The 49,793-nt window shown below is 59.3% G+C and carries 38 protein-coding genes and 1 riboswitch (1 of these 39 only partly in view); of the genes, 18 read left to right on the top strand and 20 right to left on the bottom strand.

Annotation, left to right across the window (positions count from 1 at the left end):
• Positions 1 to 11: 11 nt before the first annotated feature.
• The 3 genes from ACXAIC_RS18745 to ACXAIC_RS18735 all read right to left on the bottom strand — a co-directional run bounded on the left by ACXAIC_RS18745 (position 12) and on the right by ACXAIC_RS18735 (position 2,986).
• Positions 12 to 1,040: a coiled-coil domain-containing protein gene (locus ACXAIC_RS18745; RefSeq protein ID WP_475183705.1), complete on the bottom strand. Its 1,029-nt coding sequence runs from the start codon at positions 1,038 to 1,040 to the stop codon at positions 12 to 14.
• Between the two features lie 248 nt (positions 1,041 to 1,288).
• Positions 1,289 to 1,843 carry a YigZ family protein gene (locus ACXAIC_RS18740; RefSeq protein ID WP_475183702.1) on the bottom strand — a complete coding sequence of 185 codons (555 nt, stop codon included), beginning with the start codon at positions 1,841 to 1,843 and terminating at the stop codon, positions 1,289 to 1,291.
• Positions 1,844 to 1,849: 6 nt separating this feature from the next.
• Positions 1,850 to 2,986 carry a 2'-deoxycytidine 5'-triphosphate deaminase gene (locus tag ACXAIC_RS18735; protein ID WP_475183699.1) on the bottom strand — a complete coding sequence of 379 codons (1,137 nt, stop codon included), beginning with the start codon at positions 2,984 to 2,986 and terminating at the stop codon, positions 1,850 to 1,852.
• 130 nt (positions 2,987 to 3,116) lie between these two features.
• Positions 3,117 to 3,196: riboswitch (SAM riboswitch) on the top strand.
• A 45-nt stretch (positions 3,197 to 3,241) separates the two neighbouring features.
• On the opposite strand from ACXAIC_RS18735, the gene ACXAIC_RS18730 reads away from it, so the two are divergent.
• Together ACXAIC_RS18730 and ACXAIC_RS18725 are read left to right on the top strand one after the other, a co-directional pair.
• A complete protein-coding gene (locus ACXAIC_RS18730; protein WP_475183698.1) occupies positions 3,242 to 4,441 on the top strand; it encodes an O-succinylhomoserine sulfhydrylase in 1,200 nt (399 codons plus the stop codon).
• Between the two features lie 172 nt (positions 4,442 to 4,613).
• Positions 4,614 to 5,390, top strand: a complete 777-nt coding sequence (locus ACXAIC_RS18725) for a Stf0 family sulfotransferase (protein WP_475183696.1) — start codon at positions 4,614 to 4,616, stop codon at positions 5,388 to 5,390.
• 8 nt (positions 5,391 to 5,398) lie between these two features.
• Here the strand turns inward: ACXAIC_RS18725 and ACXAIC_RS18720 are convergent, their stop codons facing one another.
• Complete coding sequence (locus tag ACXAIC_RS18720) at positions 5,399 to 6,019, bottom strand: LysE family translocator (RefSeq protein ID WP_475183693.1); 621 nt, start codon at positions 6,017 to 6,019, stop codon at positions 5,399 to 5,401.
• A gap of 129 nt (positions 6,020 to 6,148) precedes the next feature.
• Between ACXAIC_RS18720 and ACXAIC_RS18715 the strand changes: the two genes are divergently transcribed.
• Positions 6,149 to 7,012, top strand: coding sequence for a LysR substrate-binding domain-containing protein (locus tag ACXAIC_RS18715; RefSeq protein WP_475183692.1), 864 nt, complete (start codon positions 6,149 to 6,151; stop codon positions 7,010 to 7,012).
• 16 nt (positions 7,013 to 7,028) lie between these two features.
• On the opposite strand, the gene ACXAIC_RS18710 is transcribed toward ACXAIC_RS18715, so the two are convergent.
• Entirely contained in the window at positions 7,029 to 7,646 is a 618-nt protein-coding gene (locus ACXAIC_RS18710; protein ID WP_475183690.1) for a CDP-alcohol phosphatidyltransferase family protein, read from the bottom strand.
• Positions 7,647 to 7,828: 182 nt separating this feature from the next.
• Here ACXAIC_RS18710 and apaG point away from each other — a divergent pair, with 182 nt between their 5' ends.
• Complete coding sequence (gene apaG / locus ACXAIC_RS18705) at positions 7,829 to 8,230, top strand: Co2+/Mg2+ efflux protein ApaG (RefSeq protein WP_475183688.1); 402 nt, start codon at positions 7,829 to 7,831, stop codon at positions 8,228 to 8,230.
• Between the two features lie 305 nt (positions 8,231 to 8,535).
• Here apaG and ACXAIC_RS18700 read toward each other — a convergent pair whose 3' ends face one another.
• A complete protein-coding gene (locus ACXAIC_RS18700; protein WP_475183719.1) occupies positions 8,536 to 8,907 on the bottom strand; it encodes a tellurite resistance TerB family protein in 372 nt (123 codons plus the stop codon).
• A gap of 254 nt (positions 8,908 to 9,161) precedes the next feature.
• Here ACXAIC_RS18700 and ACXAIC_RS18695 point away from each other — a divergent pair, with 254 nt between their 5' ends.
• Positions 9,162 to 10,820 carry a lysine--tRNA ligase gene (locus ACXAIC_RS18695; RefSeq protein ID WP_475183686.1) on the top strand — a complete coding sequence of 553 codons (1,659 nt, stop codon included), beginning with the start codon at positions 9,162 to 9,164 and terminating at the stop codon, positions 10,818 to 10,820.
• Between the two features lie 147 nt (positions 10,821 to 10,967).
• Here ACXAIC_RS18695 and ACXAIC_RS18690 read toward each other — a convergent pair whose 3' ends face one another.
• From ACXAIC_RS18690 to ACXAIC_RS18680, 3 genes are all read right to left on the bottom strand, one after another.
• Positions 10,968 to 12,923 carry a vWA domain-containing protein gene (locus ACXAIC_RS18690; protein ID WP_475183684.1) on the bottom strand — a complete coding sequence of 652 codons (1,956 nt, stop codon included), beginning with the start codon at positions 12,921 to 12,923 and terminating at the stop codon, positions 10,968 to 10,970.
• A gap of 261 nt (positions 12,924 to 13,184) precedes the next feature.
• Positions 13,185 to 14,093, bottom strand: a complete 909-nt coding sequence (locus ACXAIC_RS18685) for a thermonuclease family protein (protein WP_475183681.1) — start codon at positions 14,091 to 14,093, stop codon at positions 13,185 to 13,187.
• A gap of 236 nt (positions 14,094 to 14,329) precedes the next feature.
• Positions 14,330 to 14,593, bottom strand: coding sequence for a hypothetical protein (locus tag ACXAIC_RS18680; protein ID WP_475183678.1), 264 nt, complete (start codon positions 14,591 to 14,593; stop codon positions 14,330 to 14,332).
• A gap of 189 nt (positions 14,594 to 14,782) precedes the next feature.
• On the opposite strand from ACXAIC_RS18680, the gene ACXAIC_RS18675 reads away from it, so the two are divergent.
• Positions 14,783 to 15,127 carry a DUF952 domain-containing protein gene (locus ACXAIC_RS18675; protein WP_475183676.1) on the top strand — a complete coding sequence of 115 codons (345 nt, stop codon included), beginning with the start codon at positions 14,783 to 14,785 and terminating at the stop codon, positions 15,125 to 15,127.
• Positions 15,124 to 16,218: a quinone-dependent dihydroorotate dehydrogenase gene (locus ACXAIC_RS18670; protein ID WP_475183675.1), complete on the top strand. Its 1,095-nt coding sequence runs from the start codon at positions 15,124 to 15,126 to the stop codon at positions 16,216 to 16,218. Before ACXAIC_RS18675 ends, ACXAIC_RS18670 begins: the two co-directional genes overlap by 4 nt.
• A 29-nt stretch (positions 16,219 to 16,247) precedes the next feature.
• On the opposite strand, the gene ACXAIC_RS18665 is transcribed toward ACXAIC_RS18670, so the two are convergent.
• Complete coding sequence (locus ACXAIC_RS18665; RefSeq protein ID WP_475183673.1) at positions 16,248 to 17,600, bottom strand: MATE family efflux transporter; 1,353 nt, start codon at positions 17,598 to 17,600, stop codon at positions 16,248 to 16,250.
• A gap of 155 nt (positions 17,601 to 17,755) precedes the next feature.
• On the opposite strand from ACXAIC_RS18665, the gene ACXAIC_RS18660 reads away from it, so the two are divergent.
• Positions 17,756 to 18,682: a histone deacetylase family protein gene (locus ACXAIC_RS18660; protein ID WP_475183671.1), complete on the top strand. Its 927-nt coding sequence runs from the start codon at positions 17,756 to 17,758 to the stop codon at positions 18,680 to 18,682.
• 246 nt (positions 18,683 to 18,928) lie between these two features.
• Here the strand turns inward: ACXAIC_RS18660 and ACXAIC_RS18655 are convergent, their stop codons facing one another.
• The 7 genes from ACXAIC_RS18655 to ACXAIC_RS18625 form a co-directional block, all read right to left on the bottom strand.
• Positions 18,929 to 19,204, bottom strand: a complete 276-nt coding sequence (locus tag ACXAIC_RS18655) for a DUF6460 domain-containing protein (protein WP_475183668.1) — start codon at positions 19,202 to 19,204, stop codon at positions 18,929 to 18,931.
• Between the two features lie 537 nt (positions 19,205 to 19,741).
• Positions 19,742 to 20,878, bottom strand: coding sequence for an AraC family transcriptional regulator (locus ACXAIC_RS18650; RefSeq protein WP_475183664.1), 1,137 nt, complete (start codon positions 20,876 to 20,878; stop codon positions 19,742 to 19,744).
• A gap of 146 nt (positions 20,879 to 21,024) precedes the next feature.
• Complete coding sequence (locus tag ACXAIC_RS18645) at positions 21,025 to 23,235, bottom strand: FAD-dependent oxidoreductase (RefSeq protein ID WP_475183660.1); 2,211 nt, start codon at positions 23,233 to 23,235, stop codon at positions 21,025 to 21,027.
• Between the two features lie 17 nt (positions 23,236 to 23,252).
• Positions 23,253 to 24,461, bottom strand: coding sequence for an acetyl-CoA C-acetyltransferase (locus tag ACXAIC_RS18640; protein WP_475183658.1), 1,209 nt, complete (start codon positions 24,459 to 24,461; stop codon positions 23,253 to 23,255).
• A gap of 41 nt (positions 24,462 to 24,502) precedes the next feature.
• Positions 24,503 to 25,141 (bottom strand): glutathione S-transferase family protein, encoded by a 639-nt coding sequence (locus ACXAIC_RS18635; protein WP_475183655.1) that lies wholly within the window; start codon positions 25,139 to 25,141, stop codon positions 24,503 to 24,505.
• Positions 25,142 to 25,246: 105 nt separating this feature from the next.
• Entirely contained in the window at positions 25,247 to 27,043 is a 1,797-nt protein-coding gene (locus ACXAIC_RS18630; RefSeq protein WP_475183652.1) for an acyl-CoA dehydrogenase C-terminal domain-containing protein, read from the bottom strand.
• Positions 27,044 to 27,456: 413 nt separating this feature from the next.
• Positions 27,457 to 27,918 carry a MerR family transcriptional regulator gene (locus ACXAIC_RS18625; protein WP_475183649.1) on the bottom strand — a complete coding sequence of 154 codons (462 nt, stop codon included), beginning with the start codon at positions 27,916 to 27,918 and terminating at the stop codon, positions 27,457 to 27,459.
• A gap of 417 nt (positions 27,919 to 28,335) precedes the next feature.
• Here ACXAIC_RS18625 and ACXAIC_RS18620 point away from each other — a divergent pair, with 417 nt between their 5' ends.
• The 4 genes from ACXAIC_RS18620 to ACXAIC_RS18605 all read left to right on the top strand — a co-directional run bounded on the left by ACXAIC_RS18620 (position 28,336) and on the right by ACXAIC_RS18605 (position 35,545).
• Positions 28,336 to 32,439, top strand: coding sequence for a peptidoglycan-binding protein (locus ACXAIC_RS18620; RefSeq protein ID WP_475183647.1), 4,104 nt, complete (start codon positions 28,336 to 28,338; stop codon positions 32,437 to 32,439).
• A 142-nt stretch (positions 32,440 to 32,581) separates the two neighbouring features.
• Positions 32,582 to 33,511, top strand: coding sequence for a sulfite exporter TauE/SafE family protein (locus ACXAIC_RS18615; RefSeq protein ID WP_475183643.1), 930 nt, complete (start codon positions 32,582 to 32,584; stop codon positions 33,509 to 33,511).
• Complete coding sequence (locus ACXAIC_RS18610) at positions 33,508 to 34,305, top strand: TIGR02186 family protein (protein WP_475183641.1); 798 nt, start codon at positions 33,508 to 33,510, stop codon at positions 34,303 to 34,305. The genes ACXAIC_RS18615 and ACXAIC_RS18610 overlap by 4 nt, the downstream gene beginning before the upstream one ends.
• Before the next feature lie 124 nt (positions 34,306 to 34,429).
• Positions 34,430 to 35,545: an AI-2E family transporter gene (locus ACXAIC_RS18605; RefSeq protein ID WP_475183637.1), complete on the top strand. Its 1,116-nt coding sequence runs from the start codon at positions 34,430 to 34,432 to the stop codon at positions 35,543 to 35,545.
• 231 nt (positions 35,546 to 35,776) lie between these two features.
• Here ACXAIC_RS18605 and pdeM read toward each other — a convergent pair whose 3' ends face one another.
• Positions 35,777 to 36,514: a ligase-associated DNA damage response endonuclease PdeM gene (gene pdeM, locus ACXAIC_RS18600; RefSeq protein WP_475183633.1), complete on the bottom strand. Its 738-nt coding sequence runs from the start codon at positions 36,512 to 36,514 to the stop codon at positions 35,777 to 35,779.
• The gene (locus ACXAIC_RS18595; RefSeq protein WP_475183629.1) at positions 36,511 to 39,015 is read right to left on the bottom strand and encodes a ligase-associated DNA damage response DEXH box helicase; all 2,505 of its coding nucleotides are present in this window, start codon (positions 39,013 to 39,015) and stop codon (positions 36,511 to 36,513) included. The genes pdeM and ACXAIC_RS18595 overlap by 4 nt, the downstream gene beginning before the upstream one ends.
• 194 nt (positions 39,016 to 39,209) lie before the next feature.
• Between ACXAIC_RS18595 and ACXAIC_RS18590 the strand changes: the two genes are divergently transcribed.
• From ACXAIC_RS18590 to ACXAIC_RS18570, 5 genes are all read left to right on the top strand, one after another.
• Positions 39,210 to 40,211: a ligase-associated DNA damage response exonuclease gene (locus ACXAIC_RS18590; protein WP_475183626.1), complete on the top strand. Its 1,002-nt coding sequence runs from the start codon at positions 39,210 to 39,212 to the stop codon at positions 40,209 to 40,211.
• 223 nt (positions 40,212 to 40,434) lie between these two features.
• Positions 40,435 to 40,683, top strand: coding sequence for a hypothetical protein (locus tag ACXAIC_RS18585; RefSeq protein WP_475183623.1), 249 nt, complete (start codon positions 40,435 to 40,437; stop codon positions 40,681 to 40,683).
• Between the two features lie 5 nt (positions 40,684 to 40,688).
• A complete protein-coding gene (gene grrM / locus ACXAIC_RS18580; RefSeq protein WP_475183716.1) occupies positions 40,689 to 41,876 on the top strand; it encodes a cyclophane-forming radical SAM/SPASM peptide maturase GrrM/OscB in 1,188 nt (395 codons plus the stop codon).
• Positions 41,840 to 45,445 (top strand): hypothetical protein, encoded by a 3,606-nt coding sequence (locus tag ACXAIC_RS18575; protein WP_475183620.1) that lies wholly within the window; start codon positions 41,840 to 41,842, stop codon positions 45,443 to 45,445. Before grrM ends, ACXAIC_RS18575 begins: the two co-directional genes overlap by 37 nt.
• Before the next feature lie 329 nt (positions 45,446 to 45,774).
• Positions 45,775 to 46,218: a DUF4440 domain-containing protein gene (locus ACXAIC_RS18570; RefSeq protein WP_475183617.1), complete on the top strand. Its 444-nt coding sequence runs from the start codon at positions 45,775 to 45,777 to the stop codon at positions 46,216 to 46,218.
• Positions 46,219 to 46,276: 58 nt separating this feature from the next.
• Here ACXAIC_RS18570 and ACXAIC_RS18565 read toward each other — a convergent pair whose 3' ends face one another.
• A complete protein-coding gene (locus tag ACXAIC_RS18565; protein WP_475183615.1) occupies positions 46,277 to 48,337 on the bottom strand; it encodes a DEAD/DEAH box helicase in 2,061 nt (686 codons plus the stop codon).
• Between the two features lie 304 nt (positions 48,338 to 48,641).
• On the opposite strand from ACXAIC_RS18565, the gene ACXAIC_RS18560 reads away from it, so the two are divergent.
• Positions 48,642 to 49,793 carry the 5' end (the start) of a methyl-accepting chemotaxis protein gene (locus ACXAIC_RS18560; protein ID WP_475183612.1) on the top strand. It continues 1,170 nt past the right edge of the window, so only the first 1,152 of its 2,322 coding nucleotides appear in the window; the start codon lies at positions 48,642 to 48,644; its stop codon lies beyond the right edge, outside the window.

The following is a 49,793-nucleotide window of genomic DNA, read 5'->3' as shown; positions in this document are numbered from 1 at the left end:
CATCAACGAACTCATGCCTTGGTGTTACGCTGCAAAAGCAGCGTAACAGAGCGCGCCGCCGCCATGAAGACCGGCTTCACCGGGCGGACACGTTCAATCAGGCTGGGCAGGGATTTCAAGATGAACCAGCCGATGGTGAGGAAAGCCAGCAGCATGGCGCCGGTCAGGAACCAGTCATTGTAGAAATTGAAGATCGCAATGGTGGTGCCAAATGCCAGGCACAGCGTCAGCGCATCATAAATCAGGGTGCCGAGACGGACCGGAAAGCTCCGGTTCCGGTTGCTGCCGATCAGCGCCAGCACAAGGCGCCGGGTGAGGCGGGACACCAGGATCACTGCCACAAAGGCAAAGAGGCCGATAAAGAAGTTGCGGCCCCTGTCACTGAAAAACGAGGTGAAAGCCCGGCTGGCCACGTCACCGGGGTCGACCTTCTGGTCCTGCCGGGCGCGCAATTGCTGGCCGAGCGTTGTGGACTGATCCTCCGCCAGGATCAGCCGTGTTTGCCAGTCCTTGAGGATCAGCTCCAGCCGTTTGCGAAGGGCGCTGTCTTCAGGGGTGCGGGCAATCATCGGCTTGAGACGCGCAATCGCGGTCTTGGCCTGATCCGTCGCTTCGCCGGCTGTCAGCAAGGCACGCTTTAACTGCTCGATCTCACGGGCATTTTCCGTTGCCGACTTGAGGGTCCAGACAAAGGGGCGGACCAGTTCTTCCAGTTCGTCCTGCAGCTCGAATGGTTTATCCGCCGGGTCCAGATCGCTGGTGGACATGCCGGTGGCCAGGCCGATCAGCTGGTTTTCCAGCTTTGCGATCTCCAGATTGATGACCTTGAGCCGTTCTCCCAGATCGGTCCGGTCGATATCGGTGCCGGCCTCCTCGATGGCTTTGCGCAACTCTGCGGCGGCCTCCTGCTTGATCTTCTGGGCTTCCAGAATGCTCTCGATGGCCTTCAGGGACGTTGCGATCTCGTCGCTGGCCTGTGCGGACGGGGCCGGGCGCGAAGATGGCTGGGTCTGCGCAAGCGCGGCGGGAGACAGGGTCAAGAGAAGCGTCAAATGAAGCATTGCAGCAAGACTGCGCAGCAGGGGCGGAGGCAGAAGGGACGGGAACGTCCACCGGTCCTGTCCGGTGTTCGAAGGCCCGGCGCTGGGGAGCGTGCGCTCAAAATATCTGAAACATGTTCGTGATGTCTGCAAAGCCCTGATCTCTGATTCCGCTGCATGGAGAGCGTGAGCATAGTCACAGTTGGAGACCCGTAAAAGACACAGTCGAGGGGAAACCCAGGCCGGGTTCAGCCCACCAGCTGGCTGATGCGGTCCTCCGGTCCTTCCACGCTCAAGGTCACTCCGGTTTCGGTATAGTGCCGGGCGGTCACCGTCAGGCCGAGGGTGCCGATCTGGCGTTCCAGATCGGACGCCGAGGCGAAGCTGGCGCTGAGCGTCCGTGTCAGAATCTTTTGGAACAGCACCAGCTCTGCGCTGTTGATCGCGTCCTGGGCCGCCCCCGAATAGGCCCGGGCCAGGCCGCCGCCGCCCAGTTTCGTGCCGCCGAAATAGCGCACGATCAGCACGCCGCAATTGATCAGTCCAGCCCCTTGCAGAACCCGCAAGGTCGGCATGCCGGAGGTCCCGGCGGGTTCGCCGTCATCCTTGCCGCTTTCCTCGATCCGGCCGTCTTCCAGAAGGCGCCGGTGGGCGCTGACCACATGATTGGCCTTGCGGTGGTCCTTGCGCAGCTCCTCAAGACGCGGCTCAAACAGCTCTATCGGCACCAGATGCGCCAGAAAACGGGATTTCCGGTCCTCCAGAAAGCCTTCGAATTCGCGTGTAACGGTCTTGAAAGCCATGCAGGATCAGGCAGAGGCCTTGAAGTGTTTCGACAGTTTCAAAGCCTGGCCCTGATAGTTGGAGCCGATCCCCTCGCCATAGAGGCTGGCAGGCCGTTCAGCCATGTGCTCATAGACGAGGCGGCCGATGGTCTGGCCGTGTTCCACAAGGAAAGGCACATCATGGGAGCGGACCTCCAGCACCGCCCGTGAGCCGATGCCGCCGGCGCCCGCATGGCCGAAACCGGGGTCAAAGAACCCGGCATAGTGCACGCGGAACTCGCCCACCAGAGGATCGAACGGCACCATCTCGGCGGCAAAATCCGGCGGCACATGGACCGCCTCCTGGCTGACCAGAATATAAAACGCATCCGGGTCCAGGATAAGCTCCGCCTTCTGGCGCCGGTAGACCGGCTCCCAGAAGTCGAGCGGGTGCTGCGCGCCGACCACATCCACATCAATCAGGCCGGAATGGTGTTTGGCGCGGTAGCCGATCAGGCTGTCCGGGCCGCCGCCCTCCAGATCGATGGAGAGCTGAACCCCGCCGCCAATGCGTTCATTGCCGCCGCTCATAAGCGTGTGCGTCTTGTGCACCTCTTCCAGTTTTTCATCGGCAATCAGCGTGTGCCCGCGCCGGAAGCGGATCTGGCTGAGGCGCGAGCCGCTGCGGGCCAGGATCGGAAAGGTAAGGGGGGAAATTTCCGCATAAAGCGGTCCGTGATAGCCCGCAGGCACCGTGTCGAAGGCATGGCCATGGTCGGTGATGACCCGGGTGAAGACATCCAGCCGCCCGGTGGAGCTTTTCGGATTGGCTGTTGCCGAAATATCCGCCGCCAGCGCCAGGCTTTCCTGCAGCGGCACGATATAGACGCAGCCGGTTTCCAGAACCGCGCCCTCTTTCAGGTCAACCGTATGCAGTTTCAGGGCGTCCAGGCGGCCTGCAACCGTGCTGTCCGGGCCGGGCAGGAAACTGGCGCGCACCCGGTAGGCGACCTGGCCGAGGCGAAGATCGAGGCTGGCGGGTTGAACCTGCCCGTCGACCGGCGGTTCGGCGGCCGTGATTTCTCCGGCGGCAAACATCTCGTGAATGATGCGTTCCGGCAGAATACCGTCCGCCTCCAGAGTTGCGCTGCCCGCCAGGGCCTGCCCCGCTGTCGCGTTCATTGAAAGGTCCTATTTGATCATCAATCTGGAATCCTTAAAGGATGGCGCCGCCAACGCCAACCGTGTTTGTCGCCTGCCCGGGCGATTTCGCGCAGGATGATTGACCCGGCAGCGCTTTTCCCTTAGGACACAGAGATTGTGTGGTGATTTGGGCCGGCCGGCTTGCAGCCACGTTAAACAACTTGCTAAAAAGGCCGGAGGTGCAAACCCCGGTCCTGCGGCTGGGGTTTTTTGCGTTTGGAGCGATGGAACAAGATGACTGAGACCACCAAAACCGGAAACAAGACGTGGCGTCCGGCAACCTCGCTGGTGCATGGCGGCACCGTGCGCTCCCCCTTTGGTGAGACCTCAGAAGCCATGTATTTGACCCAGGGCTTTGTCTATGACACGGCCGAGGCAGCTGAAGCCCGCTTCAATGGCGAGGATCCGGGCTTTGTCTATTCGCGCTATGCCAACCCGACCGTTTCCATGTTTGAAGACCGGATCAAGGCGCTGGAAGGGGCGGAAGCGGCCCGGGGCACGGCCAGTGGCATGGCGGCCGTCAATCTGGCCCTGATGGCTTCCGTAAAGGCGGGAGATCATGTGGTGGCCGCCAAGGCCCTGTTCGGCTCCTGCCGCTATATCTGCGAAACCCTGCTGCCGCGCTTCGGCGTGGAGAGCACGCTCGTGGACGGCACGGATCTGGACCAGTGGAAGGCGGCAGTGAAACCCAACACAAAGGCGCTGTTCCTGGAAAGCCCGACCAATCCGACCCTGGAGGTGATCGACATTGCCGCTGTTGCCGGGATCGCAAAAACGGCCGGTGCACGGCTGATTGTCGACAATGTGTTTGCAACGCCGCTTTTTCAGTCCCCGCTGCAGCTGGGCGCCGACGTTGTGGTCTATTCCGCGACCAAACATATTGATGGTCAGGGCCGCTGTCTCGGCGGTGTGATCCTGTCCGGCGAGGAATGGATCGCCGACGAGGTGATGCCCTTTGTCAAGCATACCGGCCCACATATGAGCCCGTTCAATGCCTGGGTGCTGATGAAAGGGCTGGAGACGCTCCCCCTTCGTGTCGCCCGGCAGACGGAAACCGCTGGCCAGATCGCGGACTTTTTGGCCGGCCAAGCCAAGGTGAAGCAGCTCATCTATCCGGGCCGGGACGACCATCCTCAAGCTGACATTGTCAAACGGCAGATGCGCGGCGGGTCCACCATGTTGGCCGTGGAAATCGAGGGCGGCAAGGAGGCTGCTTTCCGCTTCACCAATGCGCTGGAGGTCATCCGGCTATCCAACAATCTGGGCGATGCCAAGAGCCTGATCACCCATCCGGCGACGACAACCCATCAGTCCATCGGGGACGAGGCCCGTGCAGAACTGGGCATCAGCGACGGCATGCTACGCCTGTCTGTCGGCTTGGAAGATCCACTGGATCTTCTGGAAGATGTCGAAAAGGCTCTGGGCGCGATTTGATCCCGGATCCGCACAGGGGCTCCGGATTTCTGCGAATTAGACCAGCAGGTTGAAGTGAATTCGAGCTGCTTAATCTTGTTTTTTAAGGTGAAGATCGAAACATAACCGATTAAAATTATTTCAAAAACAAGGTTAAGAGCCAGCATCCTCTTTAGGCAAGTGAACGAAAATCATGTCCAGTACGCATGGAGCTGCCTATCAGGCCTTTGTCATCTGCACCTCGCCGCGCAGCGGCAGCACGCTGTTGTGCAAGCTGCTGGCGGCGACAGGAAAGGCAGGCAATCCAAAATCCTATTTTCACGACAACAGTCTTGACGAGTGGCAGGACTATCTCGGACTTGGCGGGCAGAGCTATGCCAGCGGCCGGGACCGGCTGACAGCGCTCTTGGAGGCGGCACGCGATCAGGGCAGGGCGGGCACCAGCCTCTTCGGGCTCCGGTTGCAGGGCAAGAGCTTTGCCTATTTTACCGGGCAGCTCAAAACCCTTTTTCCCGATCTGGCGACCCACGCGGCCCGCATTGAAGCTGCTTTTGGCAAGACACTGTTCATTCATCTGACCCGGAAGGACAAGGTCGCCCAGGCAGTGTCCTTTGTGAAGGCGAGCCAGAGCGGGCTCTGGCACAAGGCGCCGGACGGGTCCGAACTGGAAAGACTGTCGCCGCCCCGCGAACTGGCCTATGACCCGGACCTGATCCGGCTGCATCTGGACCAGATGACCCGGTATGATGTGGCCTGGAACCGCTGGTTCCAAGAGGAGGGCCTTCAGCCGCTGCGGATCTCCTATGATGCGCTGTCGTCCGACCCGGAACAGGTCCTCACCACGATCTTTGACCGTCTTGGCCTTGATCCGGACGGCGCACGGGGCATCGAACTGCCGGTCGCCAAACTGTCGGATGAGGTCAACCGGGACTGGATCGATCGGTTCCGGGCAGATCAGTGTGACCGCTGAAACTTAAGTCAGGAGACTTTCGCAACCAGGCCCATGGCCCCGGCTGCTGCGGCGAGCGTTGCGCTGCCGATACGGCTCATGAGCTGCGGATGGTTCTGCAGAAAACCAAGAGCGCGTTTTGCGCCAAGCGCATAGAGCATTACGAACATAAGATCGAGCACGGCAATCGTCGGGCACATGGTCAAAAGCTGGCCAGCCAAGGGGATCTGTGTGTCGAGAAACTGCGGAAAGAAGGCCGTGAAAAACACGAGTGCTTTTGGGTTCGCTGCGGCAACCAAAAAGCCGGAGACGTAGAGCTTGAAAGCACTGGCCGCATGCGGAACGGCAGGGATTTCCCTCTTGGCTGATGAGGTCCTGTACATTCGAAAGCTCATGAACAGCAACACTGCAACACCGCTCCACTTGATTGTTTGAAAGGCCAGCTCGGATCTGGTGATAACAAAACCCAGACCTGCAGCCACAATCAGCATCTGGATCGCGTTTGCAGAAATGTCTCCAAGGGCTGTGAAGACCGTCTTGCGCGGACCGTAATTTAGGGAATGCACCATCGCCAGAAGAATGCTCGGGCCAGGGGTTATGGTAAGGACGAGAGAGGTGGCGGCAAAGGCCAGCCAGGCTTGAAGCGTCATTTTCGGAGAGTCCCGGAAAAGGTTGGTATCGGTGAAGGCCCGGAGGCCAATGGCAGGAGTCTCAGAATTGAATTGGATAAAAAAATAACTTGAAGTTATAGTTTCGCTATGTCCGTTCCTGATATTTCAATGACAGTCGCCCGTGCACTCGGTCTCGTCCAGCGATATGGCAGCGTTTCAGAGGCTGCGCGGGTTTTGGGGGTCAGTCAGCCCGCGATAAGCAAGGGTATAGCTCAGCTTGAGCTCTCTCTCGGAATGCCGCTGCTGGTACGTGGAACGCGTCCACTGAGCCTTACCGATGAAGGCATGGCTCTGTCTGACTACGCTGATCGAGCAGATCAACTGCAGCAGCAGGTTCTCAAGCAACTGGAAGACCTCAAAAGTTTTAGAAGCGGCACTGTGCGCCTTGGGTCTTTCGGATCTTCGGCGTCATTCCAGATCCTTCCGGGTATCTTATCGGCTTTCGCAAGGGTGTTTCCGGGGATCAATGTCGAAATTATGGAATTCCCCGATGAACAGCTTGCCCAATGCCTGGAAGACGGACTGGTTGATCTGGCAATCATGTCGCTTCCAGAGGATGAAGAACTCGAAATTGCCTCCGTAACTACCGACAGGCTTGTTGCGCTTGTTGCGGAACATCATAGTCTGGCAATGCACGACACTGTAACGCCTTCGGATTTGGCAAGGTTCCCGTTTATTTTGACCAAAGGTGGCAGTGGTCCGCTGGTCGAGCGATGGTTCGCAGCCTTGGGAGTGGTGCCGCGGGTGGCGCATACAATCCTTCAGATCAATTCAATCATTGCCCTTGTTGAAGCGGATTTGGGAGTTTCAGTTATTGCAGAACAAGCTCTGCCAAAACATTTGGGGCGATGCAGGATTCTCGGCCTGCAGCCAGAGGTTCCGCGCAGTTTCGGTTTTGTGCGAAAGGCGATAGCCGCACGGTCTTTCGCAGCGGAGCAATTCTGGAAATTTTGTTCTCAGAATCCGATTTGACCTAAGAGCAAGAAACTCAAGTCAGTTTTCCAGAAAACAATTTTACACCAGTCAGCACCCGCGCAAATGCGGAAACAAAACAGATCGCGGCAAAACCCCAGGCGAGCACGGGGAACCAGACGGGAAACAGCGCCATCAAGAGGAAAAGCGCAATGGTTTCCGTGCCCTCGGCAAGGCCGTTCAGATAGTAAAGCGATTTTGCACCCTGCTTTTCTGTCTCAAGACCCCGCCTTTCTGCCATGATGGCAAAGGCCAGAAAGGCGGAGCCGTTGGCATAGAAGCTGCAAAGAAGGGCTGCGGCAGGCAGGGCGTTCTGTTCCGGAGCATTGATGGCAAAGGCAAGTGGAATGGCGCCGTAGAAAAAGAAATCCAGCGTGATGTCCAGATAGCCGCCAAGGTCGGTCTTCCGGGTCGCCCGGGCAACGGCTCCGTCCAGGCCATCGGCCAGACGGTTGAGGGCGATCAGAACACAGCCGAGCAAGGGGAAGCCTGCGGCAATGGCAAGGGCGGCGCCGAGGCCAAACGCAAAACCGGTCACAGTGACGCTGTTCGGACCGATCCCGGCCCGGGCCAACTGGCGGCCCAGAGCGTTCAAAGGGGGATCGATCAAGGGGCGGATACGCGCATCAAACACGGGCAGGATCCATCAGTTGGGCAGTGCCGGCACTCTTTCGGGGGACCCGGCTTTGCGGAAAGCGTGTTGTAAATGCAAAAACATTCACAAAATCACAAGCGGGTCTCTTTCACGCTTATGTCATTCGCCCTATAAGCCCTCGGGAAGTTGCGGATCACCGCGCCAGTCTTGAAGGAACAACCGTGTCAGGCAGCTATAGCGCCATTACGCAAGGGATCGAAGTCTCTGTCGAGCCGTTTTATCTGGACGATGAGTCGAAACCGGAACAGTGCGAATTTATCTGGGCCTATATGATCGAGATCCACAATGGCGGCGAAGAACCGGTTCAGCTCAAGACCCGCTACTGGCAGATCACCGATGGGCTGGGGCGGCTGGCTGAAGTCCGCGGCGAGGGGGTCGTCGGGGAACAGCCGGTGATCGAGCCTGGAGAGACGTTTGAATATTCCTCCCAATGCCCGCTGGCAACCGACAATGGCATCATGGCCGGCTCCTATGCCATGGAACGGCCGGACGGAACCCTGTTTGATGTTACAATTCCGGCCTTCTCGCTCGATCTGCCCGATGCGATCCGCAGCCTGAACTGATACCCCCCTAGTGTGGTGAAGTTGAAATACGCTTCACTTTAGCAGAAACCGCCGAAGCGTATTTCAAATTCGAAAACCATACTAGAAACATGACCTTGCTAGTCACCTTCTTGACGCTGAAGTTCGTTCGGAGCGTGCCGGGAGATGTGACGAACTTCAGAGTCAGGTGACTAGCCCGATAGGCCGCTATCAGGTGAGAAGGGTAGGAGCTTTGGGGCCGCCAGCGCCAAAATAAAACCGGGGCCGCCCGCGTTCATCGAACGGGACGGCCTCTTTGGAGACAAAATGCTTCGCTCTGTCCGAGGTCAGACCGTACGGTGGCGGGCAATCGCACCGCGCTCAATGGCGGCGACGGTCAGCTTGTCCAGCTCAAACCGGTCCCGCAGCATCTGGAGGAGGCGCAGCTCCTCCTTTTCCACGTGCAGATCGGCGGCCGCCACCTCGACGGCGAGTGCATAGGCGGTGTCATAGAGCTTGGGTGGCAGCACATCGCCCACCAGCTCCAGAACCAGGCCAAGGCCGTTTTCTTCCTGAAGAATATCGCCGCAGCGCTGGGCGGCCGGAATGATCTTGTTGCTGTCATACTGGTCGAATACCGGCAACATCTTGATCATGTCTCCGATCGTGGCCAGTTCGTTGTCCGTCATCGCATTGTCTGAGGCAGACACGATCACCATCACGTAGATGAGGGCTTCCTGAACGCTGATCGGTTCATTGTTAGACACTATGCACTCTCCGCACGCCTTCATGGATTCTAGTCGAAAGACCGGTGTAAAGGGTTGGCACCAAAGCTTCAAGTCACGGGCTTGCGACATTTGATTGACTGTTGCGCCCGGCTTTTCTAGTGTCGCGCCGCATCATCCAGGCCGGGTGTTCCGGGCCAGACAGGATGGTTTGCCTTCATCCCAAGCTTAAAGAATGAAACTCGAACATGACCGACCAATCCCTGCCTTCGCTTGACCTTTCGCAAGAGTTTGTCGAGGCGGCCGCCAAATCGAAAGCGTGGCCGTTTGAAGAAGCGCGAAAACTGGTCAAACGCATCGGCAAGCGGGATCCGGAAAAACCGGTTCTGTTCGAGACCGGCTATGGCCCGTCCGGCCTGCCCCATATCGGCACCTTTGGCGAAGTGTTGCGCACGACCATGGTGCGCACGGCCTTCCGCCTGTTGACGGAAGACAAGATCCCGACCCGGCTTTTGTGCTTTTCCGACGACATGGATGGCATGCGCAAGATCCCGGAAAATGTTCCGGACAGAGCGGCGCTGGAACCGTATCTGCAGATGCCCCTCAGTGCCGTGCCGAACCCGTTTGGCGGTGATTATGACAGCTTTGGCGCCCATAACAATGCCATGCTGCGCCGGTTCCTCGACACGTTTGGCTTCGACTACGAGTTTGCCAGCGCGACGGACTATTACAAATCCGGCAAGTTTGATGACGTGCTGATCAAGGCGACGGAAAAGTACCAGAAGATCATGGACGTCATGCTGCCGACCCTTGGGGAAGAGAGGCAGGCGACCTATTCGCCGTTCCTGCCGATTTCGCCGTCTTCCGGCAGGGTGCTCTATGTGCCGATGAAATCCGTCAACCCAGCGGAAGGCACGATCACCTTTGACGACGAAACCGGAGAGGAGATCACGCTGCCGGTGACCGGCGGCAATGTGAAGCTGCAATGGAAGCCGGATTTCGGCATGCGCTGGGCCGCGCTTGATGTTGATTTTGAAATGTTCGGCAAGGACCACCAGACCAATGCGCCTATCTATGACAAGATCTGCACGATTCTGGGCGGCAAGGCGCCGGAGCATTTTGTCTATGAGCTGTTCCTGGACGAAAAGGGCGAGAAGATCTCCAAGTCCAAGGGCAATGGCCTGACCATTGACGAATGGTTGACCTATGCCTCGCCGGAAAGCCTGGCGCTCTACAATTACCAGAAGCCGAAAACAGCGAAGAAGCTCTATTTCGACGTCATCCCAAAGGCGGTGGACGAGTATTTCACCTTTGCCCAGAAATACGAGCAGATGCCGGTGGAGCAGAAGCTGCAGAACCCGGCCTGGCACATTCATTCCGGCAATATTCCGAAGATCGACCTGCCAGTGCCCTTTGCCATGCTGCTGAACCTGGTGTCCGCGTCCAATGCAGACAGCAAGGACGTGCTCTGGGCGTTCATTTCGCGCTACGCACCGGGGGTCACCGCAGAAAGCCATCCGGAACTGGATGCGCTGGTCGGCTATGCGATCCGCTATTTTGAGGACTTCGTCAAACCGGCGAAGTCCTTCAAGGTGCCGGATGAGATTGAGCGTACGGCGCTGGAACAGCTGGATGCCAAACTGGCCGAATTGCCAGCAGGTGCCGATGGCGCGGCCATTCAGGACGGGGTTCTGGATGTGGCCCGGGCGATCGAGCGCTATCAGGACCCGAACAAGAAGGGCCCCGATGGTGGTCCGGGCGTGTCTGTCGCCTGGTTCTCGGCCCTTTATCAGCTGCTTCTGGGCCAGGAAAAGGGCCCGCGCTTTGGCTCCTTCGTCGCGCTTTACGGGATTGACGAAACCCGTGAGATGATCCGCAAGGCGCTTGCGGGCGACTTGGCGGCGTAACGGAAAAGCAGCCGGAAGGCCGGGTCAGGGCGCCTTGAATTGGGCTGCGCTGTTCGAAAATCGGCGGAGGAAGCCTCTCCGCCGTTTTGTCTGTTAGTCAGCCTGCCGCTCGGCCAAACGGCTCAGCCAAGACAGACGCATTCATTGTCAGTTTTCTGCAAAGCTGGCCAGTTTGAGCAGGGAGACAAACTCCGCCCTGTAGCCGAGCGTGTCGGAACCCTTGTTGGCATCTGCCAGATCCACCGCATCGCGGGTGGACCAGTTGCCCAGATAGCTTGACCCGTTCAGGATCTGGCCAAATCCGGCGACCGAGGCCGCAAAGAGGCTTTCGCCAGCCGGGATGTCCGATGAGGCCAGGGTCACCGGTGTGCTGATCAGACGGCTCTTGCTTTCCCCGGGCAGCTTGTAGCGCAGTTTGACAAAGGCAAGCTCGTCCTCAAAGCCGGACCCGGCAGCGGAGGCAGGCTCTTTCCCGCCCGTCTGGTAGCGCAGTTTGTCGAGCCGGACAGCAGGTGATCCGGCGGGGGTAATCTCATATAGGGCGGTGACGGTATGGCCGGCGCCAATATCGCCTGCATCCACCTTGTCATTGTTGAAATCCTCCCGTTTCAGGGCGCGGGTTTCATAGCCGATCAACCGGTATTCGGCGACTGTTGCAGGGTTGAATTCCACCTGGATTTTCACATCCTTGGCAATGGTCATCACCGAGCCGGTGATCCCCTCGACCAGGACCTTGCGGGCTTCGGCAAGGGAGTCGATATAGGCCGCGACCCCATTGCCGTTCTGCGCCAGTGTCTGCATGAGCGCGTCATTGTAATTGCCCCGGCCAAAGCCCAGGATGGACAGGGCAATGCCCGATTTAGCCTGGTTCGTAATGTAGTGCTTCAAGGCGCCGATGTCCGACAGACCCACATTGAAGTCCCCGTCGGTGGCCAGCAGGATCCGCGCGTGGCCACCCTCTTCCCGCATCGTGTCTGCAAGGGCATAGGCTTCCCTTAGGCCCGCATGGCCGGCGGTCCGGCCGCCCGGCCGCAGGGCGTTTACCGCCTGAATAATGGCCTTGCTGCTGGCAATGGAGGTCGGCTCCAGCGCCACCCCGGCCGTTCCGGCATAGGTCACGATGGCCACCGTGTCCTGATCCCGCAGTGTGGAGACCAGCAGCCGGAACGCCTGTTGAAGCAGCGGCAATTTGTTGGGCTCGCCCATAGATCCTGACGTGTCGATGAGAAAGACGAGATGCTGCGGCGGCAGGTTCTCAAGCGGCACGCGATAGCCCTGCAGGCCAATCTGCAGCAATTTCGTGTCCGCATTCCATGGGGTGTCGATGACCGAGATATTGGTGGAGAAGGGCTCTTCCCTGGTCTCCGGCTGCGGATAGGCATAGTCGAAATAGTTGATCATTTCTTCCGGCCGCACGGCTGCAGGGACCGGAAGCAAACCGTTGACCAGTTTGTTGCGCACAAACGCGTAGGAGGCTGTGTCCACATCCACCGAGAAGGTCGACACCGGGGCATCGGCAGTGCTCTTGACCGGATTGCTTTCGGCCTGCGGAAACCGTTCCCGGTCCGGGGTCTGCCCCAGTGGGCTCTGTGTGAGCGTGCCCGTGCCTACCGGTGCAGCTTGCGGTTTGAAGCGCTCAATCTCTTTTGCGGAAAAACGGGTGCCGCCGGAGAGCCGGTAAACCTCCTGTTTCCTGGGTTCGGCCGACGGGGCTGTCGCTGAAAGCCGGTCTGTCACCGGCCTTTGCTGGATCGCTGTCAGGGCCTGGTCCCGCGCCTGCTCCCGGTCCTGAGGCCGGGACAGGTCCGGCCCGGCAGACGCTGCCATTCCTTCCGCTGGAAGGGGCTCCGGGGAGGCGGGAACCTTTTCGGTTCTGGACGCCTTGCCCTCTGCCAGAACCGGGGCGCTCTCCAGGAAGGTTCCCGGTTTCGGCGCGCTCCGGGGCGGGAGCTGGGCCGCAAACTCCTGCTGGCCAACAAGATAGTGGGTCTCACCATCCAGAAACTTGGACAAGGGGCCTGAGGCCACAAAGGCGGTCACAAGGACCACCGCACACAGGCAAAAGATGCTGAGGAGAAGTGCACGGCCGCGGTTTAAAATCATGATGTACCCCTTTGATCGCCGTCGGACAGGCCGCCTCACACGGTCTGCGGACGCGAGCGTCTTGTCAGGGAGATCATCAGGTCTTCTTTCGCATGCTGTCCGCGTGAGCCTCGAACGCGAAGGGCGAAGAGCAAACAGGACGCTCCCCGGACGCTCTCACAACAGGACAAGGGAAAAAGCTGCTGGTTTTATGAGCAAAACGCGAGGGAAACCTGACGTTATTCCGGCGCAATTATGGCGGGCGGTGTGAGGCTCTGCGCTTTATTCTTGCGGATAGGGGGCCGCATTATCCCTGCCGAGGTCGAGAGGGGATTGGTCTGCTTGCGCGGTTTCCGGCTCTGGGGCCGTTTCGCTCCACTCCACGATTTCCGGCTCCAGGCTCTCAAGCCCGGGCAGAGCGGCGTCCGGATTGGCGTCCCAATCGAGGCGCGGGGCTGCAATTTGCCACTGGTCTTTCCATTGGCCCAGCTTGCGCTGTTCCGCCAGCTGGGTGAACTCCTGAAAGCCTTCCGGTGCCTCCTGCGACGGACGGGCCCAGCCATAGCGCACCAGGCGGGTGCTGAGATCAATCTTGCCCCGTTGGCAGCTGGCCAGGATCTTGTTCGGACCTGTGTCGGCCAGCTTTTCGCACGTGATCTTAAACTGCCGGGTCAGCCCTTGCAGAAACGTGCGGGCCCGGGCGCCGCAAGGCCAGGTGCCGCCATGTGAGTCGCCGCAGACCTGATCGATCTTCAAGGCTTCGATATGGGCCAGCTGGATGATCAGCTGGTTTGACTTCAGCCGCCCGCCATCCAGCACTTCGACCCGTCTGAATTCCAGCGGCCCGTCCGGCACTGGCTCCACAGGCGGGTTCATCAGTTCCTGGAACCGTTCGGAAGGCGCAATGCGTTTCAAATGTCCTTTGACCCTCGGGGTCGACATCCCATCCGGGGAGACATTTCGGATATCCCCAGGAAGGGGGGCTGCTGAAGGGGGCATGTCTTCCGGCTGGGCGGCGGCCGTCCGGGTCTCTTGCGCCGTCTGCTCTTCAAGGGCGGGCCGCAGCGCAGAAGCAGGCTGTTGCGGCTGCGGGGCCGGCAGGGCGGGCGGTTCGGCAAACACAAGCCAGGCCACCAGTCCGCCGAAAGCCGTCAACAGGAAAACCGGAAAGAGGAATGGCGTCAGTTTCATGCCTGAACAGTCACGTTTACGGCCCTGGATGCAGCCAATATCAATCCAGATTGGTACAAAGCTACATGATAAACGCTTGAGGCTTGGTTAGGAAAGCTCCAAGAATTCACTTTACGGAAATCTCAGGTCAGGGGCAAAGTTCCAAGGGACAAGGTCATGAGCAGGCCTCACGACCTTGTCCCCTTTCTTGGGTTTTGGCGATTTGGGGCCATGCTTGGTCCCTGGGGTCTTTCGCGTCACGGCGCCGTCACTGGCGGGGCGCTTTCGAAGACCACCTCTGCGCGGTTCTGGACCGTCCTGAAGAACGGCATGTCAATGGCACCGACCCAGGACCGGATCATCCGGCGGCTTTCGGGCCGGTGTTTTTCCGGGATCTTGGCCCAGGTGTCCTCGTCAATGTCCCGTTCGCCGGTGACGCGCCTGAAAAAGACCCCGTGGCGGTCCGCATCCGGGTAGTCCGTGTCAAAGTCGATCCCGGTTCCCGCAAGCATCTCCAGCATGTCGGCCTGACCTTTTCCATGCAGCTGATTTGCGGAAAAACGGCTTCTGGCAACCGAATAGATGCTGTTTTTCCTGCAGTCCAGCGCGCGCCACAACAACACATTTGCCGCACCTCTTCCCTTGTGCCGCGCACGCGACAGCTGTACCCAGAGCAGCAGAGCAAAGCACAAGCAAGATGTGAACCGCGCATGACATTGATTTTCAAGATTGTCCCAAACTCCCTGTGGCAGGAAGCTGTCGGGGCCGGTGTCTTCAAGGGCGCTCCGGTCGACCTTGCGGACGGCTATATCCACTTTTCCACGGCGGAGCAGGCCAGGGAGACGGCCGCCAAGCATTTCGCCGGCCAGAGCGGTCTGCTTCTGGCTGCCTTTGAGACGGAGGCGTTTGGCGATGCGCTGGTCTGGGAGCCCTCCCGGGGCGGGGCCTTGTTCCCGCATCTTTATGGAACCTTCCGGCCGGACGAGGCGCTCTGGGTCAAGGATCTGCCCTTGTCGGAGACTGGGGGCCATGTCTTTCCGGAGATGACGGGATGAGCCTGCCTGCCTTGGACAAGATTGCCCTCAAGGGCCTGCATCTTCTGGACGCGGAACAGGCGCATCAGCTCACCATCCGCGCCCTGAAATCCGGCCTGATGAAACGGCGTCCCCAGCCCGCCGACCCGCGTCTGAAGGTGCGTCTCTGGGACCTTGCGTTTGACAATCCGCTGGGAATGGCGGCCGGGTTCGACAAGAATGCGGAGGTGCCGGATGCGGTGCTGGCACTGGGGTTCGGCGCGGCAGAGGTTGGGTCGGTGACGCCCAGGCCGCAGCCGGGCAATCCGCGCCCGCGCGTCTTCCGGCTGCCGGAGGATCAGGGGGTGATCAACCGCTACGGGTTCAACAATGACGGCCATGCGGCCATGCGCCAGCGTCTGAGCGCACGGGGCCAGCGCCCCGGCATTGTCGGCATCAATGTCGGGGCCAACAAGGAGGCGACGGACCGGGTGGCGGATTACGTGGCCGGGATCCGGGAATTTGCGGCGCTGGCCTCCTATTTCACGGTGAATATCTCTTCTCCAAACACGCCGGGTCTCCGGGACCTTCAGGCCCGGTCCGCGCTCGCCGAACTGCTTCAGGCGGTTGTGGAAGAGCGGGATGGCTGCACGCAGGAGACCGGCCGCCGGGTGCCGGTGCTGTTGAAGATTGCGCCCGATGTCGCGGAAGAGGACCTGAAGGACATTGTCGAGGAAGTGCTGGAAAAGGGCGTTGACGGCCTGATCGTTTCCAATACGACCATCACACGGGACGGATTGAGCGGCCAGGGCCCGCACGGGGAGGCGGGGGGGCTGTCAGGCCGCCCGCTGTTCCGCAAATCGACCATTGCTCTGGCGAAGGTCCGCAAGCTGGCGGGGCCTGACCTGCCGCTGATCGGCGTTGGCGGTATCGACAGCGCGGAAACCGCCTGGACCAAGATCACGGCCGGTGCGGACCTGCTGCAGCTTTATTCGGCCCTTGTGTTCAAGGGGCCGGGGCTGGTCGGAGACATTCTGCGCGGGCTCTCCACCCGCCTGGACCGGCATGGCCTTGAGAGCCTGAGGGCCGCACGGGATGCCAATGTGGACGCCTGGGCGTCGGAGACCCTTTAGGACCGCTGCCAAGGTCTGGTCCTGCCGGGTCAGGCCGGTGCAAAAGTCCTGTCGGCTTGACGCCGGCAGGCGGCCAGCAAGGTGATCCCGCGCAGGCCCAGAAAGAGATTGAGCGCCAGCCACAAGCCATGTGTGCCCAGGAAGGGTGACAGCACATAATAGGCGCCCACATAGGCGGCGAGGGACAAAAGCATCATGTTGCGCATGGTGGCGGACCAGGTGGCGCCGATATAGATCCCGTCCATCTGAAAAGCGAGCACACCCAGAACCGGGGCGATCACCGCCCAGGGCAGGTAGGTCCTGCCGATCTCCCGCACCTCCGGCGAGGTGGTCATGAAGTCGATAATGGCCGAGCCGAACGCGAAATAGAACAGGGTGAGGCCGCCCGCCAGGGCAAAGCTCCACAAGGCGGTCAGCTTCACGGTCCGCTCAAAGGCGGGACGGTATCTGGCCCCGACCGCCCGCCCGGCCAGTTGTTCGGCCGCTGTGGCCAGACCGTCCAGAAAATAGCCTGACACCATGATGAATTTTTCAAGCACTGCATTGGCCGCCAGCACGGCATCGCCCTGATCTGCCGATCGGGCGATGAAAAACGCGTAGGCATATAAGAGCGCGAAAGAGCGGATCATGATGTCCCGGTTCAGCGCCAGCATGCGCCCGAGCAGCCGGCGGTCGAAAATGACCGAGGCCGGAGGCCAGCCCCCCCGCTTGACGCTTGTCAGGACCAGGCCAAGACCGAAAAGGGTGGTGGCCAGCTCGCTGGCCACAGTGGCCAGAGCCACCCCTTCCACGCTCCAGCCAAGCCCCAGAACGAACCAGAGGCTGAGAAGAATGTTCAGCCCGTTGAGAAAGATCTGCAGCATCAGGCCCGTACCGGCCCGGCCGAGCCCGATGCACCAGCCCAACATCGCGTAATTGGCCAGAAGCAGGGGGGAGCTCAGAACCCGAATGTCAAAATAGCGGGCGGTAGCCGCCTGCACCTCGGTGCTGCCACCCAGAAACCACTGGCCCATTTCCCGAAGCGGCACGTGGCAGGCAATCACCAGCAGCCCGCCGGTTACGGCGATCACCAGGGCGCGGAGCAAGGTGGCCTTGATTTCTGCATCATTGCGTGCGCCCACGGCCTGTGCGGTCAGACCGGTGGTGCCGGAGCGCAGAAAGCTGAACGTGGTGAAAACCAGATCGAAGATGATCCCGCCAAGGGCAATCCCGCCCAGCAGGGCCGCATCCCCAAGGCGGCCGATCACGGCCATGTCGACGATCCCCAGGATCGGCGTCGATAGATAGCCGGCCGTCATCGGGATGGCGATGGCCAGGACAGAACGGTGCGTAACCGAAAAGCGCAGATGGTCCGGTGTCCCGGCAGGGGGGGAGTGGGTCATGGAATGCTCATGTCTGAAGACTCCCTTCATGTCTGGCCCATGGCTGTTCGTCAATCGAATTCCGTGCCGCGTCTTTGAACCGCAAGGGCGTGGGAGGCCGCACCGGCTGGCAAGACACTCTGGAAGGCCCGCACCGCCGCGCTATAGTCGGACCTATGACCGTGCCGATCGTTCACCATCCGGCCTATTGCGCCGACCTGCCAGCCAATCACCGGTTTCCGATGGACAAGTTCCGTGCCGTGGCGGAGCAGATCCGCCAGGAGGGACTGCTAGACGGCGGCGCGTTTTACCGGCCGCGGGCGGCTCCGTTCGAGTGGGTCGCGCTGGCCCATGATCCTGTCTATGTCGATCAGGTGTTCAATGGCCGGGTGCCGGACAAGATTGCGCGGGAAATCGGCTTCCCGATGCGGCCTGACATTGCCCTGCGCGCGCGCTGCGCGACGGGGGGCACGGTGCTGACCGGCTATCTCGCCCTGGAGCATGGCCTTGCCTGCAACACCGCCGGGGGAAGCCACCATGCCCGGCGCAGCCATGGCGCCGGGTTCTGCGTCTTCAATGATGTTGCCGTGGCCCTGAAGGTGCTGCAGGCTGATGGCGCCATTCGCAAAGCCCTGGTCATTGACCTGGATGTGCACCAGGGCGACGGCACGGCGGACATCTTTCAAGGGGATGCCAGCATCTTCACTTTCTCCATGCATGCCCAGAAGAACTATCCGGTACGCAAGGTGCCCTCCCATCTGGATGTGGGGTTGCCGGACGGAACTGGAGACGAGGCCTATCTGGCCCGGCTTGAAACCCTGCTGCCGGAGCTTTTGGCGCGTGAGCCCTGGGACATCGTGTTTTTCAATGCGGGTGTTGACCCTTACGAGCATGACCGGCTTGGCCGCCTGTCGCTGAGCCGGGCCGGTCTGCGGAAACGGGATCTTTATGTGATCACGGCCGTACGGCAGGCTGGTCTCCCGCTCGCCTGTGTTCTGGGCGGGGGCTATTCGACGAATATTGATGAACTGGCCGACCGCCACACGACCCTTCACCGCAGCGCTCGCGACGTTGCGTCTGGCCGTGTGACGCCCGGACCTTAAGACGGGGAAGCAGGGCGCGGCGCCCGACGCTCCGCAGCTAGGCGGTCACTGTGACGGCTGGCTGAAGACGGGCGGGAGAGACGGCCGAAGCCATACCGCTGAAGGCACCGGTGCTGGCCGGGGTGGCGGACACCGTTTGAGAGGTGATACCAATCGCAATTGAAGGTGCCCTATTTGACCCTCCAAACGCGGTCAAATAGGGCATCTTTAAACGCTCTGTGAATAGTAGCTTAAAAAGGCGGGGATTCAGCGGCCACGGCCCATGGCCATCAACCGGGTAACCAGCCAGATGGGGATCACCACAATAGCCCCGATTACCAGATAATTGCCAAGCCGCCCGAGGGCCTGAAAGCCCATGTTCCAGAGCCGTTCAACAAAATCGACGGCCATATGCACCAGATCAATGGGGTCCAGATTGAGCGCGGACAGGACAATTCCGACAACAAAGGACAGAAACACGAGCCGCAGGATCACCTGGGCGGGTGATCCGCCGAGAAAGCGGCTCAGGCTGTTGTCGGACATGGGGATCTCCTTGAAACAGGGCGTTATCGAATCGTTTGAGCAATAGGTAGGCGCAAATGATGGCAAATACAACGAGGTCCCAAACGCTCGGTGATTGTCATTTGAAATCAAAGCCTTGTTATTTCTATCTATGCGCGCGCAGGGGTGTCGTGAAAAGCCAATTACTTGGGCTCTCATGCCAAAGACAGGGCGGTTGCATTGGCGTATCAGAAGTTTCAGGCATGCGAAACTTATCGTCAGGCAGGACGCCCACTCCAGCTTCCGGTAAGCCGGCCTTTGCTGCAGTGAAAGACAGGAATTGGACCGGCACCACCCGGGACCTTTCAGGAAAAGATCACACTGCGGGTTTGGTCCCGGGCGAACAGCAGCCTTCTCTCGTTTTGGGGGGGCAGTCCGGAAACGTTTGAAGCCCCGATTGACTCCGTTGGCTTCAAGCGGACCAGAGATAAAATCTCAGGCGCGGAGGGAGTGCAGCCCGTAACTGCCTCCGTGCCGGAATTCCAGGCAATGGATCTCTTAAACTCACATGGCAATGCGCTATTTTGGTCCGGCAGAGACCTTGCGGCCCTGAGGTTTTTCCAGGCCTCCGGTTGAGGCTGTGTGTTTTGCCAGCCGCGCAGCAGGAGTTTTTTTCTTACGCTGCGGCGGCGAGGCTGGGCCGGCAGGCGGTGGGCCTTCGCGTACCTTGCGCGGCGACATGCCGAACCAGGACTTCACCGCTCTGGAGAACGTGCTCAATTCGGAAAAGCCGACCAGATAGGCAATCTCCTTCATCGGCAGATCCGTGCTGCGCAAATAGCGTTCTGCTGCAGCCCGGCGGATTTCCTCGCTGAGCTTGCGGAAGCTGGTGCCCTCCTTTTCAAGCAGCCTTTGAACAGCGCGCTGGGACATGCCGAGCTTGGCGGCGATCTGCGGCAGTGTGGAGGCTCCTTGGGAGAGATTGGACGCCAACTCGTTCGCGATCCGGGTGAGAGGCGCTTCAAACTGGCCGAACCGGTCCAGTTCGTCCGTCGCCGATTTCAGAATGATCTCGTAGAGATGGGAATCACTTTGGGACAGGGGCCGGGACAAGAGCGAGCGCGGAATGAAGATGCGGTTATGGGGCGCATTAAAGGTAAGGCGGCCCTGATACTTCTTCTGGAACCCGGATGTATTCACGGGCGGCGGCGCGGCCAGATCGATCAGAAGCGGGGGAGCGGACATGTTGAGGGCCCGTTCCAGCTGCTGCGTGGCCCAGCCAACCCGGGCAAATATACATTGCCGCCATTCTCCCCGTCCTTCCAGAATAGGCCAGCCGACATAACCGCCGGTCTCGTCTTCTTCAAACACCATGCGATAGGCGTTGGTCCGGATGGGACTGAACTTGGCCCAGGCCATGCAGGCATCGCGGATGGTCGGAGCACAGGAAAACAGGTAGTCGAAAATCGAAAAGCAGCCGATATCCAGATTGTTGAACAGGTCGAACATGATGGCATCGTCGCCAAGAGCGCTGGCCACATGTTCAAACACCCCGTGCCAGGCGGTAATCGGAACGACCCCTTGAGGATCTTCGATGCTGGCAAGGTCAAAATTATAGTCTTTGGCCATTTGCGGCCAGTTCAGATCTTTGTCTGAATTTATGTCCCGTAAGACCCGGAACACATCTGCGCGTGCCCATTCGCCTTTCAGCGGCATATTTTTCTCCGGCCACCCGTGCACAATCGTTTTTCAAACTGTGCATGACATATCTTCCGGGATCAAGCCGTCCGCGCAGTCATTTTCTTTAAAATAACGTAGCGTAAATATCACCCCCCATGATGGGAGGTGATGCTGTTTCTGCGTCAGGCAGCGGTTTTTTCGCCCATTTCAGCTTTGGGCGGAAATTTCCCGTAAAAAGTCTCGTTTTTCTTGGCCATTTCGCGCAAAAGCCGGTTCGGCTTGAAACGCGGCCCCCATTTACGAGTGAATTTCCGGCAGATCTCAACAAAGGCGGCCGTGCCCATCGTGTCGATATAGCTGAGCGTGCCGCCCGAATAGGGGGCAAAGCCAAAGCCGAGAATGGACCCCACATCGGCCTCGCGCACATCTGTCAGGCATTTCTCTTCAAAGATCCGCGCGGTTTCCAAAGCCTGCATCACCAGAAGACGCTGCTTGAGCTCTTCGATGTTGAAGCTTTCGGCCGGTTTCGGCTGGCCGGTGACCTCGGCAATGCCCGGCCACAGGCTCTTGTCCTTGCCTTTGTAGTCGTAAAAGCCCTTGCCGTTCTTTCGGCCGAACCGTTCCCGCTTGACCACCATGTCTTCCAGAATGTTGTCGAGCGGGCCTTCCACATATTTGACACCGAGATCCTTACGGGTGGCCGAGACGATCTTCCACGCCAGGTCCAGCGCCACTTCATCCCCGAGCGAGAGCGGGCCCACGGGCATACCGGCCATCTTGCCCGCATTTTCAATCATCGCCGCCGGAACGCCATCCGCCAGCATCATCAGGCCCTCGCGGATATAGGTCATAACCACGCGGGAGGTGTAGAAGCCGCGGCTGTCATTGACCACAATCGGCGTTTTCTTGATGGCCTTGATATAGTCGAGCGCCAGGGCCAAAGCCCGGTCCGAGGTGCGTTTGCCCAGGATGACTTCCACCAGCATCATCTTGTCGACCGGCGAGAAGAAATGGATGCCGATGAAGTTTTTCGGCCGCTTGGAGGCCTGGGCGAGGGAGGTGATCGGCAAGGTGGATGTGTTGGAGGCGAAAATGGCGCGGGACTTCATCACCGCTTCGGCTTTCTCCGTCACGGTCTTCTTGATGTCCCGGTCCTCAAAGACCGCCTCAATCACCAGATCGCACTCGGCCAGCGCTTCATAGTCGACCGTGGCAGTGATGCGCGAAAGCAGCTTGTCCTTCTGGTCTTCGGTGGCCCGGCCGCGTTTGACCGCCTTGCTGATCAGCTCCCCGGAATGCGCCTTGCCCTTGTCGGCGGCGTTCTGGTCCCGGTCGATCAGCACCACATCAATGCCCGCATTGGCCGTGACATAGGCGATGCCGGCGCCCATGAAGCCAGCGCCAAGAATACCGACTTTCTTGATCTTGTTTGGCCGCTGGTCCAGCGGGCGGCGGGCCAGCTTGTTCAGTTCCTGCATGGACACGAACAGCGAGCGGATCATGCTGGCCGCTTCCGGTGTCTGCAGCACCTTGGCGAAATAGCGGCTCTCTACCTGCAGGGCCAGATCCATAGGCAGTTGCAGGCCTTCGACCACCGCATGCAGCAGATAGCGGGCACCGGGATAATTGTCGTGGGTTTCCCGCCGGTAGATCGCGTTGGCGGCGGGCCAGAACTGGAAGCCTGCCGGGGAATAGATCTTGCCGTTGGGCAGCTTGTAGCCCTTCTTGTCCCAGTCCTTGACCGGATCGATTCCGGCGGCGAGCAGCTTTTTTGCCGCTGCAACAAGCTTGCGGGGACCGGTGACCTCATCCACCAGCTTCATCTGTTTGGCCTGGGCCGCCCGCAGGGTGCGGCCCTGAAGCAGAAACTGCATGCCCTGCTGGCCATCGCTCATGCGCATGACCCGCTGAGTGCCGCCTGCACCGGGAAACAGACCGACCTTGACCTCCGGCAGGCCCATTTTCAGGCTGTCATCCACCACCCGCGCATGGCAGGCCAGGGCGAGCTCGGTGCCACCGCCCATACAGGTGCCGGAGAGGGCGGCCACAAAGGGTTTGCCGCAGGTTTCCAGCTTGCGGTAGATCAGCGTCAGCCTGCGCGAGCCTTCATAAAGCGCTTTGGCCGCGCCTTCAGGGTTGCTGGCCCGCTGGGCGTGAAAGCTTTTCAGGAGGCCTTCCATCATGGTCAGATCCGCCCCGCCGGAAAAGGCGGTTTTGCCGGAGGTGATGACAGCACCCCGGATCGCGCTCTCGCCAGCGACCTGATCAATGATCGCATCCAGCTCGTCCATGACGCTCATGTCGATCACGTTCATGGATTTTTCCGGCATGTCCCAGGTGATCAGGGCAAAGCCGTTGGCGTCGGTTTCGACGGTGAAATTTGTGTAGCTCATGGGACCGTTTCCTCCGTTCAGACCCGCTCGATGACGGTTGCCGTGCCCATGCCTGCGCCAATGCACAAGGTGACCAGAGCCGTGTTCAGGTCCCGCCGTTCCAACTCGTCCAGAACCGTGCCGAGGATCATCGCCCCGGTTGCGCCCAGGGGATGGCCCATGGCAATCGCACCGCCATTCACGTTGACCTTGTCGGGATCGAGATCAAAGGCCTGCCGGTAGCGCAGAACAACGGAGGCAAAGGCCTCATTGATCTCGATGAGATCCAGATCCTTCATCTCCATCCTGGCGTTTTTCAGCAGCTTTTCCGTCACATCCACCGGTCCGGTCAGCATCAGGGCCGGTTCGGAGCCGATATTGGCAAAGGCCTTGATGCGGGCACGGGCCTTGAGGCCGCAAGAGCGCCCGGCGGTGCTGGAGCCGATCAGCACAGCCGCCGCTCCGTCTACAATGCCGGAGGAATTGCCCGCATGGTGCACGTGCTTGACGGTTTCCAGCTCCGGATGGGCCTGGATGCCAACCGCATCAAAGCCGCCCATTGCTCCCATCATCTCAAAGGACGGATTGAGCGCGGCCAGGGACTGCATGTCCGTGTCAGGGCGCATGTGCTCGTCGCGGTCCAGGATCGTGATGCCATTGATGTCCTTGACCGGAACCACCGACCCGGAAAACCGGCCTTCTTGCCAGGATTTCGCGGCGCGTTTCTGGCTTTCTACCGCATAACCATCGCAGTCGTCGCGGCTGAAACCATATTTGGTGGCAATCAGATCTGCCGAAACGCCCTGTGGCATGAAATAGGACGGGATGGCCACCTGCGGCTCGATCGGCCAGGCCCCGCCGGACGCGCCGATTCCGACCCGGCTCATGCTTTCCACCCCTCCGGCCACCACCAGCTTGTGCTGGCCGGACATCACCTGGGCAGATGCCGTGTTGACCGCATCAAGGCCGGAAGCGCAGAACCGGTTGATCTGCATGCCTGGAACGGACGTGTCGTAGCCGGCGGCAAAGACAGCCGCTCGGGCAATGTCACCGCCCGCTTCCCCGACCGGATCCACACAGCCGAGCACCACATCATCAACCCTGGCGGTCTCGAGACCGTTGCGGTCACGGATCGCTTCCAGCGCCGTTGCCGCCAGCCGGACCGACGGCACCTCGTGCAAGGCGCCGTCCTTCTTGCCGCGGCCGCGCGGTGTTCGCACGTGATCGTAGATATAGGCTTCGGCCATCTGGTCCTCCTCCGGACGGGTTGATTGCTTTCAGAGATGCTCTAGCTTTTTTCCGGCAGCGGATGGCCGGGCATCAGGTCGTAGGGATGTTTCCAGCCGGGCAGGGCCTGAATGCGGTCCAGCCAGGCCAGCACATTTGGATAAGGCGCAAAGTCGGTGCCGATCTCGTCGCGCATAAAGAGATAGCCGCACAGGGAAAAGTCAGCCGTTGTCGGAGCTGTGCCAACCGCAAAGTCCTTGTTCGCAAAATGCTTTTCCAAGATGGAAAGCGCCCCCAGCAGCCGGCCTTCGAGAAAGCGGGTCACCTCCGTTTCGCCCGTCTTGGAAAATTGGCGCAGGAACCGCAAGGGCCCGGCCAGTCCGGAGACTTTCTGGTTGTCGAAAATCACCCAGCGCAGGATCTCGCGGCGCTCTTCCTCGGTGTTCCAGCCGAATTTGCCGAACTGGTCAACAAGATAGTCAAGGATCACGCCGGACTGGGTGAGCCGCAGCGTTCCGGTGTCAAGAACCGGCACCTCACCCATTTCGTTCACCGTCTCGCGAAACGCAGCTGAGCGGGTTTCACCGCCGAAAAAATCCACCCATTTGGGCTCCCAGTCGGCGCCGCACAGCTCGAGCATCAGCGCCACCTTGTAGGAATGGCCGGATTGCGCCATGCAGTGAAGAATATAGTCAGCCATGTGTTTGCAAAACTCCTTGGCAAAATAATCAGGGCCGGAAGCCTATATCGGATGACCGGGGATTGCTTGGGAAGTTCCCGGCCAGCTGCAGTCTGGCCTGATCCGTCAGAAAGCCTCGGCGTTCAAGGACATGAGGGTTCCGGATCCGGCAGAGATCCGGGCGAGATGGGCGCCGGTTTCCGGCATGGTGCGCTCCATGAAAAAGAGGCCGAAAGCAAGCTTCTGCTCCAGCCAGTCCGTCTTGTCACCGGCGCCGTTTGCCAGTTGCCGGCGGATGGTCTGAGCCATGCGGGCCCACATGTAGCCAAGGGCGGTGAGCCCGAACAGGTGCATATAATCGGCGGACCCGGCCCCGGCATTATCCGGGTTTTTCAGGGCATTGTTCATGAACCACATGGTGGCGGCCTGAAGGTCATCGACTGCCTTCTTCAAAGGCGTGGTGAATGTCGAAAGGGTGTCATCCTCCTTGGTTTCCTTCAGGAAGGTGTTGACCTCGTTAAAGAAGCTCATCACGGCCCGGCCGCCATCGGCCGGCAGTTTGCGCCCGACAAGATCAAGCGCCTGGATGCCATTTGCGCCTTCATAGATCATCGCGATCCGCGCATCGCGCACGAACTGCTCCATGCCCCATTCGCTGATATAGCCATGACCTCCGAGCATCTGCTGGGCATTGACCGTGTTGGCAAAGCCGGTATCGGTCAGAACCCCTTTGAGAACGGGAGTCATCAGGCCCATCATGTCAGCGGAAAACTGTTTTTGTGTCTCGTCCTGCGAGCGGTGGGAGACATCGCCATGCAAAGCGGTCCAGATTACCAGAGCGCGGGCCGCCTCGTTAAAGGCGCGGATCGACATCAGTGTGCGGCGCACATCCGGATGCACAAGGATCGGGTCCGCCGGTTTGTCCGGTGCCTTTGGGCCGCTCAACGCGCGACCCTGCAGGCGGTCTTTGGCATAGGCTGCCGCGTTCTGATAAGCGACTTCCGACTGGGCCAGCCCCTGTACAGCCACGCCCAGACGGGCCTCGTTCATCATCGTGAACATGGCCCTAAGGCCCTTGTTTTCCTCGCCGACGAGCCAGCCTGTCGCGTCGTCGTAATTCATGACGCAGGTGGCGTTGCCGTGGATGCCCATCTTGTGTTCGATCGAGCCGCAGGACACGCCGTTGCCGCGTCCGCTGGTGCCGTCTTCCAGGATCTGGTTGCGCGGTACGACGAAAAGCGAAATGCCCTTGGTGCCTTCCGGCGCGCCGTCTATGCGGGCCAGAACCAGGTGTATGATGTTGTCCGCCATGTCATGCTCGCCGGCAGAAATGAAGATCTTCGTGCCGCTGATCTTGTAGCTGCCGTCCTGCTGGGGCACGGCCTTGGTCCGGATCAGGCCGAGATCGGTGCCGCAATGGGGCTCCGTCAGGTTCATGGTGCCTGTCCAGGTGCCTGCGATCATGTTGGGCAGATAGGTCTGTTTCTGCTCTTTTGTGCCATGCAGGGTGAGGGCGGCCACCGCCCCGGCGGTCAGGCCGGGATACATGGCAAAGGCCATGTTGGCCGAAGAGGCATATTCGTTGAAAATCGTTGCCAGCGTGTGGGGCAGGCCCTGGCCGCCATATGCCGGGTCAGCGGCAAGCGTACCCCAGCCACTTTCGCAAAAGGCCTTGTAGGCGTCCTGAAAGCCTTTGGGTGGGGTGACGGTGCCGTCCTCCGAGCGGGTGCAGCCTTCCCGGTCACCGCTCTGGTTCAGCGGCTGAAGGACATCTTCTGTGAACTTGCCGCTTTCACGCAGGATGGCTTCCACCAGATCCAGCGGTGCCTCTGAGAAGCCGGGCAGATTGGAATAGCGGTCATATGCGAACACGTCCTTCAGCAGGAACAGCGTGTCTTCGACAGGCGCGGCGTAGCTTGGCATGAAAACCTCCCAGTTTTTCGGCCAGTCTTTCGTCCAGGTATTTCGTCCAGGTATTTCGTCCAGGTCTTTCGTCCCGCCCTTCCATCTGTCCCGCCGTTCCGGCGGATGCCACGAGCCGATAAGACAGAAGAGGGCTTACGTTTGCGTAAACGTCATCTTGGCTCTGATATACGCATGTATATGGCGTCCGGCAAGTAGTGTCCTTAGGGAAGGATTGGCAAAAAAAGCGCCCAAAACAAGCCGACTGGCAAGATTTTTGAGGATCGCACCACCAGATCTGTGAAAAGCACACGGATTCTGAACGGTTTTCGCGGGCGCACGCAAGTGACCGGATAGGTTGCCGGGGCAGCAAAACAAAACCGCCGGCAGCAGGGCTCTGGCGGTCCTGGCAAAGGAGAAGGTAGAAAAAGGCCTCAGCCTTCTTCTGATTCCTTGTGTTTCAACATGCCGGATACAATCTCGACCGTGCGCGAGAGTTCTTCAATGGCCTGCTCAATATCCTTGCGCTGCTCTTCGAGCACGGAAATCTGCTCATTGAACCTTGAGAGCGCGACGCGCAGCTGGGTGACCTGGCCATCGCGCAGGTCGTAGAGATCCAGCATGTCGCGGATCTCCGACAGGGAAAACCCGACCCGTTTTCCCATCAGCACGAGTTTCAGCCGGGCCCGGTCACGCCGGTTATAGACCCGGTTCATGCCGTCCCTTTTGGGATTCAACAAGCCCTTGTCTTCATAAAAGCGCAAGGTGCGCAAGGTGCAGTCAAATTCCTTGGCCAGATCGCCAATTGTGAACTGGGTCTTCTTGGTCCCGTCATCGGATGCGGAGACTACATCCGCCAGGTCGCTTTCATTGAGGATGGACAGCGCTTCGCTCATGGCTTTGCTTCTCGATCTTCCGCCGTTCTCCGGCGCCTTGTTTGTGGTGTTCAGTCTCAGGGCCGGCCCGCGCAGGTCTCAGGTCCGGTGTGTCCCGGACCTCCCGCTTCCGCTTGCGTGAGCCAGATGGCCGCTTGGGCCTGTTTAGCTTACGTTTGCGTAAAGGTCTAGAGGCGCGGGCAGCAAGTGCCGGAAGGGTTAATGGGGTCGGCAGTGATTCGGCGCCATTTGGAGATATGAACAGGCCAGAGCAGTTGAAACAGACCATGTTTCGCACTTAGCAATGCTGATTAACGCCCTGTTTACCCTAAGTCGACAAAGTCATAACGAACGCTGCGCCTCAACCGTTCTTTGTCGGAATATGGATGCAGCCCGCTAAATCAGCGGTCTGAATGACCGTCAGTCCAGGGTCTAGATATGCCGGCTTGGAAGAAAAACGAGGCAGGACGCCGCGGCCGTGATGCGTATGAAGGCGATGAGTTTTATGAACCGGCAGGCAGGGAACCGGCGCAAAACCGCATCGAACGTCTGACACGCACGGCGACAGCCCTTGGTCATGGCTATGACACAGGCCCGCGCCGGGGCCCGGACGAGGACCTGGATGCGGTGGCCGATGAGCTGGACAGATTGCTGTCGGAGCGGGGCGGAGCGGGGCAAGGCCGCGCGCAGGCGCGTACCCAAAGGCGTCCGGCACAGCACCGCTCGGCTCCCCCAGTGTCCGGCATGGAAGATGTTCTGGGCGCGCTGGACCGGCTCGACCAGCAGGTCGAGGGACTGGCAACTTCTGCAGCAATGGCGGAAGAAGACAACGCTCAGGCTCACCGTGCCCGCCCGCAATCCGGACGCTATGCCATGGACAGCCTGCGCGAGGGCCGACGTGGTGACCCCTATGACCAGCGCCTCATGGGCGGACACGGGACGCTGGATGCTGAAGAGGCCTATCGGCACGATCAAGAAGCAGCCCGTGACCGGTCTTCCCAGGTGTATCCGGAGGCATCCCTTCATATTTACAAGGATCTCGGCCGCCGTATCGATGCGCTGCGGGTGCCTCAGGAAAAAGCCCTCAATCAGGTGCGCGAAGAACTGGGGTCTCTGCGGGATGCGCTTGGTGGAATCTCTCGGGGCACCAGCGAGACGGTCGGCCGCCAGAATGCAGAGCTCAGGCGCCTTGCGGACATGGTGGAGCGGTTGCGGGCGGACAAGCGCAGCGACCAGTTTGCAACGGAGATCCGCAAGGAAGTTGCCGAGCTGAAGACCATGGTCGGACGCACCAATGTGGAAGGGGCTCTGCAGACCCTGGAGCATGGTTATGCGCATATCCTGCAGCGGCTGGACGAGCTGTCCCGGGCTTCCGTTGATCCCCGTGCCATGCGCGGTGTCACCGCACGTCTGAACGAAATTGAAGATGCCTTTGCCGCCTTGCCCCGCTCTGAGCACATGATGGTGCTGGAAGATCGGGTGGTGAGCATTGCTGAACGCCTGGAAGAGTTGCTGCAGCTCAAGGGCCAGGACGAGATTGAGCCGTTGCGCGCTGAACTGCGCGAAGTGCGCGGCTATGTGGAGCGGATCGACGTTCAGGGCCTTGTGGAAGGCATTGACGACCGCATGAAATTCGTCTCCAGCCGCCTGGACGATCTTGAAATTCTTGCGCGCGAGCAGCGCGGGCTGGATACCCGCCTGTCCGCAATGGAACAGCGCATGCCTGAGCCGGAGACCATTGCCCGGCTGCAGGGGCGCCTGGAAGACATTGCCGGCATGATGGCTGATGACCGTGCGTCCGCAGGCGCCACGGATCACCTGTCCCAGATGGATCAGCGTCTCGACGAGATTGTCGACCGGCTGGTGCGCATGGAACAGACCGCGCCGTTGCCCTCTGCCGAAACGGGGGCTTTCGAAGCCCTGGAAAAGCGCCTGGAGACGATTTCCGGCAAGATCGACAGCATCGAAAGGAAGGCCTCCCGGCCGGCGCCGGTGCTGGATGAGGCGGCCATCAAGGCCGCGGCCGGTCCGGAAAGCACGTTCTTGACCCAGTTGCAGGACAGGCTGAATGACCTGTCTGACCGGTTGGAGGCGCCAACGGACACGGTTACCTCGGCAGATCTTGAAAGACTGCGCACGGAAATCGGCTCGATGCGGGAAAGCGTTCATGCGCCAGTCTCGACCGCAGGGCTTGAACAGCGGATTTCAGATCTGGCCCAGCTGGTCTCGCAAGGCGGGGACGCGGGCGACGATGACCGGTTTGAGGAACTGGGCGCCAAGGTCTCCGAACTGGCAGCCCAACTGGAAAACAATGTTCCGGCCGCACCGGACCTGAACGGGGTCACGTCCTTCCTGGAACGCATCGAGCAGGGGCTTGAGCAGACCCGCAGTGATGTGAGCGAAGTGGCGCGCAAGGCAGCCTTCGACGCGGTAGCCCATGCTCCCAGGCCCAATTTCTCCCAGTATGATGATGCGATTTCTTCTCTCCAGGGAGATTTGAAACGGTTGTTGGATGCGGCAGAAGGCAGTGAGGAACGCACCCGCAACACATTTGACAGTGTTAAGTCGGTTCTCGGGTCCCTGACCGAGCGTCTAGACACGCTGGAGCGGGCCGATTTCAAACCACCCATGTCAGCCCCTGCCGAAGCGGCCCCGGTTGAAGCGGCGTCTTTCCTGGCTGCAGACCCGTTGCCGGCCTATACCCCGGCCAAGGCGCAGGTGGAAACTCGGCAGGAGCGCTCCGGTCAGCAGCTGGAGACCGGTCCTGGGCTGTCTGCCCAACGCTCCCGTGACCGCAAGGCCGACTTCATCGCTGCGGCCCGCCGGGCGGCCCAGGCGGCCTCGGCGGAAGCGGCGAAGCTTGAAGATGCCCATACACCGTCTGCAGAGGGTGCCGATGAAGAGCGCGGCAAGGCCCGGGTTGGCTGGCTGAGATCCGTGCTAAAGCGTGACAAGGCTGAGCCGGCCCCCGAAGAGGCGGCGTCCGGACCTGAATCTGACCTTACACAAGACGAGCTTTACCTTAGCCAGGAGCATATGGCCGGGAGCAGCTTTGGCGCAGAAGAGCCTGCGGTGCTGGCCGGGGACCGGCCAGCACCGGAACCGGCCCAGGCCGGTGGCAACCGGCGCCGTGCGATCCTGCTGGCAGCCGTGGCTGTCGTCCTCGCTCTGGGCACGTTGACAGCCTATAAATTTGTCTCCGGGCCGCCGGAAAACGGGGCAGACCTGGCTTCCGCGCCTCAGGAGGTTGCCCCTGTTGTTGCCCAGGCTCCCGCTGTTTCTGAGGCGCAGAGCAAAGATGTCGCAGCGGCTGCGGGCAAGAGCGCAGACCTTGAAAAGAGCACTGAAACAGCCCCGCCGGAAGCGGCGCCTGAGGTGGCTGCCAGCGGCGTCAAAGCGCCGGTTTCCGGAAAGACACTGGCTGACACAGGCAAGGCTTCGGCAGCTCCTGCCGCTGAGCCGGTCCAATCGGCTGCCGCCAATGCCTCTGCAACGCCAGAGCCGGATGTGGCTTTTGCACCACCAAGCGGGGCAGCGGGCCATTTTGGGGACAAGCCCGCGGCACAGACGGGAAGCTTCACACCGGCAAAACAGACCGCCACAGCTCCGGCAGCGGCTGCCACAGCTCCGGCTACTGCGGCTCCGGCTGCCTCCCAAGATGCTCTTGCGGGTCTGCCCCCGGCAGGCGTTGGCCCGATGGCGCTGCGCAGCGCGGCGGCCGAAGGCAATCCGGCTGCCGAATTCCTGGTCGGTGTGAAATACACCGAAGGCAAGGGCGTTCCGGCAGACCTGTCCAAAGCGGCGGTCTGGTATCAGAAAGCAGCCAACAAAGGTCTGCCGCCTGCCCAATACCGGCTTGCCAGCCTTTATGAAAAGGGCCGGGGGCTCGACAAGGACATTGCCAAAGCCAAGGCCTGGTACTCTCTGGCTGCTCAGGCAGGCAATGCCAAGGCCATGCACAATCTGGCCGTGCTTTATGCCGAAGGTGCCGGCGGCGATCCGGACTACGCCAAAGCGGCCATGTGGTTCGAGGCGGCTGCAAATTATGGCGTCAAGGACAGCCTGTTCAATCTCGGCATCTTGTACGCCGGGGGCATCGGGGTCGATAAGGATCTTGTGGCCAGCTACAAATGGTTCGCCATTGCTGCTGACAAGGGCGATCCGGAAGCGGCCAAGCGCCGGGATGACGTCGCCAACATGATGGATCAGGAAGGCCTTGCCAATGCCCGTCTGGCGGTGGAAAGCTTTACGTTGAAGACGCCAAGCCCGGCGGCCAACAAGGTGACGCTGGAAGAAGCCTGGACCGGTCAGACCGCATTGCCTGCCAAAAGCGCCTCGCTGACACCGGTTGACAACAGCGCAATGATTCGCGAAGCCCAGGACAAGCTCAATTATCTCGGTTTTGACACAGGATCACCGGATGGCCAGATGGGGCCGCGCACCCGCAGCGCAATCCGCGCCTTCCAGCGCAGCATCGGCCTGCCGGAAACCGGTGACGTGGATGCCAAACTGCTGGACGAATTGAAGAGCCAGGCTATCTAAAGTTCCGGCAATGTGAAGAAAAATGTCCGCCAGACACAGAAGGCCCGGCCTGTCTGGTTGACACGCCGGGCAGCACGGGTTTTTAACCTGTTTGGCGTAAGTCTTGTAACAGTCCCGTCAGCAGTTTATCCGGCGTAACCCTGTGCAATTGTATCTTCCCATAGCCGAAATCCCGGTCAATATCTTCGTGATATTTGCCATGGGCGGCGCTGTGGGCTTCCTGTCCGGTCTGTTCGGCATTGGCGGCGGGTTCCTGCTGACACCGCTTCTGATCTTTTCCGGCATTCCCCCGGCGGTTTCGGTGGCGACCGTTACCACCCAGGTGGTTGCGTCTTCCGCATCGGCGGTCATGACCTATTGGCGCCGGAAGGCCATTGATTTCAAGCTGGCCACTATTCTTCTTGTTGGCGGTGTTCTGGGCTCGCTGATCGGCGTTGTCCTGTTTCAGGTGCTGGAATCCGTCGGCCAGCTCGATCTGGTGATTTCGCTCTCCTATGTCACGTTCCTGGGCGCCATTGGCGGCCTTATGCTGGTGGAATCGGTGCGCGCCATCCGGCGCCGCAAATCCGGCGCCCCACCTGCCGCCCGCAAACCCGGCCAGCACAACTGGATCCATGGCCTGCCGTTGAAAGTCCGTTTCCGCCAGTCGAAGCTCTATGTGAGCATCATTCCCGTTATCGGGCTGGGAGCGATCATCGGGTTTCTGGGCACGATCCTCGGCATTGGCGGAGGCTTCATGATGGTGCCTGCCCTGATTTATCTCCTCAGGGTTCCGACCAGCATTGTCATTGGAACCTCCCTGTTCCAGATCCTGTTCACCATGGCTGCTGCAACTATCTTCCACGCCATGGGCACCAAGACGGTCGACATTGTGCTGGCCATGACCTTGATGATCGGCGGCGTGATCGGGGCGCAATTCGGCGCCCGCATGGGACAGAACCTGCGCGGTGATCAGCTGCGCCTGCTGCTGGCTCTGCTGGTGCTTGCAGTCGGTCTGCGCTTCGCCGTGGATCTTCTGCTGGTGCCCGACGATCTTTATTCCATCGCCATTCGCAAGGGGGCCGGCGCATGATCCGTCTGGCTGCCCTTCTGGCATTTGCGGTGCCGTTTGCCGTGGCTTGTGCGGTTCCTGCCGGCGCCCAGGACGAGGAGCGCGCCGAGGATCTGGTGACTGCGCTCTCCTCCGATGTGGTTTCGATTCAGTCCAACTTCACCGGGACGGAAATCGTGGTCTTCGGGCAGGCCAGTGACATTGGCCGCTCGGCGAGCGAGCCGGAAGATTTCGAGCTGGCTATTGTTGTGGAAGGGCCGCCGCAGGACATCACCACCCGGCGCAAGGGGCGGTTCCTGGGGGTCTGGGTCAACCGGGAATCTGAACGGTTCCAGAATGTTCCGTCCTTCTATGCTGTTGCCAGCACGGATGATGTGCACAAGATTGGCAGCAGACGGGTGCTGGAGGAATATGGCATCGGGCTCAACCACATCAATCTGGCCGTATCCGGTGCCTCCAATGTGCAACTGTCGGACCGGGACGATTTCCGCAAGGCGTTCGTCCGTTTGCGACAGGAGACGGGGCTTTATTCGGAGCGCGACGCATCGATTGAGTTTCTGACGCGTACAATGTTCCGCACCACGATCCCGCTTCCGGCCAATATCCCGGTCGGGGACTACAAGGTCAAAAGCTTCCTGTTTCAAAAGGGCGAGATGGTCTCTCATACCGAGCAGACCCTGGCCGTGGCCAAGATCGGTTTTGAGCAGGTGACGTTTCAGCTCGCCCAGAACTTCCCGCTCATCTACGGGGTGGTTGCGGTGGTGCTGGCAATTTTCACCGGCTGGCTGGCCGGTCTGATCTTCAAAAAAGACTGACTCTACCCGTCTTCGGGCCGCATGTTTGCCCTTTGTGGCGTCTGCATCATATTCCGCTGGAGCCTGTGCGCCATCAAGCTATTCTGCCCTTACGATAGTTTTTGACATTGCGAGGGGTGGGCACATGACGGATGAGGATCTTTCCGGACAAAAGGCAGGTGGGGATGCAGACAAAGGTGGCTCGCTGGATGCCAGGGTGATCGATCTGGCCGTGCGCCTCGGGGTGCTGGGCCTGTTTGCCTATTTTTCCCTTCAGCTCGTCGCGCCTTTTTTCCTTTTTCTGCTTTGGGCCGTTGTGCTGACCGTAGCGCTTTACCCGGCTTTTGACTGGCTCGGCAAAAAGCTCGGTGGACGCAAAGGGCTGGCTGCAACGGCCATCACGCTCATCTGCGTGGCCATCATCATTGGGCCTGTCGCCGTTCTGGTCGTCAGCCTGGCGGAGACCTTGCAGGGCTGGTTTCAGGTCTTGGCCGGTGACGGGCTGGCCGGGGAGGGGCTGGCGCTGCCGCAGCTGCCGGAGAAAATCGCCGCCTTGCCTCTTGTGGGCGGGCGTATTGCCGAGCTGTGGGAGCTTGCCGGCCGCAGTCTGGAGCTTTTTGCCACCAAGGTTGGGCCGATGCTGGTTCCGGCAGGCAGCCGGGCTCTGTCCCTTCTGGCCTCGCTCAGCGGCAGTGTTCTGTTCTTTGTGGTGTCAATCGTGCTCGCAGGCTGTCTCTTTGTTCCGGGGCCGGGCCTTGCCAAGGGGGCCAAACGGTTTGCCGACCGGATCATCGCTCCGCGCGGGGCGGAATTCGTGGATCTGGCCGGGGCCACGATCCGCAACGTTTCGCGCGGGGTGATCGGGGTCGCGGTGATCCAGGGGCTGTTGACCGGCTTTGTGCTGATCGCATTTTCCGTGCCGCTGGCAGGGGCGCTCACCTTTGCCGCGCTGATCTTGTGCATTGTTCAGATCGGCCCGGCGCTGATCATCCTGCCGACAATTCTTTGGGCCTGGAGCGCCTGGGACATGATGCCCGCGCTGCTCTTCACCGTGCTCATGGTGCCCGTTATGCTGGTTGACAATGTTCTACGCCCGATCCTGATGTCCCGGGGACTGGATGTGCCCATGCTGATCATCCTGATCGGCGTCCTTGGCGGCACCCTTGCCCATGGACTTCTGGGCCTTTTTCTTGGCCCGGTCGTGCTCTCGGTCTTCTATGAACTGGTGATCGCCTGGGTGAAAGTGGGCGAAGAGGCGTGAGCATTCATCTGCCGGATTTCGCGCAGCCCGGTGTTTGTTCCCATACCCTAACCCTTTTCCAAAGGGGGAGGGGAAAGGGTGCATCCGGAAAGGCTAAGGGAATCCGGGTCCCCTTGGCAGTCCGGTCAAGTGCCAAAAGCTGATGTCCCGGACGCATTCACCTCTTCCTCAGGGAGAAGCCGAAGCGCAGCTTCGGGCAAGGGGCGGTTTTTTAAGGGCAGGCCACTTCCCTCAGTCCGCGACCACCCGGCTGGCCGTGAAGGGGTAAAGCCGGTCATTGCCGAGCATGAAGACGGAAAATTGCCGCTGCCGGAAAATCATGGTGTAGGCCCGGTCGGTGACATTGAGCCCGCCGGTCAGGGCGCCGAAGGCGGGCAGCACGAGCCGGGAGCCGTCGGTCACGAAACAGGCGCGGCGGATCGACCGGCCGAAGCGGCGGATACGGGCGGCTGGGTGCAGATGGCCGCAGATCTCTCCCGCTGTTGTTTCAAGGCCGATCTTCTCGATTGGCTCATGGCGGAATTTCAGCGGGCCGATGGCAATTTCATCCACGGTCTGACCGCACAGGCGCACCGGTGCCACCGGATCATGGTTGCCCGTTACCCACACCCATTCCCGGCCGAGCTGCAGCGTGGTCAGCATGGCCCGGTAGGGGGCAGGCAGCCGGTCGGAGCCATCGGCGTCATGAAAGCTGTCGCCAAGGCAGATAACACAGGCCGGATCAAAGGCGTCGATCACACCGGCGAGCTTTTCCAGCGTTGCCCCGGTGTCATAGGGCGGCAGCATCACGCCGCGGCGGGCATAGCTGGAACCTTTTTCCAGATGAAGATCGGCCACAACCAGGAGGGATTCGTCCGGCCACCACAGCACGCCGCTGTCATGCAGACCAACCAGCTGGCCGTTGATCTGAATGTCGTGACACACAGGCGCGGCTGCAAATTTGCGCAAGTGAGATGTCAGAACACTCATTCCATGGCCTCCAGAACCAGTTCTTCCGCTGCGTCTTCCAAAAGGGTGTCCATCGCCTCGCCATAAACCGGTTCCTTCCCTATTTCCAGAAGGATAGGCACGGCAAGCGGAGATACACGCGAGAGGGCAGTATGAGTGATTCGGCCCTCAATGCGCGCAAGAAGTTCTCCCAAACGCGAGATATCCAAAAGTCCTTCAGCCGCATCATTCCAGGTGGCCTTGAGCAGGATATGGTCCGGCTCATGGGTGCGCAGGACATCATAGATCAGGTCGGAGGAGACCGTGACCTGACGGCCGGTCTTTTCCTGGCCCGGATGGCGCCGCTCAATCAGTCCTGCAATCACCGCACAGGTGCGGAACGTGCGTTTCATGAGACTGGACTCGGCCAGCCAGGCCTCCAGATCGTCGCCGAGAATGTCCTGCTCAAACAGCGTTTCGGGAGGTATCTTGCCCGAAGAAAACAGCAGCGACAGGTCCCCCAGGCCCCAGATCGACAGGGCATAGTCATTGGCGACAAAACCCATGGGCCGGGCTCCCAGGCGTTCCAGCCGTTTGGTCAGCAGCATGCCGAGGGTCTGATGGGCAAGCCGACCCTCAAAGGGATAGCAGACCATGTAGTGCTTGTTGGCGCGGGGAAAAGTTTCCACCAGAAGACCATCGCGGGCGGGCAGAACGGATTTGTCCTTTTGGAGGGACAGCCAGTCCCGGACCTGGTCCGGCAGGTGCTGCCAGCTGGAAGGTGTTGCCAGCATGGCGCGCACGCCTTCAGCCAGATAGGTCGATAAGGGAAACTTGCCACCCATATAGGACGGGATCATCGGGCTGTCGGATTTGGCGCGGGAAACATAAGCTTCGTTCTCCCGGATTGCCTCGAACCGCAGCACTTCTCCACCAAACAGGAACGTGTCGCCCGGTGCCATCTGCTCGATGAAATATTCCTCGATCTCCCCCAGAACCCGGCCACCCCGGCCAACCGGCGCCCGGCGGCCTTCCGCCTTTGACCGGATCAGCCGGACCTTGAGCATCAGCGCTTCCACGATGGTGCCCACATTCAGCCGGTACTGCTGGGCGATCCTGGGATGGGCAATGCGCCAGAGCCCGTCCTTGCCCTCGCGCAGCTTGGCATATTGGTCGTAGCTCTTCAGCGCATAGCCACCGGTCGCGACAAAGTCGACAACCTTTGCAAAGGTCTCCCGGTCAAGCGCCCGGTAGATCTCGCAGGACCGCAGCTCCTCATAGAGGGCGCCCAGATCCAGGGCGCCGGCACAGGCAAGGCCCAGAACATGCTGGGCCAAAACGTCCAGAGCCCCGGTGCGCAAGGGCGGGGTGTCCTGATCGCCCCGCTGCGAGGCCGCAAGCGCAGCCTGGCATTCCAGAACCTCAAACCGGTTGGAGGGCACTAGCACGGCCTTGGACGGTTCATCCATCCGGTGGTTGGCGCGCCCGATCCGCTGGGCCAGGCGGCTGGCCCCCTTTGGCGCTCCGATATTGATCACAAGGTCAATGTCGCCCCAGTCGATGCCCATATCGAGGGAGGACGTGGCGACCACAGCCCGCAGGCTGCCTGCGGCCATTGCCGCTTCCACCTTGCGCCGCTGGCCCACATCCAACGAGCCATGATGCAGCGCGATGGGCAGAGTGTCCTCGTTGAGGCGCCAGAGTTCCTGAAACACCATTTCCGCCTGGCTTCGGGTGTTCACGAAAAGCAGGGAGACCTTGTGCTGTCGGATTTGCCTGTAAATGTCGCCAATCGCATAGCGGGAGGAGTGGCCGGACCAGGGCAGCCGTTCGTCGGAGGCCAGAATGGAAATATCGGGCTGGGCCCCGCCGGAGACCTCCACCAGATCAGACAGGGCGCGGGCCCCGGAGCTGGGCTGGCCGACCAGATAGGCCCGCAGATCGTCCGGTCTGGCGACGGTTGCCGACAGGCCAATCGTTTGCAGGCCTGGGGAAAGGCGGCGCAGCCGCGCCAGCCCGAGCGCCAGAAGGTCCCCCCGCTTGGAGGTTACCAGCGCATGCAGTTCGTCCAGAATGACTGTCTTCAGCGAGGCAAACAGGGCTTCGCTGGCCGGATCGGACAAAAGCAGGGCGATTTGTTCCGGTGTCGTTAGCAGAATGTCCGGCGGGGTCCGTTTCTGGCGCTGGCGTTTGTGCGCCGGAGTGTCGCCTGTGCGGGTTTCCAGACGGATGGGCAGGCCCATTTCCGCAACGGGGGCTTCCAGGTTGCGGGCAATGTCAACCGCAAGAGCCTTCAGGGGTGAGACATATAGCGTGTGCAGGCCGGACCCGGCTGCGCCCGGGGGGCGTTTGCCCCGCCGCTCCAGATCCACCAGGCTTGGCAGAAAGCCGGCAAGGGTCTTGCCGGCCCCGGTGGGGGCGATCAGCAAAGTGGAGCGGCCCTGGTCCCGCTTGGCAATCAGCTCCAGCTGGTGCGACCGTGGCGACCAGCCCCGTGAGGCAAACCAGGAGTGAAACCGATTGGGGAGCAGCGGAGCGTCCATGATGCCCTATCTATTAGGTCACACAGATTTAAAAGGCGAGGGGGCGGGTTGAAAATGTTCCCTTTCTGTTCAAAGTCTCACTTGAAGGGATTAGCCAAATTGGATGTCTCAAGGCTGACAGGCACAGGGCGGATGCTGAAGATCAAACGTGATAATCCGTGCCCCGTTCAGCGGGCATGACAGGACCGGAAACCATGCGCGACCCTCTGACGGTTACGCCGGAAGGCCTTTATGTGCCTCAGGCCAGGGCCTATATCGATCCGGTCTGCCCGGTGGACCGGGCGATTATCACCCATGGCCATGCTGATCATGCGCGGGCCGGGCATGGGGCGGTGCTGGCGACGCGGCAGACCCTTGAGATCATGGCGATCCGCTATGGGGACACGTTCTGCGGGACGGCGCAGACGCTGGCCTATGGTGAGACGCTGCGTCTCGGCGAGGCCGTTGTTTCGCTCCATCCCGCCGGGCATGTCCTGGGCTCGGCACAGGTGCTGCTGCAGGTTGGCGGCCAGCGGGCGGTGGTCTCCGGCGACTACAAGCGGCAGGCCGACCCGACCTGCGCGCCGTTTGAACTTGTGCCCTGCGATACCTTCGTCACGGAGGCCACCTTTGGCCTGCCGGTGTTCCGTCATCCGCCTGCCGCTCAGGAAATCGCAAAATTGCTGGCCTCGCTCGATCTCTTTCCGGACCAGACCCATCTTGTGGGCGCCTATGCGCTGGGCAAGGCCCAGCGGGTTCTCGCGGAGCTGCGGGCCGCAGGTTATGACAAGACGGTCTATGTGCATGGCGCGCTGGAAAAACTCACCGCCTATTACCAGAGCCAGGGGATTGCTCTGGGGCCGCTGGAACCGGTGGGCCGCAGGGGCAAAGAGCTGCAGGGGCAGATTGTTCTGTGTCCACCCGGCCAGCTGGCTGACCGCTGGTCGCGCCGGTTCGCCGACCCGGTGACCGCCATGGCCTCCGGCTGGATGCGGGTCAGGGCCCGGGCCCGCCAGCGCGGCGCGGAGCTGCCGCTGATCCTGTCAGACCACGCCGATTGGGACGGCCTGTGCCGGACGGTCCTGGAAACGGGGGCAGAGCAGATCTGGGTGACGCATGGAGCAGAAGAGGCGCTGGTCTACTGGTGCGAAAACAATGGACGAAAGGCCCGCCCGCTCAATATGATAGGCTATGATGACGGCGAGGATGTCCCATAATTGCCCTATTATTCAAGATCGCGGATCGTTCGCGGTTTTTAGAAAATAAGTTAGGGGGCATCAGACAGGTAGACTTCGGGGAGCGGCCCTGGCCGTATGTAAAATTTCAATATATAAAGAAATTACGCTAGGTAAATTTATGCTTTTGTTGCGTGCATTGTTATGATAATATAATTTTAGGTGGAATTTTCTGAAGAATTGAGTTTATTTTTGGGGGGTGGTTATGCGTACCTCTACTGCATTGGCATTGTTGATGTTTTTGTCTTCCTCTGCAGCTGCGTCAAACTTGACAGACTGGAGGCTGGGCGTTCAGTCGGAAACATACGAAGTTCTTGCTGCAAAAGTGGAACTCCGAGTGCGCTTGACGAAGGTTGCAGAAAATCTGTCAGACAATGGCCATTACGCGCAGGTTGCGCAATGGAATAACTGGAACAACCATTTCAACAATTGGCCGAACTGGCGCAACTGGTAATTCTGATGACGCTGCCAAGTTTGCTAATCTTGCAGCCGACGCCCTTTTGCAATCTGAATTGCACCTATTGCTATCTCCCGGATCGCGGCAATCGTGCCTCAATGAGCGACGACGTCCTCTTTAGCATTGCAAAGAACGTTTTGGCCCCAATACCGCAATCGCAGCGGCCCGTCATTGTATGGCATGCGGGCGAGCCGATGACACTTCGGCCTGGCTGGTATCAAAAGGCTTTCACGATCTTGCAGGAAAATAGCGGTGGCGAGCCTCTCAATCACGCGTTTCAGACGAACGGGATTGGGGTGTCGGAGCAATGGTTGAAGCTTTGGTCGGATTGGGACGTGAGCGTGGGCGTAAGCCTTGATGGTCCGGCGCAATTTCACGACCGGCGCAGAAAGACACGGCGTGGAGGCGGCAGTTTCGCGTTGACGATGAAAGGGATAGAGACCCTGAAATCTGCCGGATATCCCTTCCACGTCATAACGGTACTGACGGCGGACATACTGCCTTTTCCTGATCTTCTTGTTCGTTTTTATGATCAGCATGATTTGCGAAATATAGCCTTCAACGTCGAGGAGATCGAAGGGCAGGCTGCAGATAGCAGTTTCTTGTCCGATCGAGATTCTGTTGCAGCCTATAGCGGTTTTCTAAAACGTTTCTATGCGCTGGCAGACAGCTTGGAGGTCCCGGTCAAGGTGCGCGAGCTTGAGATGGTCCGTCAAACTGCCGTCAGCCCTGTGAAGGGGCACTCCAGGGGCTGTCAGAGCACGGCCCTTGGAATCGTTACGGTAGGGGTTGATGGCAGTCTGTCGACCTATTCTCCGGAATTGCTTGGCGTTTCAGACGCCTTCTACAACAATTTCGTCTTTGCGAATGTACGAAACGGCGGCATCGATCAAATCCTGGATAATCCCGTATTTCGGAAGCTCAAGTCGGAGGTCGACGCGGGTGTTCGTGCATGCGCATGCACATGCGGATATTTCGATGTCTGTGGTGGGGGCGCCCCAGGAAACAAATACTTTGAGCATGGCCGCCTGGATGGGACGGAAACACTGTTCTGCCAGCTGACCGTCAAGGCCAATCTTGATGCTGGATTGGCGCATTTGGAACAACGGTTGGGAATTGGTCTGTCAGAGCCTGTCACTTCAGGAGGATTGAGATGCGTGCCTGGCTCACTCGATTTTCTCCGAATTTGAAGCCTATGCCACCTGTTGCCTATGTGGTTGGGTGTGTTTTTCTTGGTCTGGTTGTGGTTCTTTGCGCATACATTGTTGGAAATCCGTATCTTGAGTGGAGGGGCAAACAGAGAACGGGTCCTGGGCAGCCTGGCATCCTATCTATTGAACCGCCGCAGATCTATACGCGAGAGCGTCTTGTAAATGACCGGTTCAGTCAGGCGAATTGGATAGGGAAATTGCTCGAAGAAACGAGCGAAACCGGCATTTTGCGTGATATTGGCCGTCCGACGCGTTTATCCGAGCAGGCAAGATATCGTGCGATCTCGGCTACTGGCACAGTTGGGGTCGGAGGCAACAGCAACACGGACCCAGCTCAGCCTGGGCCGGCGCGCGCGCCCGCAACAGGGCCTGCAGACGTTGAGACCCAGCCTGTGGCAAGCCTTCTGCAGAGGATCAAGGGAGTGGAAAAGATCAGGCTGAAACTGCGTACCGATCTGATGGACACTTTGCTTGATGATGGCCATGATTTGGAAGGCAATACGCTCTATAGGCTCAATTTTGATGCTGTGGTGATGCCGTTCAAGGAGCAGGCAACCTATCCTGGAACGGGTGTTTTCATTGTAGAATTGCAAGACGCGCATGGGGAGCTGGGCGCACAGATCAAGAAAGTGAAGGAGGAGTGCGCGCAGGCCGAAGCCAAAGCCAAAGCCGAAGCCAAAGCCAAAGCCGAAGCCAAAGCCAAAGCCAAAGCCGAAGCTGAAGCCAAAGCCAGAGCCAAAGCCAGAGCCAGAGCCAGAGCCGAAGCCGAAGACAAAGCCAAAGCCGAAGCCGAAGCCGAAGCCGAAGCTCAAGCGAAGCGTTGCCGCGAAAGACAAACAGATCTTGTGCAAAGATCTGCGGACGATGTTGAGCTTCTGCGCGCGTGGCAGCGCGAGATGCAGCGCTTTTTGACCACCGTTCTCACAAGCCGTGTCAAAATTTTTTCCATTGAAGGAAGGTTGACCAATCCAGTTGATCCTCGTGAAAATATCGCTTTTGACTGGTTTTTGAGGAAGGAGCTTCTGGACACTTTCTTCAAGGCGATTGAGTTGCATCCTGCAATTGGCTTTCTTTGTGAAAGACATGGGCTGAGTATTCAAAAAGGAGACTGTGCAAATAGAATTGCCGGAGACATCGGCCTGAATTGGACACGTGCAGATAAAGATCCTGATTTTGAAATATCGACGCCGCTGGAATATGCACTTGCAGCCGGATACCAGAAGAGCCTGGACCGAGCGCACTACATAAATTTGATCCATCATTGGGCAATCAAAAAGTTCCTGCAGAGTGAAATGCAAGCTGAGCAAAGGGGGCAAAGACTCAAGTATTATCTGGCAAGACTGCTCGGGAACGAGACCAACGGAAACAAGTCGCAGAACCGCGCGACAAACAAGTCTATGGTGGAAGGACAGCCGCCGCTTGAGATGCTCAAGGACCCCGATCGGAAGCGTGCCCTTGTTCGGTTGATTGTGGTCTGGCGCGCGATGGTTGTATTTTTAAGTGATCCGGAGTTTCAGTCAACCGCCCAAAGCGAGCTCCAAAAAAAGAAAACAAATAGAATTAGTTCATTGATTTCAGAGCTCGCGCTGATGCCAATCCTTCAAAACGCAGCTTCTGCCTTGTCTTCACTGGTAGAGACGCTGTCAGAAGATGAGGAGGCGAAGGTTCAAGACATAGAATTTGTAAAAAATTTGATAGTTTATTTGGAAGATTTTGATAAGAACCTGCCTGGTGAGGAAGATATTTTAGATCTTGATTCATACCTGAATGAAGAGTTTCAACGTCAAAAGTCTCATTTGGGTTTGTCTTTGTTTTCAAGAGACAAAATTACACAGGAATTTTACCTCCAACGGCTTGAGGGGGGCTTCGATCGATGCCGTTCCGAAATCAAAGAGCTTGAAATCAAAGAGACTGAAGAAAAAACAACCATTACATTCAATGAGAAAATCAATAGATTTTATAAATGTGCATTTTTAAAAGTAGAAGGCAGCCAGATGGCACATGATCTTCTTGCAAAATTTATTGAAAGGCGTGTCAAGGGAAAGATCCCAGGATATTCTTCATCAGATGAGAGCATAGCTGATTTTTTAAATGTCGATGTCGAGGCCTGCGGTATAACCGGGTGCCGCATCGCGGTGACTGCCAAGACATGCAGATATCTTGAGCGATTCAAGCGATATCAACGCCTCTCCGGTGATTTGAACATATATGATATTGAAAGGGCTTTTTTGCGGCATCCCATAATCAGAAAACTCGTGGGAGGGGCGCTGCTCCAGGATGATTGTGAAGGGCTATACTCAAAGGTCGATCGGCACGGCGAAAAGGATCCGCAGGCAAGCCTTTGTCTGCAGTTGACTGACCTGGTGCAGAGGACGTCTTCCAGCGCCGCAGAGATATTTGTTGCCTGCCGCCTCAGGCAGTGGATTGACCGGCAAAAAGCCGACGTCGCTGTTTATACTGTCAGTCCACGTGCAGGGGATGATGATGATCTTGAGTTGATTTCCTCTGCTCAAGGCTCAGCTCTTTCGGGACGCTTGAACACACTTCAAGGGCACCTTTCAGCGCAGAGCACTCAAGACAGCAAAGACACATCAATTGTTGTCGACCCGAATGTGATAGGGCTTAGCGACTTGCCAAATAACGGCAAGCTCGACACGGCCGCATTTGGATGGGCGGTACGTCCCAAAGACATTCCAAATGGTGGATATGAGCCAAGCCATCACAGGCTCGCAGCGGTAATAAGTGTGCCAAGCTGGTGGAAGAGGGTGAAGTTGAAGGTCAAGGCTTGTTGGATCGACCCGCGCGAAATTGTACGATCCAAGTCTGGTTATCAAAATGATTTTACAGCCTTTTGTCCAAGAAAAAATGACGAAGAATCTGAAAAGAAGAATGATATAGAAATAAAAATAAATTCAATTATTAGAAATAATGCCGATAAGCTACCGAAGGAAACAGTGCGTCACTGGACTTTTGACAGTTTGTTGCCACGTCATGCCGACGAAATCACTGCACGGTTCAATTTCGATTTTATCAAGTCACCGTATTTCTATCCGGAGTTTGATGAGGCCGTTGAAGTTAATCCATCTCTTCTCGCTTTGGAGGCCGGGCAGCCCGGAAAGCTGGTGCTTGCGGGCGAAAGGTTGTGGCGAGCAACCGTTGTGACCGTCGGGGGAGAGCCTGCGGACCGGATCGAAGTGCTACCGGATATGAAAGGCGTTATAGCGTATTTTGATTGTGTCATGCCGCCAAAAGGTAAGAAGCACTTGTTTGAACATCATCAAGGTGCGGATAATAAGTCTGACAAAAGAAAGGCGCCAGGGGAGCAGAAACAATTTGTCCCCTTTGTCATACAGATGGGCAGTGGAGGTGGAAAACAGGAGGAAGCAAAAGTTTCCTCCGATCAGGAAGGATCAACACATAAGGTGCCGAGAGCCGTGACCGAACCCCTTTTCGTCTGGACATCTGAAGGCAGAACACGGACGCTAGAAGTTCAAGTCTATCCCTTTATCGAGCGTGTTCCAGGGGAAGGTCCTTGCTGGTTGCACTAGGGGAGCCTCAAAGAAATTTGGCAATGAGAATAGAGATTTGTTGAATTTAAAAAAACTCGTATTGGCGCAATAGGGCCTCTGAGGAATATATGCCAAATTTGGAGCCGGACATATTTTCGTTTTGATTCTTGCCCAAAGTAAAAACTTGTTTCTTTTTTGGAACCTGTGTCCTGTCTGGTCGTCAGCATTCCAAGAAAAGGAAACAATGGACGAAAGACCCGTTCGTTCAATATGATAGGCCATGACAACGGAGAGGATGGCGGCGGTGTGCTGACAGCTGAAGCTGAGGCAGATTGTGCTGCGGGCTTTCATCCTGCAAGGAGGCAGTCATGGCGGGTGACGGTGATTTTGAACGGGCCGGAAATGGCCATGCCAACGGGGCAGGCGCTGGTGCAAACGGGGATGCGGAAGAGGCGATTGCGCAGCTCTTTGACGACTATCAGGCCGGTTTCAACGACTATGACATCGAGCGCATTTGCGATTGCTTCGCGCTGCCTGCGGTGATTTGGCAGCATGAAAAGGGCCATGTCTTTGCCGACGACGAGGAGCTGATCGAAAACATTGAAGCGCTGCTGAAAGCGCTGGAAAAGGAAGGGGTGGCCCATTCCGATTTCCAGGTGGTCTCAAGCCATGTCAGCGGTTCCGCCGCGCTGGTGACGCTCGAATGGTCCCAGGAAGATGCGGATGGCGAGGCGGTGTTTGAATTCACCTGCCATTATCAGCTGGTACAGGACGGCGCCGACTGGATGATTGCCTGCGTGATCAATGAGTAGCCGGTAGGTCGGATGCAACAATTGGAAAAGCCGGTTGCCTGGGGCAACCGGCTTTGTCTTATTTGGATTTCGAGGCCTTGCGTTCGGCGCGTGAGGGTTTGTTTTTCTTTGCGGCCTTCTTTTTCGGTTTCGCCGGTTTGGCGCCGTGCCGGGCCTTGGGCGCGCGCCCCGTCTCGTCGCCGTCGGCCGACGTGGCCCTGGGCTTGCGGGGCGGCTTGCCGCCATCCTCGGACCCGCCGGACAGAGCTTTCATGTCCAAAGGCTCATAAGCGGGATGATGAGACGCCTCCTCATTCTCGAACCGGCGGCGTTTGCGCGGCTTGCTGGTGTCCGCATCACGGCGCGGGCCGCGCTTGGGCCGGTCCGGCCGCAGCGTGTCTTCCCGGCCCATGCTCTCATAGTCGGGCGCATCGCCGCCGCGCGGGCGCCGTCTCTGGGATGGGCCGCGGTCTTTGCGGAAACCGTCTTCCTTGGGCGGGGCGGGTATCTTGCCGCCTCTGGCATCCAGAAGGGTGATGTCCACATTGTCCTCGCCGGTGCCGTCCCGCTTGACGACATCGGCAAAGCGCTCGCCGTGGCTGCCGGCAATTTCGAAATAGAGCTGGTTCTGGAAAATCTTGATCGCGCCGACTTCCTTTTTCGTCACATGGCCTGCACGGCAGATCATCGGCAGGATCCAGCGCGGCTCGGCGCGCTGGCGGTGGCCAAGTGAGAGCGAGAACCAGACACCGTCTTCAAACTTGCCGGTGATTTCCGCGTTACGGCCGCCTTTTGCTCCGGCATCGCGGCCTTTCAGGAAGCTGTCATTGAGTTCGGAAATCTCTTCCGGTGCGGGCATGCGTGACTGGCGCAGCTTCACAAAGGCTGCGGCCAGCTGTTCCGGGCTGTGCAGGGCCAGAAGCTCCAGGGCCAGCGCCCGGTCTTCTTCTTCCAGCTCAACGGACAGGGCTGGGTCGGCCAGCAACCGTTCCTTGTCCTTCGCGCGGATCGCCTCTGCGGTCGGGGCGCCAGTCCAAGTGGCCTTGATACCGGCAAAATGCAGCACCCGCTCTGCCTGGCGGCGGCGCGGGAAGGGCACCATGAGCACACAAGTGCCCTTGCGCCCGGCCCGGCCGGTGCGGCCAGAGCGGTGCAAAAGAGCGGCCTTGCCGGTCGGCAGATCCGCATGGATGACCAGATCCAGATTGGGCAAGTCAATCCCCCGGGCGGCGACATCGGTTGCAACACAAACCCGGGCGCGGCCGTCTTTCATGGCGGCCAGCGCGCTTGAGCGCTGTTCCTGGCTCAGTTCCCCGGACAGGGACACGATGGAAAAGCCCCGGTTGGCCAGACGCGAGGTCAGGCGGCTGACCGCCTCGCGGGTCGAGCAGAACACGATCGCCTTTTCCGCCTCATGCAGGCGCAGCACATTGATGATCGCGTTTTCCCGTTCGTTCGGGGCAACTGGATGGGCGACATAATCAATATCGCCATGTTGTTCGCGGGCATTGATGGTGGAAAGACGCACAGCATCTTTCTGAAACCGCTTGGCGAGTTCGGCAATCGGCCGGGGCACCGTCGCGGAGAACATCAAGGTGCGCCGCTGCTGGGGCGCTGCGTCCAGAATGAATTCCAGATCCTCGCGGAATCCCATGTCGAGCATTTCGTCGGCTTCATCCAGAACAACGGCTTTCAGGTCCGACAGGTCGAGGGCGCCGCGCTCGATATGGTCGCGCAACCGGCCGGGGGTGCCGACAACAATATGTGCGCCGCGCTCCAGCTGCCGGCGCTCCGTGCGCGGATCCATGCCGCCGACGCAGGAGGCGGTGACGGCTCCGGCCTCTTCATAGAGCCAGGTGAGCTCTTCCTTGACCTGCAGGGCCAGTTCCCGTGTGGGCGCGATGGCAAGCGCGACCGGGGCTCCGGCGCGGCCGAGCGTGTCCTTTTCCCCAAGCAGGGTGGAGGCGAGGGCGAGGCCGAAGGCCACGGTCTTGCCGGAGCCGGTCTGGGCGGAAACAAGCAGGTCCGCATCGGCGGGGGCTTCGTTCAGTACGGATTCCTGAACAGGGGTGAGGCTGTCATAGCCCCGCTTCGCCAGCGCGGCCGACAGGGCCGGGGCGAGAGACGTCAAATCAGTCATAGAGATCTTTCAACTGCTCCGGATCATCTGCATGCCAATCAGCAGTCTACCGGATCGGCCCGGATTTGACCGGGCGAATATCAGCGCGGCTTATACAGACAAATGCCAGCGGCGTCCACACCTTCCAAAATATCCAAAAAACGAAGGATTGAAAGGAGTGGCAATGCGTTTTTTGGATACTTGGATAACAGTATTCGCAAAAACACCATAGGTATATTTATTTTTTGTACTCGCGCTATGGTTTAATGAGTTTGTTAACTTGCCTTTGCGTTATTTGAAGCGGTTGTAGCGAGGGGAGTATTCGATGTTGAAATCGATACGCATGCAGATTGCTCTTTTGGCAATCGTGCCGCTGCTGGCCTATGGGGTGGCCAGCCTGATTGCCCTGAATGAGGCTTATACGGAGAACAGCAAAGCTGCTGAAATCTATCCGATCGCGCTGGTGGCGGAAAAATCCGAAGCTGTCATTCACGAAATGCAAAAAGAGCGGGGCCGCACCGCCGTTCTGCTGGCCTCCGGTCATGCGGACAAGCCGAGGGGGCTTCTGGACAAACAGCGCTTGGCAACGGATAGGGCTCTTGCAGATCTGAACAAAACCGTTGCCGCATTTGATGTCAGCAACAAGAAACTGCTGAAGCGGGTGCAGACCACGGCTGCCGGGCTGGACGAGATCAGGGCCCACCGGGGCGGGATCGACGGGAAGACCCTGGACGGCAAGGCGAACCTGGCATTCTACTCCGGCAAGATCCGCAAGTTGATCTCTATTGTTCAGGCGGCCCAGAATGCCAGCGCGGACCCGGTCTATGCGGACAAGATCACGCCGTTCCTGCTGCTCACGGAAGCTGTGGAAGCAGGCGGCTTGGAACGGGCTATTGGCGGGCAGCTGTTCGCGATTGTCGCCAAGACCGGAGAGGTGCCCAATAACCGTTACTTGGCCTATTTTGACCGCCTGTCTGTTGAGACGGCATTCTTGAACAATTTCAAGATGGTAGCCGCGCCCGAAGAGCTGGACAACTTCAATGCGGTTGTGTCTGGCCCCGCCGTGGATCAGGTCATGGAATGGCGAAAAGTACTGCGCACGCTGCCTGAAACCAAGGATGGCCAGGGCATTGACGGGTCGGTCTGGTTCGGAAAGGCAACGGAGCGGCTCAACCTGATCCGGCAGGCCTCGATCGGCATGTTGAAGGTGGCTGAAGCCCGGGCCCAGGAAATTGCGGCTTCGGCACAGTCTCATTTTAACTATGTGATCGCAGAAACCCTCGGTGTCGTTGTGCTGACATTGATCGTCTGCATCTGGCAGATGCGCAGCGTCAACGGGCTTTTGGCGAAGCTGACCGAAAGCCTGGTGCGTGTGTCCTGCGGCGATGTCGACTTCACCATACCCCATGCGGACCGGGGCGACGCCATCGGCGATTTGGCGCGGGCGGGCGGCATCTTTCAGGACAATGCCCGTGTG

This window comes from Roseibium sp. AWQ4_254, from assembly GCF_056161025.1.
Note: the sequence above shows the minus strand (reverse complement) of the source record. Positions and strands in the feature narration are given on the sequence as shown.

Bases quoted from the DNA above. Each gene is read 5' to 3' on its own strand.
- ACXAIC_RS18725 (WP_475183696.1), top strand. From the start codon at position 4,614: ATGTCCAGTACGCATGGAGCTGCCTATCAGGCCTTTGTCATCTGCACC.
- ACXAIC_RS18665 (WP_475183673.1), bottom strand. From the start codon at position 17,600: ATGACCCACTCCCCCCCTGCCGGGACACCGGACCATCTGCGCTTTTCG.
- ACXAIC_RS18715 (WP_475183692.1), top strand. From the start codon at position 6,149: ATGACAGTCGCCCGTGCACTCGGTCTCGTCCAGCGATATGGCAGCGTT.
- pdeM (WP_475183633.1), bottom strand. From the start codon at position 36,514: ATGAGTGTTCTGACATCTCACTTGCGCAAATTTGCAGCCGCGCCTGTG.
- ACXAIC_RS18590 (WP_475183626.1), top strand. From the start codon at position 39,210: ATGCGCGACCCTCTGACGGTTACGCCGGAAGGCCTTTATGTGCCTCAG.
- ACXAIC_RS18675 (WP_475183676.1), top strand. From the start codon at position 14,783: ATGACATTGATTTTCAAGATTGTCCCAAACTCCCTGTGGCAGGAAGCT.
- ACXAIC_RS18630 (WP_475183652.1), bottom strand. From the start codon at position 27,043: ATGCCAAGCTACGCCGCGCCTGTCGAAGACACGCTGTTCCTGCTGAAG.
- ACXAIC_RS18650 (WP_475183664.1), bottom strand. From the start codon at position 20,878: ATGCCGCTGAAAGGCGAATGGGCACGCGCAGATGTGTTCCGGGTCTTA.
- ACXAIC_RS18610 (WP_475183641.1), top strand. From the start codon at position 33,508: ATGATCCGTCTGGCTGCCCTTCTGGCATTTGCGGTGCCGTTTGCCGTG.
- ACXAIC_RS18720 (WP_475183693.1), bottom strand. From the start codon at position 6,019: ATGACGCTTCAAGCCTGGCTGGCCTTTGCCGCCACCTCTCTCGTCCTT.
- ACXAIC_RS18680 (WP_475183678.1), bottom strand. From the start codon at position 14,593: ATGCTGGAGATGCTTGCGGGAACCGGGATCGACTTTGACACGGACTAC.
- ACXAIC_RS18575 (WP_475183620.1), top strand. From the start codon at position 41,840: ATGCGTGCCTGGCTCACTCGATTTTCTCCGAATTTGAAGCCTATGCCA.
- ACXAIC_RS18700 (WP_475183719.1), bottom strand. From the start codon at position 8,907: ATGGTGATCGTGTCTGCCTCAGACAATGCGATGACGGACAACGAACTG.
- ACXAIC_RS18585 (WP_475183623.1), top strand. From the start codon at position 40,435: ATGCGTACCTCTACTGCATTGGCATTGTTGATGTTTTTGTCTTCCTCT.
- ACXAIC_RS18670 (WP_475183675.1), top strand. From the start codon at position 15,124: ATGAGCCTGCCTGCCTTGGACAAGATTGCCCTCAAGGGCCTGCATCTT.
- ACXAIC_RS18690 (WP_475183684.1), bottom strand. From the start codon at position 12,923: ATGATTTTAAACCGCGGCCGTGCACTTCTCCTCAGCATCTTTTGCCTG.
- ACXAIC_RS18635 (WP_475183655.1), bottom strand. From the start codon at position 25,141: ATGGCTGACTATATTCTTCACTGCATGGCGCAATCCGGCCATTCCTAC.
- ACXAIC_RS18730 (WP_475183698.1), top strand. From the start codon at position 3,242: ATGACTGAGACCACCAAAACCGGAAACAAGACGTGGCGTCCGGCAACC.
- ACXAIC_RS18735 (WP_475183699.1), bottom strand. From the start codon at position 2,986: ATGAACGCGACAGCGGGGCAGGCCCTGGCGGGCAGCGCAACTCTGGAG.
- ACXAIC_RS18655 (WP_475183668.1), bottom strand. From the start codon at position 19,204: ATGTCCGACAACAGCCTGAGCCGCTTTCTCGGCGGATCACCCGCCCAG.
- ACXAIC_RS18605 (WP_475183637.1), top strand. From the start codon at position 34,430: ATGACGGATGAGGATCTTTCCGGACAAAAGGCAGGTGGGGATGCAGAC.
- ACXAIC_RS18640 (WP_475183658.1), bottom strand. From the start codon at position 24,461: ATGGCCGAAGCCTATATCTACGATCACGTGCGAACACCGCGCGGCCGC.
- ACXAIC_RS18620 (WP_475183647.1), top strand. From the start codon at position 28,336: ATGCCGGCTTGGAAGAAAAACGAGGCAGGACGCCGCGGCCGTGATGCG.
- ACXAIC_RS18740 (WP_475183702.1), bottom strand. From the start codon at position 1,843: ATGGCTTTCAAGACCGTTACACGCGAATTCGAAGGCTTTCTGGAGGAC.
- ACXAIC_RS18570 (WP_475183617.1), top strand. From the start codon at position 45,775: ATGGCGGGTGACGGTGATTTTGAACGGGCCGGAAATGGCCATGCCAAC.
- ACXAIC_RS18660 (WP_475183671.1), top strand. From the start codon at position 17,756: ATGACCGTGCCGATCGTTCACCATCCGGCCTATTGCGCCGACCTGCCA.
- ACXAIC_RS18565 (WP_475183615.1), bottom strand. From the start codon at position 48,337: ATGACTGATTTGACGTCTCTCGCCCCGGCCCTGTCGGCCGCGCTGGCG.
- ACXAIC_RS18625 (WP_475183649.1), bottom strand. From the start codon at position 27,918: ATGAGCGAAGCGCTGTCCATCCTCAATGAAAGCGACCTGGCGGATGTA.
- ACXAIC_RS18685 (WP_475183681.1), bottom strand. From the start codon at position 14,093: ATGAAACTGACGCCATTCCTCTTTCCGGTTTTCCTGTTGACGGCTTTC.
- grrM (WP_475183716.1), top strand. From the start codon at position 40,689: ATGACGCTGCCAAGTTTGCTAATCTTGCAGCCGACGCCCTTTTGCAAT.
- ACXAIC_RS18645 (WP_475183660.1), bottom strand. From the start codon at position 23,235: ATGAGCTACACAAATTTCACCGTCGAAACCGACGCCAACGGCTTTGCC.
- ACXAIC_RS18595 (WP_475183629.1), bottom strand. From the start codon at position 39,015: ATGGACGCTCCGCTGCTCCCCAATCGGTTTCACTCCTGGTTTGCCTCA.
- ACXAIC_RS18695 (WP_475183686.1), top strand. From the start codon at position 9,162: ATGACCGACCAATCCCTGCCTTCGCTTGACCTTTCGCAAGAGTTTGTC.